The organism is Xanthocytophaga flava, assembly GCF_030068545.1.
GTDB classification, from domain to species: domain Bacteria; phylum Bacteroidota; class Bacteroidia; order Cytophagales; family 172606-1; genus Xanthocytophaga; species Xanthocytophaga flava.
Map to the genome: position 1 here is coordinate 1 of NZ_JASJOR010000017.1, position 57,671 is coordinate 57,671.

49 protein-coding genes and 4 tRNA genes are annotated in these 57,671 nt (G+C 39.2%); 19 read left to right on the plus strand and 34 right to left on the minus strand.

Annotated elements, in window-relative coordinates:
- Window positions 1–229: 229 nt before the first annotated feature.
- Window positions 230–862 (minus strand): hypothetical protein, encoded by a 633-nt coding sequence (locus tag QNI15_RS22750; protein WP_313994908.1) that lies wholly within the window; start codon window positions 860–862, stop codon window positions 230–232.
- Between the two features lie 275 nt (window positions 863–1,137).
- Between QNI15_RS22750 and QNI15_RS22755 the strand changes: the two genes are divergently transcribed.
- From QNI15_RS22755 to QNI15_RS39000, 3 genes are all read left to right on the plus strand, one after another.
- Window positions 1,138–2,184, plus strand: coding sequence for a sensor histidine kinase (locus QNI15_RS22755; protein WP_313994910.1), 1,047 nt, complete (start codon window positions 1,138–1,140; stop codon window positions 2,182–2,184).
- Window positions 2,184–2,897: a LytR/AlgR family response regulator transcription factor gene (locus QNI15_RS22760; RefSeq protein WP_313994913.1), complete on the plus strand. Its 714-nt coding sequence runs from the start codon at window positions 2,184–2,186 to the stop codon at window positions 2,895–2,897. Before QNI15_RS22755 ends, QNI15_RS22760 begins: the two co-directional genes overlap by 1 nt.
- Window positions 2,898–3,322: 425 nt before the next feature.
- Window positions 3,323–3,511 (plus strand): MepB family protein, encoded by a 189-nt coding sequence (locus QNI15_RS39000; protein ID WP_390902210.1) that lies wholly within the window; start codon window positions 3,323–3,325, stop codon window positions 3,509–3,511.
- A 350-nt stretch (window positions 3,512–3,861) separates the two neighbouring features.
- On the opposite strand, the gene QNI15_RS22765 is transcribed toward QNI15_RS39000, so the two are convergent.
- Complete coding sequence (locus tag QNI15_RS22765; RefSeq protein ID WP_314004580.1) at window positions 3,862–4,755, minus strand: LysR family transcriptional regulator; 894 nt, start codon at window positions 4,753–4,755, stop codon at window positions 3,862–3,864.
- A gap of 91 nt (window positions 4,756–4,846) precedes the next feature.
- On the opposite strand from QNI15_RS22765, the gene QNI15_RS22770 reads away from it, so the two are divergent.
- Complete coding sequence (locus QNI15_RS22770) at window positions 4,847–5,812, plus strand: alpha/beta fold hydrolase (RefSeq protein WP_314033704.1); 966 nt, start codon at window positions 4,847–4,849, stop codon at window positions 5,810–5,812.
- A 371-nt stretch (window positions 5,813–6,183) separates the two neighbouring features.
- Window positions 6,184–6,684, plus strand: coding sequence for a TetR/AcrR family transcriptional regulator (locus QNI15_RS22775; protein WP_314004577.1), 501 nt, complete (start codon window positions 6,184–6,186; stop codon window positions 6,682–6,684).
- A gap of 518 nt (window positions 6,685–7,202) precedes the next feature.
- Here QNI15_RS22775 and QNI15_RS22780 read toward each other — a convergent pair.
- The 11 genes from QNI15_RS22780 to QNI15_RS22830 all read right to left on the minus strand — a co-directional run bounded on the left by QNI15_RS22780 (window position 7,203) and on the right by QNI15_RS22830 (window position 18,792).
- Window positions 7,203–7,754 (minus strand): hypothetical protein, encoded by a 552-nt coding sequence (locus QNI15_RS22780; RefSeq protein ID WP_314033706.1) that lies wholly within the window; start codon window positions 7,752–7,754, stop codon window positions 7,203–7,205.
- Between the two features lie 426 nt (window positions 7,755–8,180).
- Complete coding sequence (locus tag QNI15_RS22785) at window positions 8,181–8,789, minus strand: class I SAM-dependent methyltransferase (protein WP_314004573.1); 609 nt, start codon at window positions 8,787–8,789, stop codon at window positions 8,181–8,183.
- Window positions 8,790–9,006: 217 nt separating this feature from the next.
- Entirely contained in the window at window positions 9,007–10,608 is a 1,602-nt protein-coding gene (locus QNI15_RS22790; RefSeq protein ID WP_314033708.1) for an MFS transporter, read from the minus strand.
- Between the two features lie 122 nt (window positions 10,609–10,730).
- Window positions 10,731–11,189, minus strand: coding sequence for a GbsR/MarR family transcriptional regulator (locus tag QNI15_RS22795; protein WP_314004570.1), 459 nt, complete (start codon window positions 11,187–11,189; stop codon window positions 10,731–10,733).
- A gap of 191 nt (window positions 11,190–11,380) precedes the next feature.
- Window positions 11,381–12,121 (minus strand): SDR family NAD(P)-dependent oxidoreductase, encoded by a 741-nt coding sequence (locus QNI15_RS22800; RefSeq protein ID WP_314004568.1) that lies wholly within the window; start codon window positions 12,119–12,121, stop codon window positions 11,381–11,383.
- A 78-nt stretch (window positions 12,122–12,199) separates the two neighbouring features.
- Complete coding sequence (locus QNI15_RS22805) at window positions 12,200–12,766, minus strand: Crp/Fnr family transcriptional regulator (RefSeq protein ID WP_314004566.1); 567 nt, start codon at window positions 12,764–12,766, stop codon at window positions 12,200–12,202.
- 160 nt (window positions 12,767–12,926) lie between these two features.
- Window positions 12,927–13,685, minus strand: a complete 759-nt coding sequence (locus QNI15_RS22810; RefSeq protein ID WP_314004564.1) for an SDR family NAD(P)-dependent oxidoreductase — start codon at window positions 13,683–13,685, stop codon at window positions 12,927–12,929.
- A 687-nt stretch (window positions 13,686–14,372) separates the two neighbouring features.
- Window positions 14,373–15,137: an SDR family NAD(P)-dependent oxidoreductase gene (locus QNI15_RS22815; protein WP_314033711.1), complete on the minus strand. Its 765-nt coding sequence runs from the start codon at window positions 15,135–15,137 to the stop codon at window positions 14,373–14,375.
- 413 nt (window positions 15,138–15,550) lie between these two features.
- Window positions 15,551–15,979 (minus strand): RidA family protein, encoded by a 429-nt coding sequence (locus tag QNI15_RS22820; protein WP_314004560.1) that lies wholly within the window; start codon window positions 15,977–15,979, stop codon window positions 15,551–15,553.
- A 302-nt stretch (window positions 15,980–16,281) separates the two neighbouring features.
- Complete coding sequence (locus QNI15_RS22825; RefSeq protein WP_314033713.1) at window positions 16,282–17,706, minus strand: M28 family peptidase; 1,425 nt, start codon at window positions 17,704–17,706, stop codon at window positions 16,282–16,284.
- A gap of 108 nt (window positions 17,707–17,814) precedes the next feature.
- Complete coding sequence (locus tag QNI15_RS22830; protein ID WP_314004557.1) at window positions 17,815–18,792, minus strand: MBL fold metallo-hydrolase; 978 nt, start codon at window positions 18,790–18,792, stop codon at window positions 17,815–17,817.
- Between the two features lie 263 nt (window positions 18,793–19,055).
- Here QNI15_RS22830 and QNI15_RS22835 point away from each other — a divergent pair, with 263 nt between their 5' ends.
- The 3 genes from QNI15_RS22835 to QNI15_RS22845 all read left to right on the plus strand — a co-directional run bounded on the left by QNI15_RS22835 (window position 19,056) and on the right by QNI15_RS22845 (window position 23,256).
- The gene (locus tag QNI15_RS22835; RefSeq protein WP_314004556.1) at window positions 19,056–19,418 is read left to right on the plus strand and encodes a winged helix-turn-helix transcriptional regulator; all 363 of its coding nucleotides are present in this window, start codon (window positions 19,056–19,058) and stop codon (window positions 19,416–19,418) included.
- A gap of 427 nt (window positions 19,419–19,845) precedes the next feature.
- Entirely contained in the window at window positions 19,846–19,995 is a 150-nt protein-coding gene (locus QNI15_RS22840; protein WP_314033715.1) for a hypothetical protein, read from the plus strand.
- Between the two features lie 201 nt (window positions 19,996–20,196).
- Window positions 20,197–23,256, plus strand: a complete 3,060-nt coding sequence (locus QNI15_RS22845) for a Tn3 family transposase (protein ID WP_314033717.1) — start codon at window positions 20,197–20,199, stop codon at window positions 23,254–23,256.
- 4 nt (window positions 23,257–23,260) lie between these two features.
- Here the strand turns inward: QNI15_RS22845 and QNI15_RS22850 are convergent, their stop codons facing one another.
- Together QNI15_RS22850 and QNI15_RS22855 are read right to left on the minus strand one after the other, a co-directional pair.
- Window positions 23,261–23,668, minus strand: a complete 408-nt coding sequence (locus tag QNI15_RS22850) for a hypothetical protein (protein WP_314033719.1) — start codon at window positions 23,666–23,668, stop codon at window positions 23,261–23,263.
- A gap of 37 nt (window positions 23,669–23,705) precedes the next feature.
- Window positions 23,706–25,322: a Na+/H+ antiporter gene (locus QNI15_RS22855; protein ID WP_313994919.1), complete on the minus strand. Its 1,617-nt coding sequence runs from the start codon at window positions 25,320–25,322 to the stop codon at window positions 23,706–23,708.
- Window positions 25,323–25,573: 251 nt separating this feature from the next.
- On the opposite strand from QNI15_RS22855, the gene QNI15_RS22860 reads away from it, so the two are divergent.
- The 7 genes from QNI15_RS22860 to QNI15_RS22890 all read left to right on the plus strand — a co-directional run bounded on the left by QNI15_RS22860 (window position 25,574) and on the right by QNI15_RS22890 (window position 38,016).
- A complete protein-coding gene (locus tag QNI15_RS22860) occupies window positions 25,574–26,653 on the plus strand; it encodes a cytochrome-c peroxidase (protein ID WP_313994922.1) in 1,080 nt (359 codons plus the stop codon).
- Between the two features lie 197 nt (window positions 26,654–26,850).
- Window positions 26,851–27,939, plus strand: coding sequence for a sensor histidine kinase (locus QNI15_RS22865; RefSeq protein WP_313994925.1), 1,089 nt, complete (start codon window positions 26,851–26,853; stop codon window positions 27,937–27,939).
- Window positions 27,936–28,691, plus strand: a complete 756-nt coding sequence (locus tag QNI15_RS22870; protein WP_313994928.1) for a LytR/AlgR family response regulator transcription factor — start codon at window positions 27,936–27,938, stop codon at window positions 28,689–28,691. The genes QNI15_RS22865 and QNI15_RS22870 overlap by 4 nt, the downstream gene beginning before the upstream one ends.
- Window positions 28,692–29,114: 423 nt before the next feature.
- Window positions 29,115–31,775: a DUF7133 domain-containing protein gene (locus QNI15_RS22875; protein ID WP_313994931.1), complete on the plus strand. Its 2,661-nt coding sequence runs from the start codon at window positions 29,115–29,117 to the stop codon at window positions 31,773–31,775.
- A gap of 517 nt (window positions 31,776–32,292) precedes the next feature.
- Entirely contained in the window at window positions 32,293–33,432 is a 1,140-nt protein-coding gene (locus QNI15_RS22880; protein ID WP_314033721.1) for an efflux RND transporter periplasmic adaptor subunit, read from the plus strand.
- A gap of 11 nt (window positions 33,433–33,443) precedes the next feature.
- On the plus strand, window positions 33,444–36,587 hold the full coding sequence (locus QNI15_RS22885) for an efflux RND transporter permease subunit (RefSeq protein ID WP_314033723.1): 3,144 nt from the start codon (window positions 33,444–33,446) through the stop codon (window positions 36,585–36,587).
- A 10-nt stretch (window positions 36,588–36,597) separates the two neighbouring features.
- Complete coding sequence (locus tag QNI15_RS22890) at window positions 36,598–38,016, plus strand: efflux transporter outer membrane subunit (protein WP_314033725.1); 1,419 nt, start codon at window positions 36,598–36,600, stop codon at window positions 38,014–38,016.
- Window positions 38,017–38,775: 759 nt separating this feature from the next.
- Here the strand turns inward: QNI15_RS22890 and QNI15_RS22895 are convergent.
- The 8 genes from QNI15_RS22895 to QNI15_RS22930 all read right to left on the minus strand — a co-directional run bounded on the left by QNI15_RS22895 (window position 38,776) and on the right by QNI15_RS22930 (window position 44,553).
- Window positions 38,776–39,663, minus strand: coding sequence for a dienelactone hydrolase family protein (locus QNI15_RS22895; protein ID WP_314033727.1), 888 nt, complete (start codon window positions 39,661–39,663; stop codon window positions 38,776–38,778).
- Window positions 39,664–39,735: 72 nt separating this feature from the next.
- Entirely contained in the window at window positions 39,736–41,388 is a 1,653-nt protein-coding gene (locus QNI15_RS22900; protein ID WP_314033728.1) for a carboxylesterase/lipase family protein, read from the minus strand.
- 559 nt (window positions 41,389–41,947) lie between these two features.
- Window positions 41,948–42,385, minus strand: a complete 438-nt coding sequence (locus tag QNI15_RS22905) for a hypothetical protein (protein ID WP_314033730.1) — start codon at window positions 42,383–42,385, stop codon at window positions 41,948–41,950.
- 21 nt (window positions 42,386–42,406) lie between these two features.
- A tRNA-Leu gene (locus QNI15_RS22910) sits at window positions 42,407–42,489 on the minus strand.
- Window positions 42,490–42,499: 10 nt separating this feature from the next.
- Window positions 42,500–42,584: transfer RNA gene (locus QNI15_RS22915), tRNA-Leu, on the minus strand.
- A 9-nt stretch (window positions 42,585–42,593) separates the two neighbouring features.
- Window positions 42,594–42,667: transfer RNA gene (locus QNI15_RS22920), tRNA-Leu, on the minus strand.
- Window positions 42,668–42,726: 59 nt separating this feature from the next.
- A tRNA-Leu gene (locus QNI15_RS22925) sits at window positions 42,727–42,800 on the minus strand.
- A gap of 490 nt (window positions 42,801–43,290) precedes the next feature.
- Entirely contained in the window at window positions 43,291–44,553 is a 1,263-nt protein-coding gene (locus QNI15_RS22930; protein ID WP_313994953.1) for a leucine-rich repeat domain-containing protein, read from the minus strand.
- A gap of 277 nt (window positions 44,554–44,830) precedes the next feature.
- On the opposite strand from QNI15_RS22930, the gene QNI15_RS22935 reads away from it, so the two are divergent.
- Window positions 44,831–45,781 (plus strand): helix-turn-helix domain-containing protein, encoded by a 951-nt coding sequence (locus QNI15_RS22935; RefSeq protein ID WP_314033733.1) that lies wholly within the window; start codon window positions 44,831–44,833, stop codon window positions 45,779–45,781.
- A 107-nt stretch (window positions 45,782–45,888) separates the two neighbouring features.
- Window positions 45,889–46,641, plus strand: a complete 753-nt coding sequence (locus QNI15_RS22940; RefSeq protein WP_314033734.1) for an SDR family oxidoreductase — start codon at window positions 45,889–45,891, stop codon at window positions 46,639–46,641.
- Window positions 46,642–46,730: 89 nt separating this feature from the next.
- Here QNI15_RS22940 and QNI15_RS22945 read toward each other — a convergent pair whose 3' ends face one another.
- The 6 genes from QNI15_RS22945 to QNI15_RS22970 all read right to left on the minus strand — a co-directional run bounded on the left by QNI15_RS22945 (window position 46,731) and on the right by QNI15_RS22970 (window position 50,522).
- Window positions 46,731–47,270 (minus strand): leucine-rich repeat domain-containing protein, encoded by a 540-nt coding sequence (locus QNI15_RS22945; protein ID WP_314033736.1) that lies wholly within the window; start codon window positions 47,268–47,270, stop codon window positions 46,731–46,733.
- Complete coding sequence (locus QNI15_RS22950; protein ID WP_314033923.1) at window positions 47,228–47,839, minus strand: hypothetical protein; 612 nt, start codon at window positions 47,837–47,839, stop codon at window positions 47,228–47,230. Before QNI15_RS22950 ends, QNI15_RS22945 begins: the two co-directional genes overlap by 43 nt.
- An 8-nt stretch (window positions 47,840–47,847) precedes the next feature.
- On the minus strand, window positions 47,848–48,255 hold the full coding sequence (locus QNI15_RS22955; protein ID WP_313994971.1) for a nuclear transport factor 2 family protein: 408 nt from the start codon (window positions 48,253–48,255) through the stop codon (window positions 47,848–47,850).
- 134 nt (window positions 48,256–48,389) lie between these two features.
- Window positions 48,390–48,980 (minus strand): TetR/AcrR family transcriptional regulator, encoded by a 591-nt coding sequence (locus QNI15_RS22960; protein ID WP_313994974.1) that lies wholly within the window; start codon window positions 48,978–48,980, stop codon window positions 48,390–48,392.
- A 461-nt stretch (window positions 48,981–49,441) separates the two neighbouring features.
- Window positions 49,442–49,831, minus strand: coding sequence for a RidA family protein (locus QNI15_RS22965; RefSeq protein WP_313994976.1), 390 nt, complete (start codon window positions 49,829–49,831; stop codon window positions 49,442–49,444).
- Between the two features lie 127 nt (window positions 49,832–49,958).
- The gene (locus QNI15_RS22970; RefSeq protein ID WP_314033738.1) at window positions 49,959–50,522 is read right to left on the minus strand and encodes a Crp/Fnr family transcriptional regulator; all 564 of its coding nucleotides are present in this window, start codon (window positions 50,520–50,522) and stop codon (window positions 49,959–49,961) included.
- A gap of 111 nt (window positions 50,523–50,633) precedes the next feature.
- On the opposite strand from QNI15_RS22970, the gene QNI15_RS22975 reads away from it, so the two are divergent.
- Window positions 50,634–51,581: a hypothetical protein gene (locus QNI15_RS22975; protein WP_314033740.1), complete on the plus strand. Its 948-nt coding sequence runs from the start codon at window positions 50,634–50,636 to the stop codon at window positions 51,579–51,581.
- Window positions 51,582–51,683: 102 nt separating this feature from the next.
- Here the strand turns inward: QNI15_RS22975 and QNI15_RS22980 are convergent, their stop codons facing one another.
- The 4 genes from QNI15_RS22980 to QNI15_RS22995 all read right to left on the minus strand — a co-directional run bounded on the left by QNI15_RS22980 (window position 51,684) and on the right by QNI15_RS22995 (window position 56,262).
- A complete protein-coding gene (locus QNI15_RS22980; protein WP_314033742.1) occupies window positions 51,684–52,241 on the minus strand; it encodes a hypothetical protein in 558 nt (185 codons plus the stop codon).
- Window positions 52,242–52,309: 68 nt separating this feature from the next.
- On the minus strand, window positions 52,310–53,188 hold the full coding sequence (locus tag QNI15_RS22985) for a hypothetical protein (RefSeq protein ID WP_314033744.1): 879 nt from the start codon (window positions 53,186–53,188) through the stop codon (window positions 52,310–52,312).
- A gap of 271 nt (window positions 53,189–53,459) precedes the next feature.
- Complete coding sequence (locus QNI15_RS22990) at window positions 53,460–54,110, minus strand: response regulator transcription factor (protein WP_314033746.1); 651 nt, start codon at window positions 54,108–54,110, stop codon at window positions 53,460–53,462.
- 133 nt (window positions 54,111–54,243) lie between these two features.
- Window positions 54,244–56,262 carry a tetratricopeptide repeat-containing sensor histidine kinase gene (locus tag QNI15_RS22995; protein ID WP_314033747.1) on the minus strand — a complete coding sequence of 673 codons (2,019 nt, stop codon included), beginning with the start codon at window positions 56,260–56,262 and terminating at the stop codon, window positions 54,244–54,246.
- Between the two features lie 221 nt (window positions 56,263–56,483).
- Here QNI15_RS22995 and QNI15_RS23000 point away from each other — a divergent pair, with 221 nt between their 5' ends.
- Window positions 56,484–56,777 (plus strand): hypothetical protein, encoded by a 294-nt coding sequence (locus QNI15_RS23000; RefSeq protein ID WP_313994996.1) that lies wholly within the window; start codon window positions 56,484–56,486, stop codon window positions 56,775–56,777.
- Between the two features lie 82 nt (window positions 56,778–56,859).
- On the opposite strand, the gene QNI15_RS23005 is transcribed toward QNI15_RS23000, so the two are convergent.
- Window positions 56,860–57,621 (minus strand): hypothetical protein, encoded by a 762-nt coding sequence (locus QNI15_RS23005; RefSeq protein ID WP_313994999.1) that lies wholly within the window; start codon window positions 57,619–57,621, stop codon window positions 56,860–56,862.
- Window positions 57,622–57,671: the final 50 nt, after the last annotated feature.

A 57,671-nucleotide genomic window follows, 5' to 3' on the forward strand; every position in this document is an offset into this window, starting at 1 on the left:
ACATACAGATAAAGCCTTACTTTGATGAACATACTCTATATAAGTAAGTTAGCCATATTCTATCACTCTTGTATTTTGTTGCCAATAAATAAAAAAGTCGGAAGATATTTCTTCCGACCATGACTGGAGCAACACCCAACCCTTTTCTTCTTTTAGAATTAAGATTGTAAATCTATAAATTATAACCCGTTTTCGTTTGTTCACAGAAAGCATACCTAAATTAGTATTACTACTCCTGTTTAGAAACTATAACAGAATCTTGCTGTAGTTTCTGTTTATTTTTGTCTGTTACAATAGGTTGTTCCTGAACTGGAAGATTTTGTATACTATAAGAATCTTTATTCTTCTTTCTTTGTATCTTATAAGTAAGAGGTTGATTATCAATATCGACTATGACCTGGCAAAAACTATCTATCAAACCTGAAATATCCAGACTACGGCGATACTGGCTCAGATTGGTAAACTCCTGATAGAGTACTCTGTCCTGGTTATCAACCATTCGGATTACATAGCGCAATCGATTGGGGTTATCAATTGTCACTTTTACTTTACCCAATTCATTCACAAACACATAGACCATGTACTTCTTATCCGGATCACTTACAGAGGTGGTATCTGACAAAGCAGGATTCTGCATAGATACAGGTTTGGAAGAAACATGCTGAAGATTGTTGTCTGCCAGAAGCTGATTGTCTTGCCCCTGAGTAATTTGCGGATGCAAAATCAAAGTCAGTAAACCAATACATATAAAACAATACTCTTTAAAGGTAGAGTAAAAACGAAGACTGGTAGCACCCTTTGTACTGGATGCAGATGCAGAATCAGAAACGACTGATGGAGAAATGGTTTGGAACGTTTTCATAATTTTGTAAAGGTTTAATTGAAAAAGGGAAAAAGTATTTTGATAGGCCGAAGTACGCTAAACTATTTTATCCAATCTGACAATTTAGACCATCGGCCATCCTTGCCATTTATATAACATCTGATACCTACCTATCGCAGTTGGACGAAAATACAAGCTGTTTGTCTGGTGCTTTTTACAGTTGAGGATTACAAATTTGTTGTTGGGCAAATTCTACAGTTTACCAGGAAAAAAAGTAGTAGATTTAGTTCTCAAATTGAAATAGTATAAAGAGGATGGCTCGTTTTAGTGCATTAATACCCTACAGGCAAGTGTGGGCTCAAAGCATTTTCTGGATAGGTTATTTCCTGTTTGAATGGCTGAATACTGGCGCTTATCTGGATAACTTTCAGCAAAGCTTGTGTCTGATTACGTTGCAAATTCCCTTGTTAATTGTAGCAGGATATTGGAATCTTTTTATTACAATCCGACACTTTTTACTCTCTGGCCGAACAACAGGCTTTTGGATGAGCCTGGCTGCAAGTATAGTGATCTTTGGATTACTTCGTCGTTATATTAATTATACATGGTACTATCCGGCTCATTATGTACAGGGATTAGAAAAACCTTTGTTGTACTGGCCCAAAATACTCGCAGAATCCATGCAGCTACATTTAGTAGTAGCTCTGTTTGTTGTGGTAGATCTGGTACGGCATGCCCTTAATCAACAAAGATTAAGTGAGAGGTATAAACGGGAAAAACTAGCAGCAGAATACCATCTGCTACAATCACAGGTACAGCCTCACTTCTTATTCAATACACTCAATAATCTAACTTCGGTGTCCATGCACCAACCAGCTCAACTACCGCATTTGCTGCATGGATTGGCAGGTTTACTAAGTTATCAGTTACACGAGAGCAATCGGCCTACGGTACCTTTGAACAAAGAAATAGCGTATCTAAATGACTATATATCACTGGAGCAAATCCGGTATGGAGAACGACTGGACGTACAAACAAACTTTCATGAGGTAAACCACTGGTCTGAACTGATGATACCACCTATGTTGCTGTTACCTTTTGTCGAAAATGCGTTCAAACACGGAGCTGCACGTTCTGAAGCAGCTTGCTGGATTCAGCTTAATCTGACTCAAACAGGTAATCGACTGGTCTTTTCTGTTGAAAATTCAGTGATAGAGGAACCCTTACCCATTCCTACAACAGGTTTAGGATTAGCTAACCTGAGAAAAAGACTGGAGATTCTCTTTCCAAATAATTACGAATTAGTTACACTACAAGAAGATAGTCAGTTTCTGGCAGTCTTAAAATTCACTATAAACTAATGGCTATACGTTGTTTTGTACTGGATGATGAACCTCTGGCAACTAATCTGCTGCAAGATTATATTAGCCGTTTACCAGATCTGGAACTGGTAGGTATATCCAACAGTCCCAGCCAGGCGTTAGGAACCTTGCAGCAAATGATGGTTGATGTGATCTTTTTGGATATTCAAATGCCTCGCCTGACAGGGTTTGACTTGTTACGTCCCTTGAGCTACAGACCTAAGGTAATTTTTACAACAGCTTTTAGAGAATATGCACTGGAAAGTTATGAGTTTGATGTAGTGGATTTTCTGGTGAAACCTATTTCATTTGAACGATTTTTGCAATCCATAGGCAAACTCTATCGGTTTTCGGCAGTGCCATTCACTCCTTCAGAAGTACAGGAACAACCCAATACCACAAGAGACTATCAGTATTTTAAGGTAGACAAAGAAATGGTAAAGCTGTACCTGGATGATATTCTATGGATCGAAAGTCTAAAAGATTATGTACGCATCCATACGGTTTCAGGATCAGTGGTTTCTTATCTACGTATTAGTTACCTGGAAGAAAAACTTCCTCCTAATCGTTTTATACGAATACATAAGTCGTTTATTGTAGCACTCAATCATGTACAGGCTGTAAGTGCAACGTATATCCGCGTTAACAATGTAGAAATACCGATTGGTCGAATATACAAAGCCAAGCTGGATGAAACTCTTCAGAAGAAGTAAATTCACATACAACTAAACAACTGTGTAAAGTGAACCTTTTCTTAAAATATATATCCGTAAAGTAAAGAACGTCTTCAAGTTGTTTTACAACATACTAAAAATTAATTTTAATATATAACTTTGAGGCAACCTCCTTTTGTTTACAGATACCGGGTTTCCAGTAAGGAACTAAGTCAAGGATGCGAAGAAGTTCTTTATCTGCTAATGTATATTGGCCTAAGTCCTTGTTTGGAATTACTTTTCGTAAAATGGGGTATCTTCCAGAAAATCAGAAAAAGCGCCACACTTATGCTATAGTAGGTTATTTATCAGTTACTTACGAGGGGAATTTTGTATTTAAGCTCTTATTCTGGCTTGTAACTTAGTAAATTTCTGAGTTCTTCTTCGAAAGCTTCTCGCGTTATAGTCTCCATGAAGCAATATTTATTTTCGATAAGACTATTCTTGCAAAGAAAGACATCATGTCTGTAATTGGAAAAAGAGAAAAAAAAGCGATAAGAGTTTATGCACCCTGGATAAAACCTGTAGTAAAACAGGTAATTCAGACTCAAGCATGGCAAACTCCATACCTCTTTCCTATGGATTCCGCAAATGAATTCCGCAAATGGTCATAACTTAGTATATTCCAGACGCTTTTTGTAGAGTAAGTCTTCTGTTAATGTCTACTCGTGCACACCTGTGGACAGTATACCTATTACATTTACTTGACGCATAAAAAGATTACTTAAGCACAACTAACCCTATGCGTAAAGCTATTACAAAGTAACTGTGGCTCTTTTTCTGTATCTGTGCGACGAACCAGTACTGCTAGAGAAGGTACTTTTTTTAGTAAGAATACACAATAAGGCTAGTTCATTGTCCGAATATGATACATTAGAATAACCATTGCCTTCCCTATGGCAATCAGCTACATCCCAGAATGACTACTTTAGCTAATGGACACATAAATGTCTTTCAGTTTTACTCATTCTCTGCAACCAGCAGCAACTCCTGTCTGCTCTTTATACAGGTTAATAAAAGCTTCCAATATTCTGGACTGAACTACATTATTTCTGTAGATCAGGACTGTGGTCATTGTCCCTAATTCCTTATTCAATGAAAACGTTTTGATATTCCTTCCTGCATAGTAACTAGTGAGAATTTCCTCAGGCAGTATGCTGATACCAAGGCCAGCCTCTACAAAGTTAATAATGCCGTCTATGGAATTGACAATGATTGGTTTATATTGTACAATACCTTTACCACTAAGCCAGGACTCCAACCGAGCCCGGAATATACATCCTTGGTCAAAAACAATGATTTTCGGGAAAGTATGCTGATTCAAAACAGCTGAAAGAGAAGCTGTATTCGACGGTCCGAGTATGACCAATTGCTCTTCTTTGATCAGTTGCTGCTGCAAACCGGACACGCTGATCGGGCCGGAAACAAAAGCAGCATCGACCCTGTAATCCAGCACATCCTGAATAAGTACAGAGCGCATAGCGGATTTAAACTCCAAGTCAATATGCGGATAGGCAGCACCGAAATCAGTAAGTATCTGGGGTACTTTAAGGGCCATAGTTGTTTCAATACATCCGATTTTCAGCAAGCCAGTCAAAACCTGTGTACTTTTAATATTGCTTTTGGCTTCGTCAAGCAGATTTGCAATTTGTTTGGAATAGTGCATAAGCACCTCGCCTGCAGGGGTAAGCAATACTTTCCTGGCATTGCGCACAAACAGAGTAGCCCCAAACTCCTCTTCAAGATTCTTCACGCGGGCTGTAACATTCGATTGTACAGTAAACATAGCTTCTGCAGCCTTTGTAAAGCTGTTGTAAGAGGCAACTGCCTCAAATAGTTTCAGATCATTTGTATTCATAAATCATAAATAGTGATTAAACTCATCATAATTAATCGTTTTTAATAATCAAATATCTGAAATACTTTTGAATCATCAAAAAAGAAAAATCATGGAAAAAAGCATAGCCTTGTTAGTGAGCCTTATTCTATCAGGGACATATCTAACGGGATATGCACAAATAGTAGATCATTTAAATCAGAAAAGTATGAAAACTAATTTAGTTCATTTCCACACTACTAGTGTCAATGGGATCAACATCTTTTATCGTGAGGCAGGTCTTCTGGGTGCTCCGGTTATCCTTTTATTGCATGGCTATCCGACCTCGTCGCATATGTTCCGAAATCTGATACCGATGCTGGCTGCCCACTATCATGTGATTGCACCTGATCTACCCGGCTTTGGCTACTCCGATATGCCAGATCGTAAACAATTTATCTATTCATTCGATAACCTGACCAAGACCATGCAGGGATTTATTGATAAACTAGAACTTAAACGTTTTGCTCTATACGTATTTGATTATGGTGCGCCAACAGGTTATAGACTGGCCATCGCAAATCCGGAAAAGATCACTGGCATCATCTCCCAGAATGGTAATGCGTATAAGGAAGGACTAAGTGAGGGCTGGAGTGAGATCCGGAAATACTGGCAAAATCCAACTCAGGAAAACAGGGAAGCATTAAGGAAATTTACTGCTTTAAAAATCACCCGCTGGCAGTATGAGGAAGGCGTAGATGACAAATCGCTTATCGCACCAGAAACGTACACCTTAGATCAGCATTTTTTGGACCGGCCGGGAAATGTAGAGATTCAGCTCGACCTCTTAAGCGATTACCGCAACAACGTTGACTTATATCCAACGTTTCATACCTACTTCAAAGTCCATCAGCCTCGACTACTAGCAGTCTGGGGAAACAAGGATCCTTATTTTCTGCCCCAAGGAGCACAAGCATACAAAAGGGACATTCCTGGAGCCGAAGTAAAATTTTACAATACTGGTCATTTCGCTCTTGAAACCCATTTAAAAGAGATAGGTGCAGACATCCTGGCTTTTATGGAAGCCTTGCCAAAATAAGGCCATTATGCACAATAAAGCTCTTTGCTGATATCGGTTTAACTAGTTAAGTATAACTATATAAGAAGTGAAAATTTTGGGTAGAAATTGCAGTATGTTTACTATCAGATACTTGTATTGCATTTCTTTCCCGAAAATCAGGTTTTATGCTTCAAAGTACTACTTATTCAGTTAGAAACTGCCGTTTTTAGTCAGGTTGTAAGAAGAACCTCATTAACGAGTATGGAAATAGACATAGATTATGTAAATATAGATTATTTTTCTACACGCAAGTTATAGCACTTTTGTACGATCTTTTAATTTAACCTAATAAATAAAATTTTACGAGGTAATTTTTATCCTACATTGTAAGAATGACTAATGGCCAGTTTATGAAAGCGGGTTCAAAACATTTTCCTAAATCGCACAGAAAACAACAAATTATCACAACAACAGATACTGTTTTAAAAGAAGTAGGCGCCACTGATTTCACGGTTGACCAGATAGTTGACCGCAGTGGCGTGGCCGAAGGTATCAGTTATAAATACTATAAAAGTAAAGACGATATCCTTGCCGAAGTGAGCGTTAAAGCCTTGGAGCTGTTATTAGATTATTTCAAAACTGCTCTCCAGAAAGAGAAGAATTTACCGGAGGCCACAAAAGGATTAATCATGGCCTACTATCACTATTATTTAGATCATCCCAGATACTTTGAGCTTATTCTTTATATGGAAAGACCTGACTTCAATAGCAGCATCAGGAACTATTTAGTGATAAGCAGGGAATTAAGAGACTTTTTCACAAAACATATAGAGAACTGCCAGGCCGCAAATGTAATTAAAAAAGACGTAGATGCGACCTATTGTACGTATATGATATGGGGAAGCTTATGAGATTAATGAATTTTATTGAATCAAAGCAGGTCTTTATTGAAGACATCGAAAAGATAAAGAGAAAGCAACTATTTGAAGCATATGCTGAAACAGTGATGGTTGGATTGAGGGCATAATTTTTTTGTGCATAAAATGACTGACAGTCATTTTATGCAGTTATGTACATGGCACATAAGCTCAAACCTGAAACACAACAGAAAAGTAAAGCCAAGTAAGTACTTGCCCTATGATAGTTTAACTTATTAATAAGTGCTTTTTTGACTTAACTATTTAAGAATCAGACAATAAAGCAAAATGAATAATATAAACTAATTAGGCTTAAGTACTTATCTAGTTACAAGTAAGCAAAAGAAGAATACCGGTTAACTACTTTCATCTTAAGTGATTGGTTTAACCAACTGTCCACCGCGCTCATTCATTGATTTTGCAAAAGAACATGAAAAGGAATTTTTGAATTTACAATAAACGAGGAAATCAGAGGGATTTTATGAATTGTACTCTCTGATGGAGGCTGTTAATCAACAAATTTTGTCCTCTAATAACTGACACTCAAAACCCATATTGTTGATCAGTTTGATAATAGCGGATATATTAATTTGCAATCCTTCTACTCTTAAAATATTATGCTGACATGGAAACAAGTGTATTTTTTCATATTCTACATCATAATTAATTTTCAAATCAGGAAAAAAATCTTTTAGCTTCCTTACTACATGGTTATTTTCAGTATCACTTTCAATGTTTGTTATTAAAACTTCTACTAAACTCTTATTCACCACAGCTCCAGTTAAATTGCCTTCATAAACAGCATGCGTTACTGATGGCTTCATGCTATTGTTTTCACCACAGGCAAATACACTCATAATGGTATCTTTTTGAAATGGACTCACTTTGATATGCCCTTGCTTACTGTATTTACAACCTGGCAAGATGGACATTAAAAAAGGTTTCTTAATGAGTGAAGAGGCATAAAGGGTATTAAAACCTTTTTTAAAACTATCTGTAACAAATACCTGCTTCATTTTTTCTTTTTCATATTCTATTTCCATAATCGGATTAGCCTCGGCCATAATAGGTGTTACTATCATTTCAACACTCTGCTTGCTTATCTTTATAGCTTTTTCTTCTGTACAATTTGCCTTGCCACTCGTAAGTAGACCTGTTTATTATTATACCTAAATGCATTTAGGTATGCTATCCACTACAATTTGTTCTTGTTTTGCGGACTTTTGCATTAAGATCAAAATGATTTCTATTTTCTGTTCAACAATAGATCATTATTGGTCAGCGTTAAGCAATCTTTCAATCAAAGGAAACATCTCTTTTTCAGTTCTGATTTTTTCTGGTCGTATTGATCTCATTTTTTGTCACTCTGCTATTTTAGCCACTTTACTATTTTAGCCACTCTGCTATGCTGACTTGCTTTATGTACTTTGATTGTCTTACAGTGAAAAAAGTTTATATAGTTGTTGACTTATGATGAATTCAACTCCGTTTTATGGTACTCTTTTAAAACATGTGATCAAATAAAATGGATGATTTTCGGTCACTTCTGTAATATGGGTTAATCCATACTTTCCAAACTCCTTTTGAACTGAAGTTTCGTCATAGAAAAAGATTTTAACTCCACCAAACTGTTCATAACGATCTTTACTCAGATACGTACCCTGACCATATGAATGCGCTTTCTTAGATATTGCTGTAAAGACCATATACCCACTGTCAGATAATTGCTTGTAGCAATCCTTAATAAATTTAGTTCTTTCATTTTCGTCTAGAAGATGAATTAAAGCATGGCTAAAAATACCTTCATAACGATCACTGTCAAAAGGCATATCGGTTACAGAACCATGGTAAATTTTCATGGTTGAGCCAAAATGCTTTTCAGCCAGCTCGATTGCTGTTTTTGAGATCTCGATACCTGTAACCTCCATTGTTTTGATCAGAAAGGCCTGTGCGTTTCGGCCATATCCTATTCCGGGGATGAGTACCTTTTTCACTCCTTTGTCAACAAACATCTCGGCTGTCAACAAAGCTGAGTGAGTAGGATCAAAGCCCCACATTTCCTGCTTGTCTTTAAATGCCTCTTCCCAAAATTCTCTCATTCTATTCTCTATTTTGCTTTGAAGAAATGCCCTGATATAGTAAGATAAACTCTGATATGGCAAGATCTATTAATGAACTGATCTCCATTTTAAAAGAAGTGACTCTGTTTTTTTTTGATTCGAAAACAACTTTATTGACAGAAATGAGTTTTGGAAAGTTGTGTCCAGGTATTTTAATTCAACTTCTTTTTAGCTCATGGATTGATTCTAAAAGTTATCAGAAACCGTTTTCATTAGTGATGGACGGAACTGTAGTGTAATGAGTTGCTTCCTTATTTTTTTCAGGGCCTTTTATCAATATATAAATAAACAAAGCACTCATAAATCCCACACCAATCCACATCGCTTGTTGCCAGCCGCTTACAAAAGACTCACGGGCAATACGAATAACAATTTCAGCCTTTGTTCCTGTACTCGGAGCAACTGCCTGTGCATGTGCCAGTCCTTCTTTTACTCTAGTAATCAATTCCTTTGGAAACCCAGACAGCTTTTCACCAATGGCTACCCTGTATTGCGCACTTACCAATGGTCCCAAAAGGGCTACCCCTAAAGCTGTTCCCAATTCTCGTGTAATATCATTTAAAGCAGAGGCCACGCCTTGCCGATCCGCCGGCAATGAAGAAGTAATGGCTTCTGTAGATGGTGTCATCGAAAACCCCATTCCTAAGCCCATTACAAGCATACCTGGCAGAATGGATACATAACCGCCTTCGACAGAAACCAACTGCCCCATTAATAGCGCACCTATTGCTCCCAACGCGATTCCAAAAGCAATTGTATATCGGCTACCCACTTTTAGTACCAATTTGGGGGCTAAAGCTGAGCTAAGCATCATTAACACAGCCATAGGCATCATCCCTATTGTGGATCGTAAGCCTGACCAACCCAGTACACCTTGAAAGAAAGGAAACAACACGATGAATATGCCTGCCTGTACACCAAAAACAGTTAACAAGGTGATAGAGCCACCTGACAAATTACGTTTACCAAACAAACGTACATCCAATAGTGCACCCTGATAACCAAGTTCCCAAATGATAAATCCAATGACAGCGAGGATTCCAATAAAAAGACTTGAAAGTACCAAAGGGGCAGTCCAGCCAAGCCCTGGTGCTTCATGTAAACCATATACCAGAAACGCAATAGCTATAACAGATAATAGCGAACCCACAATGTCAAATCTATGCTCCGATTTTTCTATTGAATCAGGTATAAAACGTATTGTCATGATAATGGATATCACCCCCAATACAACAGGCAGTAAAAACAGCCACCTCCAGCTTGCAACATCGACCAGCAGGGCAGACAGGTACATACCCAAAATTCCACCGCCACCAGCCACGCCGGTCCAGATACCTATTGCTTTGGAGCGTTCTTCGCTGGGAAAAGTTGAGGTAATTACAGCTAATGTTATAGGCATAATCAAGGCAGCTCCAATACCTGTCATTAAACGAGCTAGTAACATAATAGCAACATTTGTGGCTATTGCTGACAACATACTGGCAGCTCCGAATATAACAAGCCCCATTAGTAACATCTTCTTCCTTCCCAAACGGTCGCCAACCGCGCTCAATGGCAATAGTAATGCTGCCAGTGTAAGAGCATATATATTGATGATCCAAAGTACAGTGCTCTGGGAGATGTCAAATTCTAAAGCAAGCATAGGTTGTGCAACGTTTAGTCCGCTCACAGAAGCAATAACAGCCATTAACGCTATACACACTGAAATGAGTATTTTTTTTAAATTAACAGGAGTTGTTTGACTGAGAAGCACCTGCTGCTTACTTTCTATTATTGTATGGTTTATTGTAGGTTTCATTGTTATCCTGATTTTTTATTTTAAAGCTTACTTCTTAAAGCGTTTATGATGAATCAATCTTCTTTTTAAGTTCATTTTAAACTATTTAGTTCAATAAAAAATGAACCAATAAGGCAAAAAAATCATTTTTTATCTTCCCATTTTTTAATTGCAATCATCAACTCTTTGTAAATAAAATCTAAAAATTCAGTAACCTGTTTCAGGTCATGGTTAAATGTCTGCGTTTTGGGGTCTCTAACTTCCAATATTTCCTTTAATATGCTGTTGAGTTCATCAAACTTTTCAAAATTGTCTTTAGTCATACTCGTCCAGTTATTCATCTTACAACGGAAATACCTCTTCTTATCACCTAATTTGGTAATATATTCAACATGATTTGTCATCATCAGTCTGTTCAAAGCTGTACTTGTTCCACCTTTGCTAAGGTGCAAGGTCTCCATAATTTCTTCAAAGGTTAATTCAACTTTATCTGCCACTAAAAAAAGCCCCCACACTCGGCATTCTGCTGGAGGTAGTCCATATTTTTCATTCAGGACGCCAAACCGCTCAATTAACTCTTTTTGTTTTTCGGTTAAAACCATAGTTTTAGTTACTCTTCTTAAGTATGATGTAAAAGTAACAGGGTTTTTACAGTTCAGCAAATAATGAACTAACTTTTTTTTATTTTTTGTGTAAAATCAAATTCACTTCACACAAATAACAAGTTGTAAGTTCCTAACAAACCTAAAAGAGGTTGGCTTGCCAACCTCTTTTTTCATCAGACAGATACATTTTACCAGGCGATTTCACCCGTCTGGGGATTTGTTTCTTCACTGAAAAATTTACCTGTCGGTCCATCCTGGTCAATCAATGCATATTTAATAATTCTGTTGGCGGCAATATCTACTTCACCGCCATTGAAGAATGTAAAATCAGTCTTTGTCAGTCCTGGACAAACCGCATTTACTTTAAAATTTGTATTACGCAACTCATATGCTAACTGTACCGTGTACATATTCAATGCCGCTTTGGATATGGCATAAACGCCGTATTTGGCATAATTATAGGCAGGCCATTGTGGATCACTTTGTAAGGATAGAGATCCTACACTGGTACTCACATTAACGATTCTTGGTTGTGAAGCATTCCGTAATAAATCTATAAACGTCTGTGTGACACTTGCTACCCCGATTACATTGGTTGTAAGTGCATCCAGATATTGACTGGTTGTGGCCTCAAGAACAGTATATGGACTACTTCCTCCATTGATACCCGCATTATTAATGAGAATGTCAAGTACCTGTGTTTTTATACCCATTTCTTTTCGTGCATTCCGGATGGATGTATCATCGGTGACATCTAATTGTATTGCCTGAGCATGGATTAATCCTTCTTCATGCAATTTCTTTACAGCTTCTAAACCATTTTCTAATTTTCGGCTGCCGATAAATACAGAAAAACCTTTCTGTAAAAATTGTCTGGCTGTTTCAAAGCCAATACCCTTGTTAGCGCCTGTGATTAATACTGTTTTCATATTTTATAATTGTTACGTTTTCCATGCAAAATTGAGGGATTCAACTGCCTAATTTTTTACCAAATGGTAAAAAGTAAATTACCGGATGTTTTTTCGTATTCTGCTTAAGGATTGTTGTGTTATTCCCAAGTAGGAGGCAATATAGGAGAGAGGAACACGATTGATAATTGAGGGATAATTTTCCAGGAACTCTAAATATCTTGTAGTAGCGTCTTGCGATATGACAGGACCTTTCCTGGATTTTTGGTACATACATAGTTGTACCATCTTACCTTTAATGTTATCCCATCCAACTATAGTATGAGAGAGTTCCTCCCAATCTCTTTTGGAAAAGACAATGAGACTGCAATCTGTAACAGCTTGAAGATACTCAGCAGAAGAAGTATTTGCCTCAAAGTTAACATAGTCACAGACTAAGCTGTTTTCACTAATAAAACAACGTGTAATTTCTTCACCCTTGTTATTATAGTAACAACCCCGAATAACACCATCAAAAATAAATCCAACCTGTTTCGGAATTTTTCCAGCTTCCGAAAAATAGTTATCTTTATCTATTTTTAGTGTTTTTCCTTTATTTTCGATAAGTTCAATTTGTTGCTTGTTAAGGCTTCCAAATTTGAGAATATATTGAATCAGTTCTTCCATGAAAACAGATTGAAATACTATTGTTCTCCTTTACTATTGTTTTCTTATATGAGTATACATCCAGTTCATGTTTAGGGATAGGTATGTGTTATAACTTGATGGTGGTCATACAACTTTAATTTTTTATTTAGTTCACTCCCTTCCACTTATTGAATGATAGTTATTGAATGATAACACTCATACCTCCATCAGCCATTACGATAGATCCTACCATGAAACTAGCCCTGTCAGAAGCTAAAAATGCAACGACTTCTGCGATTTCTTCAGGTTGGGCAGCTCTTTTAATTGGAGCACGCTTACCATGATCAGCTAAAAATTTGCGTCCATCGGGATTATGCTCATTGATAAGATTTGTGATAACATCTCCCACACCGACAGCGTTTACTCTAATATTATGTTCGATACTTTCTACAGCCATCGTTCTGGTCAGTTGAGCCAATGCCCCTTTGGAACTTGCATATGCGGCTATTGTTGGGAAAGTATAAAAGCAAGCATAAGATCCGATGTTGACAATAGACCCTGTTTTGTTAGATATCATCACTTTAAGTGCTTCCCGCGAGTGAAGAAATGCACCCGTTGTGTTGGTATTCATCACCATATTCCACTCTTCCAATGTAGTATCCACTGTAAGCTTGTTAATAATACGCCCTGCATTATTGATCAGAATGTCCAACTGACCAAATTTTTCTATTGCAAATGCTACTACATTGATCGCTGTCTCCTCAAGAGTTACATCCCCAACAAAAGGCACTATATTTTCATAATCCTTTCCGAGATCTTTAACATCATCGTTGTAATCTTCAGCTATAACTTTTGCACCCATCTGATGGAACAAAATAGCAATTGCTTTACCAATGCCACTGGCTGCACCCGTAACGATAACTACTTTGTCTTTAAATTCTAAGTTTCTATTTTCCATACGTTTGTTGTTTAAAATTTCTCAATACGAAATTGAGTCATTAAACACAGATGTTATTTATCAAATGGTAAAAAATAAGTGATGCAAAATACCTTATGCAAAATACCTTTGATCATCCCACTGTTGAAATCAAGGAAGCTATTAATAAAACTAGCATCATCTTTAGCTTACACCATAAGCCAGAGACTGGTCCTAAAGCTTGTCCTCCACTCTAATCTAAGACTTGGTAAATCACGATGTATTCTTTCACCACTTTTGGGAAAAATCCTATTTTTCGTGCTTGATTCGTTGCTGCAAGTCCCAACGGATAAGACTATGCACTAATGAATTTCGAGCGGTATTGGCTTAGAGAACTGCTTTGTGGTAGACTCAGTTGTAGAAGACAATAATATAGTATTTTCCCACTACTACTTGCCCTTCTTTTGTAGACTTGTCTAGGATAGATGGTATAATAAAAAGAAAACAAAAGGGGTAGAACTAAATAATTATAAAGGCAAAAATTATAAAGGTAAAAGTAAGGCACTTATGGGTAACTCTAAACAGTTACCCATAAGTACATCAGTAACATAGACATAGACCAGCAATGTTATGGAATAGCAATAAGTTCAGATACTTAAAACGCATTACCCTTATCCTATTCCTAAAACTTTTATACTGTGATCTAATTCTATGGAGAGATTCGATAGTTTATTGAATAATGGTACTCATACCTCCATCAGCCATTACGATAGATCCCACCATGAAGCTGGCTCGATCGGAGGCAAGAAAAGAGACAATTTCGGCAATTTCCATTGGATCAGCGGCCCGTTTAATCGGAGCAAGCTTACCATGCTCAGCTAAGAATTCGCGTCCATCCTCTCTTAGTTCATTAATCAGGTTAGTAACCACATCACCCACACCAATTGCGTTAACACGAATACCATGCTCTATGTTTTCCACAGCAGCTGTTCTGGTTAGTTGAGCCAATGCCCCTTTTGATGCAGTATAAGCAGATATTGTTGGGAATACGAAAAAACTAGCATACGAAGCGATATTAACAATTGCGCCTGTTTTGTTCGGGATCATTGCTTTTAAAGCTTCCTTTGTATGAAGGAAAGCACCCGTCACATTCGTGTCCATGATCAACTGCCACTCTTCAAGGGTGGTTTCTGTAACTAGTTTGTTAACAATACGTCCAGCATTATTTACTAGAATGTCAAGCTTACCGAATCTCTCCAGAGCAAGTTGAACTACCTTTTTTGCACTCTGCTCTTGTGTTACATCAGCCTGAAGAGGAACAATACCTGTGTATTCTTCTGCAAGTTTGTGGACATCTGCCTTATAATCCTCAGCGATCACTTTTACACCACGTGAGTGAAGCAAAACGGCAGTAGCTTTGCCGATTCCATTTGCAGCGCCTGTGACAATTGCCACTTTACCCTCAAGCTCATTTGTTACAAAGTTGTTTTTCATGGTTTGTTAACATTTAGGTTAAAGAACTTTATTTAACTATTAATTCATTTATTTATGAACTGAAAAAACCATTTTTCAAATATAGTTAGTTTTATTGGTTCATAAAATTATGAACAAGATATATTTTAAGGATACTCAGAAAAAAGACTTATTTTCCTCACTTTTATAAACCAACCTTTTAATAATTAACTACTTACATACAGCCCTTTGACAGTCTGAACCAATGTGAAAATTTTTTCTATGCAGATGAAAGCCTAAAGAGGACCGTCTTTAAATCCATGAAAGAAATCTAACCTGACTGTCAACTATTCTGATCCATTAACTGTGCGAATGAAAAAGTATTTAACCGTTGCAGAATACTTTTTAAATGTAAAATAGGTTAAATCAATTCAATGAAGCATTTATTTTTCGAACTACTTATTCTTCTCAGAAGCAACAACGGAGATCTCAACCGATGCGCCCATCACCAGTTCTTTGACAGCAATGCAGGTCCGAGCAGGGAACGGAGCATGAAAGTATTGCTGATAGACCTTATTAAATTCCTCATATTGCTTTATATCTGTTAGATATACCGTCGTACTTACTACCTGTTCAAGAGTAAGGCCTGCCTCTTTAAGTACAGACTCTACATTTTCAATACTTTGACGGACTTCCAATGAAAAGTTACTATTGGGTAATTCTTTTTTGTGAGAAAGGCCAATCTGTCCGGAAACAAAAACCAGTCCATTCTGAACAACATAGGAACTAAAAGCTGGTTTGGTACGGTTTGACACCTGCGCGAAAGAAGGATAAAAAACAAAGGTAGTAAAAACCAGTAGTATTACTTTAATTACTGTAATCATAGTAGAAGCTTGTAAAAACAGATATTAGATATTTTAATCAGATTAGGGACTCTGGTTAAATGTCAGACCAGAAATAAGTTCAGATCAGAAATAAGTTCAGATCAGAAATAAGTTCAGATCAGAAATAAGTTCAGATCAGAAATAAGTTCAGATCAGAAATAAGTTCAGATCAGAAATAAGTTCAGATCAGAAATAGGTTAAGAGTCAGGAGTAGCATTGGGTATTGATACTGAGAACGAACTGAAAAGCGTAAACAGCTTTTATGCAAAATCAGGAAATAGTGTTCTGTGCTTGCAATAACACTACAATCCATGTTTACTGAGCAGGTAACAAAGCGAGGCCATGGCTGCGGTTCCAAGTTGAAGCTCACGACGATTAATCTTGTCAAACGTATCAGCAGCCGTGTGGTGAATATCAAAAAAACGCTGGTCATCACAATCAAGACTGATTAGTGCCTTGGCAATTCCTTTCAGAGGTGCAATGTCTATTCCCCGCTGGTTTGGCCTGATCCGCTCAACCTGATAGGGTTTAAACAACATATCCCACATACAGATACGTTCCGCTACTTCATCTGAGGCATCAATCCGGAAGCCTTTAGGTGTGAAACCACCTGCATCTGATTCAATGGCTGCCAGTTGCTTTTCCGGGCTCAGCTTTGCCAACTCTGCGTATTTGACTCCTCCACTGGCACCATTTTCTTCATTGACATAGAGTACGGCGCGAACAGTCCTTTCCGAGTGCAAGCCTTTCATAATTCGCATTACTTCAATTGTTTGAACAATCCCGGTTCCATCATCGCTGGCACCTTCTGCCAGATCCCAGGAGTCAATGTGTGCGCCAACTGTTAGTATTTCCGTTGGATAGCTTCTGCCATTGATCTGGCCAATCACATTAAAGGATTGAATATCGGGCAGCTGCTGACAGTTCATTTCCAGTTCAACCAGCAGGTTGGGTGTAGTCTGTAAGGCCTGGCTCAGTTTGTCGGCACTATTAGTACTGAGAGCAGCGGCAGGAATTTTTTTTATTTTTTCCTCATAACTTACTGCTCCTGTATGCGGCAAGTCATCTTTTGCCAATGTGAGCGAGCGGACTAATGTGCCAACGGCTCCACGTTTTGCTGCGGCAATGGCTCCCTTACTGCGTTGATCAACAGCTTCAAGGTACGAATCAAACACTTCCACATGAGATGGATTCATGGGCCGGTTAAAAAAGACAATCTTACCCTTAATCTGCTGTTCCGAAAGTGCAGCCAGTTCCGCCCAGGACTTGATTTCAACCACCCTGGCCCTCAGTTTTCCATGAGTAGCTACCGAACCACCCAAAGCGCAAACATCAAGACGGATGGCCTTACCTTCAGTTGTTATCAGACGGGCCTTCTCTTTTACTCCTCTTACCCAGTGTGGCACTGTCACTGCCTGTAAATAGACACTGTCCAGCCCCAGTTGTTCCAGAAGCGATTTTATCCATACTACCGCCTGGGCTTCCTGGTTAGATCCACTCAATCGCCCCCCAATTTTGTGGGTTAAGTAGCGCAGGTTATCATAACTCTGATGGGTGGTTAAAGCGCTTTCATATATTTTTTGAATAACAGTGGAATCCTCTACTCGAGCATTCTGCTGGGCCAGAGTAAGCTTACGCTGAGCCAGGGCTGTGTTTGTAATGATATCTACTAAAGTAAAAGCAGCCAATAACAGTATTCTAAAAGGGTTTTTAGTATAAAGACACATGAGGATAAATGCTTTTATTTTGGAATCATAGTATAAAAGAGGTCCTATAAAAGGCATAGAAGGCATAAATGGCACTGTTGCAACTCCATTCTAACATAAGCTGAAAGGTCATTGACCAGTACCCAATGTGCTGTAGGTGATAGGAATCCAAACGAATTGGGAACCTTCCGTTCTTAAATGACCGATTCCCGGATAAGAAATATGTGCTACAGCCACCAGGTAACCTTGTCTGGCCGCCTCATCGTAAGCTCTTTTACGTTGAAGCGCGGCCTTTTTAGGGTCTACATCAAAAGCAATGGTTACCGAGGGATTGGCAAATTGAATAGCGGCTGCATGCATGATATCCCCCCAAAAAACCAGTTTCTGCCCTTTGCTCTCTAAGACATAGAAAGTGTGGCCAGGAGTGTGCCCGGGAGAAGCAACTGGGGTAATGCCGGGAAACAATTCAGCCCCATAGCCAAAGGTCTTTACTTTACCCGCTTTCAGGTATGGACCTACTTTGACTTCCGCTTCATGAAACCATTTTTGCAGACGTTCGGGCGCTTTGGCTTTACTTTCTTCACCCAACCAGAAATCCACTTCCGGCTGGCTAATGTAAAGGGTGGCATTGGGGAAGACCATTCTATTTTCTTCCATTAATCCTCCGGTATGGTCTGTATGAATATGGGTAACGAGTATAGCGTCGATTTGTTCCGGCGTGTACCCACTCCTTTTAATACTTTCCGATAAATGCCCCAGAGTGGGTCCGTAGAGTTCGGCCGTACCTGCATCAACCAGAATCAGTTTACCATTAAGTTTGATCAGGTAGGCATTCACAGAGGCTTCAATCGGATTTGTCTCATAATTATGTTTGAGTAACAGATCAATTTCACCTGGCTGAGTATTGGTTAAAACCTTATGCAGGTCTAAGGGAACAGTCCCATCGGAAAGCGCGATGACTTCAACATCTCCGATTTGTAGCCGATAATACCCTGGTTGGGCTAGTGTTACCGGGTTTGAACGTTGGGCGAGTACATCCAGGTCGCTGCTTAAATACAGAAAGGCCGTGCAACTTATTTTGAATAGAGATCTGACAAAAGTTTTCATGGGATTAAGGATCAGAAGATTTTAAAATCTGCTCAGAAAGTAATTTATTTCCTTTCAGAGCAATGGGTTATTTTAATCGAATAGTGATGCAATCGAATAGTGATGCAATCGAATAGTGATGCAAACGAATAGTGATGCAAACGTATAGCAAAGCTTACATTGATACAATTACGTACTTACTTATCATATAGGGATAAAATTAGCCCTATATGATAAGTAAGTACATTCTTATAGCTAAATTTGCGCTGACTAAATTAATCTGTATGCAAGAGCGGAAAATACCCAAAGACCTCACCTGTGGCATGTCTATGATCATGGATATTATTGGTGGTAAATGGAAACCCTGCCTGATCTTTAATATCAGTCAGGGCTATCGAAGACCCAGCCAATTGCAACGTCTCAATCCAAAAGCAACCCGACGGGTTCTCAACCAGCAACTCAAAGAGCTTGAAGAGCACGGTGTCCTTCGGCGGGTAGTATATGCTGAACTACCGTTAAAGGTAGAGTATTTCCTAACCGAGATTGGAGAGTCTTTAATGCCAGTAATCCGGACGATGGATAACTGGGGATCGCAGTATTTAAAGGATCCCTATCATCTGCCTATGGTAAGAGAAATGGCTTCTTAATATGGTTAATTTTACTTAATTTAGTTCTCCTAAGCGAAGCAGTTAAGCGAAGTAGTAAAAATGTAAATATGTAATAACCCAGCTTTGCCTGTCATCTCTCAAAGAAGACAAATAGGTAGTTTGTCTCATTGCAGGGTATTATGAAGTAGATAGTCCCCATTGAGTTGTATTATTAGGAAAAGGCTGACTTTTTCCTGCATCTCTACCTGTAGGCTCACTGCTCAACCTGGTCATAATCTTTACTTTTCTAGCGGGAATGTTGGCGGTCCTATTTTGGGCCATTATCTGGCAAAACAGAGAAAGAAAAAACAAAATTTACAGCGATTACCATCATGTTTGGATTCAGAACATCATCTGTTAATGGATTGTTTATAATGTTTCTGTTTATGGGTTTAGTAAAGTTTTTAGAATTCAGTTTAGTTTGCCTATGGCCAACTCCGATAAAGTAGCAAACCAACTAAACGGATTTGAACTGACCTGGCTTTATTTTGGATATTCCTATTCACTTGCCCTGACGATTGGCCTGATTCAACTAATAGGGCTATCGTTGTACTTTACAAAAGAAGCAGTTTATTAGGGCTATTTTTCCTGTTGCCAACCATTATTATTATTACACTCAGCATTTTATAAATTTAAATCTGCTTTTGACAAGACTGTTATTGAAGGCCTATACTAGCCTGAATGTCAAACGCATGGATACATTGGTAGGACTCTGCTAGGTGGATAGTACCTCTTTTACTATAATTCATTTAATTTTGGTTATTTTAAAAGATCCATAATGGCTTATTATAAAGATGTGATTGATCAGAGTTCTCAAAAAGAATTCGATACACCACCTGTTTTAGATTACCAGCTCAGAAAACATTTTTTTTCATTACCTCCGTGGGCAGAAAATATAGTATCGGGGTTAAGCTCATCAGTCAATAAAGTTGGATTTATCCTCCAGTTAGGCTATTTTAAAGCAACTGGCCGCTTTTTTAAACCTATTACTTTTCGCAAAGGAGATATTAGTTTTATTACTCAACGTATCTTACAGGTAGGATCAGTCCAAATAAGAGACTATGCGGATGCTACCCGAAGGCGTCATCAGGAAGAGATTTTACGTCAGTGTCATGTTTTGCCTTTTACAGGAGAGGCTCGCCTGCTTTGTGAACAGGAGGCTCTGCAACTAGTCAGCCACTTACAAAAGCGACAACTAGTGTTTGCTGCCTTGGCTTCCTTTATCCGGGAACACCGCATTCAACTTCCTTCTTATACCACATTCGCTATTATCATTAATCAGGCATATAGCATCTTACGCAATAATCTTTTAACAGTAGTAGATCAACAATTAACGCCACAACTCAGGAAAAGTCTGGATGAATTACTAGAAAAACAAGCTGATTTACAACAAGAAACAACGAAAACGAGTCCTTACCGGTTAACCCGATTAAAAAATAATCCGGAACTAATTAGACAAAAAGCCGTTCGGGAAAACGTAGTCCATTTTCTCTATCTCAAAAAGCTTTACCTGGAGCTTTTACCTATCCTTAATCTGCTTACGATTGGAGATAATTTAGTAGAAGAGTATGCCCGCTATGTTAAAAGAAGCCATAGCTATCAAGTCAAAGAATGGAATGATAGATATCTGCTTTTAATCTGCTTTATTAAATCGGAGTATTTTCATCTTACCGATCTTCTCACCGAGACGTTTCGGACTTTGGTAGAGCAGAATATCAATCAATGTGAAAAAGCCTATAAAGAAGAACGACTTCTAACCCATGAAAGAAGCCTGACTCAACTAGATACTATCCTGGCCAGTTACCTGAGCACAGGAAAAAGTATTCAACTCTTACAGGATATTTTATTCAATTTTACCCTGACCGAAACGGAGAAACTAGCTCATTTTTCTCATATTTTACAAAACCCGGAAACAAGCTCTTTTCTTGCATCGCTCCCTCAGGTCCTAGAGCTTTATCAACAGACCAAAGGCCAAATCAAAAATGAAGATTATTATCAGCATATCACTCAGGGATCACAACGTCTGCAGCTAAAAGTTTCTGACCTTGTCAGACACTTACAGTGGGAAGCAGCTCAGTCAGAAACCCATTTACTGGAGGCGGTTGAATTCTTTCAGAAAAGCAATGGACAAATCACGCCAAAAGCCCCAACCGGGTTTCTTAAATCATCCGAGCGGAAAGCAGTGATTGATCAGGAAGGGAAAATAAAAGTAAGCCTATACAAATCACTCTTATTTCGCCATCTGCATCGAGCACTTAGGGCCGGATTCATAACCCTTCCTCACTCTCATCTTCATAAATCAATTAACAATTACTTGATTCCCTTTCAGGAGTGGCAATCAAATAAGCAAACCCTTCTGCAGCGGGCAAATCTAAGAACAATGGAGTGTTGGCCTACTGTAAAACAGGATTTGCAAACTCAACTAGCGGCTCAGTATGAACATACCTTTTCCCGTATCAGCAATGGAGAGAATCTATGGGTTGTCAAACGAAAGGATGACACCTTACGTTTCCGTATTCCTACTCAAAAGCAGGAAAAAGAGGAAGTAGATCTATATCCCAAAGATCGGTTAATCTCTATTTACGAAGCGCTTGTCACCATTAATCGAAGCTGTCACTTCTTAAAAGATTTTCGCTCCTACAAGCCTGATTCTGAGAAGTCTACTTTAAATGAACGTTTGGTGATGGCTGCTATCATTGCCTATGGCTGCAATCTTTCTTTAAGTAGAATTGCAAAATCTTCCAAAGACATTAACCAGAGTAGTCTGGAAACCATGGTGAATACCTATTTTTTTAAGGAAAATCTGGTCAAAGCCAATGATCATGTCAGTGCATTAATCGAAAAGCTTGGCATCAGTCGCTTGTTTAGAAAGCAGTCCGATAAAGTGCATACTTCTAGTGATGGACAAAAATACAGTGTGGCGCTGGATTCTATTCATGCCAATTATTCGTATAAATACTTTGGAAAAGAGAAAGGAGTAACGATCTATAGCTTTATTAATGAAAGTCATAACATATTTTCATCAACTGTATTTTCTGCAAAAAATAAAGAGGCATGGTATATTTTTGATGGATTAATGCACAATGAGGTGGTACAATCCGACTTCCATTCTACCGATACCGATGGGGCAACTACTCCAATCTTTGCTCTTTCGTATTTGTTAGGAATCCTGTTTCAACCCCGTATAAAAGGTTTTAGCAAACTCAATTTTTATGGGCTGGAATCTCTATCTGTTGAGGATCACAGACAGTACCTGATTAAAGAAGGGAAGGATATTAATCTGTCACTGATTGAGAAACAATGGGATGAAATCTTACGACTGGCTGTGAGTATAAAACTAAAATACACTAAACCTTCACAGGTATTGAAAAGACTGACCTCCTCTGCCTTACAAAATCCTTTGTACAGTGCCTTAAACGAGTTAGGAAAGGTAATTCGTAGCCTATACCTGCTTGAGTATATGGATGATGAAAACCTTCGTCAGCGAGTAGATGGGCAATTAAATAAAATTGAAAGCATACATGCCCTGGCTAGTGCGGTTAGTTATGGGACTAATGGTATTCTCCCACATGCCAGTTTACAGGACTTACAAATAGCCGACCAATGTAAACGCTTAGTGATGAATGTAGTGATCTGTTGGAACTACCTGTATCTGACCAAACAGTTAATCAAAGCATCTTCACAAGAACGCAAGCAACTGGAAGAGGCTATCGGTCATAGTTCAACCGTTGCCTGGAAGCACTTCAATTTTCAGGGTGAATTTAATTTTATAGAGACTATGCCACGAGAAGCCTTCGAAGAAGAACTCAGAAATTTACTAAGTTACAAGCCAGAATAAGAGCTTAAATACAAAATTCCCCTCGTAAGTAGTTGTGTGATAGCATATTGTAAGATACTTGTGGCGCTTTTTCTGATTTCCTGGGAGTTACCCCTAAAATATGTCCTTTCTCACTTATAATTAATTCCGACTCAAGATAAGGTTGAAATTTACCTTCAGTTATATCTTTCCAATTATAAAAAACAAAACGGAGCATCTCCCCATTGCCTCCTGGATAATATGGTCTTTGATCTGGATGAGTGACTATTTCCTTATCTAATTCTTTGTCATATTCACTGTTACAAATAACTTCATCCGTTTTTGAATCCTGATAATTCGTACAGGAGGAGAGGAGGCAGATCAAAAGAAAAAAATAAATTCTTATCTCATTTTGACAATTTAAAAACCTAACCTTTTCTAAATACTGATCCATAAAAGAAAAATAATATCAGAAGGCTAAAATAGTCTTATCACACATCTGCTTCCTGCAATAACTTCTCCCGAACCTTCATTTCTTCCAAATCTATCAATGAAAGATATTTCCGGATCAGCTCTTCGTCAAATTCTGCCCGTTGATTCATCTGATGAAGGTAATCTCTTTGCGTTTGGAGTATCTCCAGGTAAATACGCTGAAAACTCTTCAAAGGATTCTCTTTTGAATCTTCTGATTCGTTCAATTCCTGGTTGAAAAAGGCCAGATCTAACTTTAATCGGGCATACAGATTATTGATATGCTCATTCAAAGGCAACTGATCACTGTATTGCTCTTCTAAAAACTGTAAAGAGGCCATTGCCATTTTTTTCTGAATAATAATCTCCTGTCGGGATTCAGGAATGGTGGTATACCGGTCTTCCGGATTGACTTTCCGGATTATCCAGGGCATAGTCATTCCCTGAAAAACAAGAGTTACCAGAATAACAATAAAGGTGATAAACAATATCAGATCACGATAAGGAAATGGGTGAGTTTTATCGAGAAGTAGAGGAACAGACAGCGCTGCAGCAAGTGACACAACACCCCGCATCCCAGCCCATCCGAAAATAATAGGTATTTTCCACCCTGGGTTCGGATCAGCCACAGTAATAAAATGCTTCATGAATCTGGTAAAAAGAGAAGCGCCCAGTGAACACAGAAGTCTTGTGATAATTAATACCAGCGAAATGGCTAACCCGTACCAGATAGCCTGACCCAAACTTACTTCTTTGATCTGGCTGGTAATAGCAGGTAACTGAAGTCCTATAAGTAAAAATACTAACCCATTAAGAACAAAACCTATTGTTGACCATACATTGGGACTTTGCACACGTCCCTGATAGGTAAGCATATTCTGACGTCTATTGGATAATAAGAGTCCTCCGGCAACGACAGCTAAAACCCCTGAATAGTGAAAATGCTCAGCAAAGTAATACATACAGTAGGGAGCAAGCAAACTTAACACAACCTCTATACTGGGTGTGGTAGGTAACCACACATAAATGGCATAGAAAACCAATCCGATTACCAATCCTATGAGTGTTCCTAATATAATCACCAGGAAAAAGCTACCTATAGCTTCGGAAAAATAAAATTGTCCTGTAGTAACGGCAACCAATGCAAAGCGAAATACAACCAAAGAGGATGCATCATTCAGAAGACTTTCCCCTTCAATAATACTAACCAGCGATCGGGGTACTTTCACCTGACGCATAATCGTTGTAGCGGAGATTGCATCCGGAGGGGAAACAATACCTCCCAACAAAAAGCCCAATGCAAGTGTAAAACCTGGAATAAGTAAATAAGAAGCAAATGCCACTACACAGGAAGTAAGAATCACAATCGGAAAAGCGAAACTGGTAATTACACGTCTCCAGCGCCAGAATTCTTTCCAGGATGTTTGCCAGGCCGCCTCATAGAGTAATGGAGGCAGAAAAATAAAAAAGATCAGTTCCGGGTCTATGACAACATGTGAAAATGCTTTTGTAAAACTTAGGGCCAGCCCTCCCAAAACCAGTACAATAGGGTATGCCAAACGAAGCTTGTTGGCAAGCATGACTAGTGCCAGAATAATCAGAATAAGAGAAACGTATTGAACAAAAAGGGTTTGCATGAAGTAAAGATAAAAATAAAAACAAGAAGCTACTAACAGAGCCAGAACTCACGCATCTGGTTATCTTGCGAAAAATCAAACGAGAATCCTGCTGAAATGATCTTGTATGAAATCCATTTCCCCGAAGATATTGAATCGGGAACTTAAACTTATAATCAACTGAAAAATGTTTGCTTCAGAAGCAATGTATGTAAGAAACCATAAATGGAATATATTTGCAATGATCACTGTTAAATCCAAAGCTCGTTAAAATGAAACCACTACCCTTTCGCATAGTCCAATTGTATTGTGTACTGGTTTGTATCAATAGCATGCTTCTCGGCAGTTGTAGCGATCAACCAAAGGTAAAACCTGTAGATCCCTATGCATTAAATGTCCCTGCTAACTTCCCTGATCCTGTCTTTGCTTTTAAGGATAATCTTATTACTAAGGAAGGGTTTGAACTTGGCCGGTTATTGTTTTACGAACCCCGGCTTTCCAGAACAGGCACTGTTTCCTGTGGTACGTGTCACAGACAAATGTTTGCGTTTGCCGATCATGGGCATGATGTGAGTCATGGCATTAATGACAAACTAGGATTTCGTAATACACCAGCTATTCAGAATCTGGCCTTTCAATCTGAGTTTTTTTGGGATGGTGGAGTAAGTCATATTGATCTGGTACCCTTAAATGCTATTGAGAATACCCAGGAGATGGATGAAACATTGGTAAGCATTCTCCAGAAACTGAATACTAATCCTACCTACAAAAAGCAGTTTAAGACAGTTTTCAATACAGACACTATTACGTCTGATCTGATGTTGCGTGCACTGGCACAGTTTACGGGCCTTTTAATATCTTCCAACTCCCGGTATGACAACTATATCCGTCATGAACATGGAGTAGAATTTACAAAGGAGGAAAAAGCAGGATTACAATTATTTAAACAAAAATGTGCCAGTTGCCATACAACAGACTTGTTTACAGATCACTCCTATCGAAACAATGGACTGGATGAAATCCCGACAGATTATGGGCGGGAATTGATTACTGGCAATTCAACTGACAAAGGCAAGTTCAAAGTTCCTTCTCTTCGTAATGTAGAACGAACAAGTCCTTATATGCATGATGGACGGTTTCGCACCTTACAATCTGTTCTCAATCACTATACATCAGGGGTTAAAATTTCTCCAACACTGGACCCGTTACTTACCCAAAATGAGCAAATGGGTATTCCAGTCACAGAAAACGAAAAAAAGAAGATTATCGCTTTCCTGAAAACCCTCACAGACCCTACTTTTTTGGTGGACAAACGTTTTGTTGATCCACTGGGCACATCGGATCAGAAGTAAAGTATATTCTGTCTCTATGATTCAGTAAGCAAATCCGAATATTCAGTACCTAAAAACAACGTTTAGGTAAAAAAAAGAAAAGTCTTTGGGATATACTTATCAACTTTGTCTAGTTAAAGAGATAGATTGGTGCTTATGGCTCTTGTAGATTTATCCAAATCTGGCAAAGCAGAGGCCTTACTGTGAGATTTTACACAATGGGGAAAGAAAGAGATACCTTCTTAAATAATAATGGAAAGCGAATCCTATTTACAGTATTTGCTTTTGTATTGCTATATCTGGTTTCCTATATCATAGATCCCTATTCCTCCTACTGGCCAAACTTCTTTGTACGTAGCTGGCGGGAAGTCCTGGAGGAATGTCTGATCTCACTTGTATTCTGCTTTCTGATTTCAGAATCAAGTATTCGTATCAGTAGTGAACTAAACAAACGTATATCATGGACACAGTTTGCAGGTCGACGCCTCATTGTGGAAACAGGATTGACTTTACTTACAGTTCTTCTCATTAATTTGATAATAAATTTCCTTTGCTCTTCCATCAGCAGTGATGAGACTTCAGTCATAACTCCAGAGATATCTATTGAACAAACGCGAGGTATGTTGCAATGGATAATGGTAAGTATTATGATCGCTTTCATGATTATGGGAATCAATACAGGGAACTACCTTATTGTAAACTGGAAAAATGAGGCTATACGGTCTGCTGAACTAAATCAAGTGGCAATGGAAGCTGAGTTACAGTCGTTGAAGTTACAGATTGATCCTCACTTTGTATTTAACAATCTGAGTGTTCTTTCGGAGATGATTCTAGAAGATCAGCAGCTTGGGTATGAGTATGCAGAAAACTTCTCCCGTATTTATCGGTACCTATTAGTAAACTCCAAAAAAGATCTTATTTCACTGGAAGACGAATTGAAATTTCTGAATTCTTATATGTTTCTTATCGAACATCGGGTTGGCGAAGGGGTACATTTTGACATTGATGTAGACAAAGAACTTCGAAACTTACATATGCCTCCCCTCACCTTACAGTTACTTGTTGAAAATGCCTTGAAACACAATAAGACCAGCAAAAAAGATCCCTTAAAAATCCGGATATACAACAATGATAAACAAGAACTGATTGTCGAAAACTCTTTTCTGCCTATTGAGAAGCCGCTGGATTCCTCAGGTATAGGTATCCGGAACATTATCCGGCGATACAATCTCCTATCAGTACAGGAACCCAGAATTGTACAAGACGATGTTTCTTTTAAAGTAATCCTATCACTGATAAAATTATGATCAACACCATCGTCATATTGGAGGATGAGCAACCGAATGCAGGCAGGCTAAAACGTTTACTTAAAATAATACGCCCAAAAGCTGAGGTAGCAGCTATTTTAGACAGTGTAGCAGATAGTGTAGCCTGGTTCAATGAAAATCCCCAGCCTGATGTGGTGATGATGGACATACGGTTAGCGGATGGATTAAGTTTTGAAATATTTGATAAAATCAAGCTAAACAGTCCGATCATATTTACCACTGCCTATGATGAATATGCAGTAAGAGCCTTTAAGTACAATAGTATAGATTATGTATTAAAGCCAGTAGAAGAGGAAGAGTTGCAAGCTGCATTCGAGAAACTGGAATCATTGTCAGGAAGTACAAATCCAAAGTCGCTGGAAGGGTTAGTTAACTTTTTTCAGCAAAAAGAATTCAGAAACCGGTTTTTATTGCCTTATAAAGATGGGTATAAGTCGGTTTTGGTCAGTGATGTAGCCTATTTTTATTCTGAGGCAAAGATAACCAGGGCCAGGTTGCACAATGGCACAGAAGAGATAGTTCCTCAAACACTGGAAGATCTGGAACAACAACTCAATCCCAAAACTTTTTTCAGAGCCAACAGACAATTTATTGTCCATATAGATGCCATTTACAGGATACACAATTACTTTAATGGTAAACTGAAAGTAGATATCAAAAACGATCCAGACACAGAAATTCTTGTAAGTAGAGAAAAAGCAACTCAGCTAAAAAGCTGGATGGACTTTTAGTGCTTATGATGTATTGATCAGGACTTTTGAAATCATTCTATTCGCTAAGCTTATTTAGCTCTGGCCATTTTAGTTGAGTTAACAGACTCAATTTTTCTGAGACCTTCTTATAACTTTTCCTGACCCAAGCTACCAACTTTGCTTTTATCTGGTTAGGGTATTTCTTTTTTTACCAAAGGTGTTAAAGTAAATAGCACTTGTATTTATCTATAGTAGTATTGGTATAACATCATCTTTAGTCAATTCCCCCCTCTTTTTGACGAATTACCCCCCTGACTAGTTTACTACAAAGATTTAATTTTGTCTTATTCAAAGATTAAACCGTCAATATTTATATATTGAATCTTGTATGAGTAAAGTTGCCTCTATTGACTACTCGAAAATCTTTTATAATTTCTTACCAATCACTTGCTAGTATTGAATATGCTAAAGTTTACATTACCCTTTTTTACTATTGCTTTATTACTTTCCGGCACACTTACTGAAACACCTTCTTCTCAACCAGAAAATTTATCCTTACAAGCTCAAGACCCAAATGCACAGAGAAGAGATTCCTTACTAAATACATCTACCTGGCCTGAAGATTTGAATGTTACTCTTTTTACCGGACCAGATCTTACTCCTAGTCCTGCCTGTCTGGCAGTAGCCCCAACAGGAGAGGTATATGTAGGGGTAGATAAAATGGGTTCACTAGGGAAAGAACCAGGCAAAGGCAGTATCGTAAAGTTAACAGATACCAACAACGATGGAAAAGTAGATCAGCATTCTGTCTTTGCTGAAGTCGACAATCCCCGAGGCATCCTCATTCAGGGAGATCAGGTATTTGTACTTCATACAGTATTTTCAAAGGAAAACAAGGTGGCTACCGGTATGGACCTGGTGGTTTTTGAGGATAAAAACCAGGATGGTGTAGCAGATGGTCCTTCTAAACCTGTCATACAACATATCAGTAACCCTACCTTTCTACAAAATCGGGGAACAGATCACGCAACTAATGGTATCCGTATGGGTATCGATGGTTGGATTTATATTGCCGTAGGGGACTTTGGCTTTCATAATGCAACTGACCGAACTGGAAAGCAACTGACTATGCTTGGGGGTGGAATTGCACGGGTACGACCTAATGGTTCTGAGTTTGAAATCTATACCCATGGAACCCGAAATATATATGATGTCGCCATTGATCCCTATATGAATACATTCACACGGGACAATACCAATGATGGAGGAGGCTGGAATATACGGTTTAGTCACCACATTCAATCTGGAGAGTATGGGTATCCTGCTCTTTTCAAACATTTTACAGATGAAATCATTCCTGCTTTGATTGATGTAGGAGGAGGTTCAGGTACGGGAGCGTTGTATATGGACGATCCTTCCTGGCCAGAAAAATACAACCATGTCCCTATGATGGCCGACTGGGGAAGAAGCCAGCTTTATATTCACAGGCTTACACCAGATGCTGCCAGCTTTACACAAAAAGAAGAAGAATTTATAAAGATACCTCAGATTACCGATGTGGACATAGATGCATCCGGAAGGGTATATCTTTCTGCCTGGGATGGTGCTGGATATTCGGGGAGTCCATCCAAAGGTTTTGTTACCAGAGTTATCCCAAAAAATTGGAGTTATAAGCCTTTCACTGATGTCAAAAAAGCATCTTTCAAACAACTTTCTACTTTGCTGGCAACCGGTAGTGGTGTAGCACGTCTGGCAGCACAACAAGAACTGATTGCCCGCTCAGCAAAAAAAGCGTCATCCATTGCCTGGAAAATTGCTTCGAACAATAAACTTTCACTGGATAGCCGGGTAGCTGGGATTTATACCTATGCTCAGGCAAGTGGTGCAGAAGGAATTGCTAAACTGGTCAAACTTACCGAAGACAAAGAGGTTGCAGAATTTGCGCTACGAGCCTTGGCAGACCGTCAGCCTATTCTCTCACAGGTGCCTGTTGAGCCATTTCTGACGGGACTAAATGATTCTAACCCTCGTATACAGATAGCTTCTATTATTGGATTAGGTCGTTTAAATAAGCCAGAGGCAGCACAGGCCTTACTAAAGGTAAAGGTTCCTGCGTCGTTTGTTGCCCCTGCATTAAACACAGAAGGACCTCATGCAACTCCTAATTCTGCAATCGTTCCTGCCCACTTGGCAGTACGTTCGCTGGTGAATCTGCATGCTGTAGAGGCCTGTATAAACGCTATTGGATCTGACAATTCAACACTTGCCCTATGGGCATTGCGTTATATGCATGACCAAAAAGCTGTTGCTGGTTTGATTACCGCTTATAACCGTACCTCTGATGCTGCACTGAAGAAAAATATATTGATCACATTGGGTCGGCTTTACAAAAAAGAAGCTCCATATGATGGCTCTTGGTGGTGGAGTACGCGTCCGGATACACATGGACCATATTACAAAGCCATTGACTGGGAAGGGTCTGAACCCATCAAAAAAGTATTGTTAGAAGAATGGAACAAAACCAGTGACAAACAATTTTTTACAGATCTAAACAGTCGTCTTCGACTTGAAATACCTGAATTAGGTGTAGAAGAAATTGTTGCAGCTAAAGAAGAGGTGAAGGTAGATTTGGAAAAGATTAAGAACAAGAAGGGGCAGATTGGTGAATCTTCTATCGAAGATGTAATGCTTGCCCTGGCAAAGATAGATGGAAATGCAGCGTTAGGTAAAACATTGTTTACCCAGCAGGGTTGCATTGCCTGTCACAGTCTAAGCAAAAGTGAAACTATGAAAGGGCCTTTTATGGGACAGATCGGCTCGATTATGAATCGGGAACAGATTGCAGAATCCATACTCAAGCCCAATGCCTCTATTTCACAGGGCTTTGCAACTGTCTTTATCACGGCTAAAGGAAATAAGAGCTATACCGGATTTGTGACTGAAGAATCGTCTACACGACTTGTATTACGTGATATTGCAGGACAGGTGTATACCCTGAAAACAGCTGATATTCTAAGTCGCAAGGAAATGGAAACTTCTATGATGCCTCCAGGTTTAGCCAACGCTTTATCCTATGAGGAATTTGCATCTCTGGTTACTTTCCTTTCCCAGCAGAAGAAATAATAATCTTTCTGTTAAAACAGGAAGCACAAATAAATTCGGATGTAATTCGATCTGAAACTTCAAACACAACAAAGCCTACACGTTCCGAGTGTAGGCTTTGTTCTTTTTAAGGTAAAAGCAATCAGAAAACACCTGCGGAAAGAAACATTCCTGCCTCTCCTTTCATACAGACACCCATCCTTACAGAAGAACAGCAAAGGAGGCTGTCAGGACAGGAAGGAAGTGAAGTCTTTTCAGGCTGACTAAAAGAGTAAGACTAGAAAATCAATACTGAACAGAAAAAAACGCTTTATCTACTTGACAGCGTTCTACAGATACCCAAACCGGTTCTATTCAAACTGGTATATTCTCCATTAAAGTCACTAAAAATGAAAGAAGTTATGAGTTAGAATAACCCCAATGATTCGGTTCAGGCTATCATCGTTTCAGAAGTAAATATTTACGGTTCGGTTACTTTTGGTCTTTACCTCCCAGGTTGTTTTCCTTTTTTTGTAAAAGAAATCAACCCAACAAAACGATGCAACTTCTTGCTCAACAAAGTAAAACCAGAAAACTTATTCTATTTACATCCTTATCTGTTCTGTTATTGGCTTGTGGAAATAATGAACAGCAAACCCAAGCCCCTCCTACTGACGTTGATTTTCTGGAAGTGCAGCCTGCAACAGCTCATGTAGAAAAGAAATATCCTGGTTCGATAGAAGGCTCAGTCAATGTCGATATCAAAGCTCAGGTGACTGGGTATCTGGATCAGATCTATGTGAGTGAAGGGGATTTTGTACAGAAAGGGCAATCTCTTTTTCGTATCAAAGGCGATGTCTATAACCAACAGGTTAACAACAGCCAGGCATCTCTCAAAGCAGCGTTAGCGGCAGAGGAGAATGCTCGTATTGAACTGGAAAAAATAAAACCTCTGGTGGCTGGAAAGGTAGTCTCTCAACTTCAGTTACAAACTGCTGAAGCCAATTATGCCTCTGCTCAGGCACAGGTAGCGCAAGCTCGTGCTGCATTAGGTTCTTCAGAGATTAATGCAGCTTTTAGTCTTATCAAAGCTCCTGTCAGCGGTTATATTGGCAGAATACCTAATCGTATCGGCAATCTGGTAACTCCGGCAGATATTACACCATTAACTACGCTTTCTGAGATCAGCCATGTGTTTGTATACTTCTCTCTGAGTGAAGCGGATTTTATATCGTTTGTGAAAGACAGAAAAGCAGATGAAGGCATCAATACCGTCGAACTCATTATAGCTGATGGAACGCTGTATGACCACAAAGGCAAATTGGAAATTGCCAGTGGAAATATTGATCGCACCACAGGAAGCATACCCTTAAAGGCCGTTTTCCCGAATCCTGATAAGCTACTGCGTTCGGGAGGTTCGGGTAAAATTATTCTGAAAAAGACACTTCCCTCTTCACTGACGGTTCCTATGTCCAGCGTAAAGGATATTCAGAACAAGTATTTTGTCTTTACACTGGCAGACAGCAATAAGATAACGATGAAGCCTATTGAAATTGCCGGAAAGTCGGACAACAATTACATCCTGAAGACAGGATTAAAAGCAGGTGAAAAGGTGGCTCTCAATCGCATCGATGCACTCAACGAAGGAATGGTAGTAGTACCCGGATCAACTCAGGACTCAACAGGCAAATCAAAATAAGACAGTATAGTATGTTAAAAAATATAATAGACAGGCCAGTATTGGCTACGGTTATATCCGTAGTATTTGTCATACTCGGCCTTATCGGGCTTCTCAGACTTCCGATAACCCGATTTCCGGATATCTCCCCTCCTACGGTTATGGTCAGTGGCAGCTATCCTGGAGGAAACAGTGAGGCTGTATTGCGTTCAGTGGTAACTCCCCTGGAAGAGCAAATCAATGGGGTAGAGAACATGCAGTACATCAGCTCTTCTGCCAGTAATGATGGTTCGTTCTCTATTCGGATTATATTCAAGCAAGGGGTAGACCCTGATCAAGCTGCTGTAAACGTACAAAACAGAGTGCAGCAGGCAACACCTATTCTGCCACAGGAAGTAGTGCGCATGGGATTAACTACTTCCAAACAGCAGAATAGTATGATCATGATCTTCAATATATACACAGAAGATAATGAGAAATACGATGAATTATTCCTTCAGAATTATGTAAACATCAATCTGGTTCCACAGATTAAACGGGTTCCTGGTGTTGGACAGGCGCAGATATTTGGTACGAAAGACTATTCTATGCGTATCTGGCTTAATCCGCAACGAATGGCTAGTTATGGACTTATGCCTGAAGACGTGACGAATGCTATTAGCCGTCAGAGTCTGGAATCTGCACCCGGAAAACTAGGTGAGGAATCAAATGCCGCTCTGGAATATGTAATTCGGTATCGGGGAAAAAAGAGTAAACCGGAAGAGTACGAAAATATCATTATCAAACGGAACGGCACCAATTTGGTACGGTTGAAAGATGTGGCACGTATTGAATTTGGGTCAATCAGTTATAGTGGGAATACAAAAGCCAATGGCAAACATGCTGTTACAGTTGCGATTCTGCAAACTACAGGGTCTAATGCCAATGAGATTGAAATAGGTGTGAACAAGGAAATTGAAAAAGCATCCCGGTCATTTCCTCCTGGTATCAAATTCAGTAAACTGATGAGTACCAAAGACCGTCTGGATGAGGCTACTCAGCAGGTAAAGTCTACCTTGATCGAAGCGTTTGTGCTGGTATTTATTGTGGTGTTTCTATTCCTGCAAGATTTTCGGTCAACGATTATCCCTGCTATAGCTGTTCCTGTAGCCATTGTCGGTACATTCTTCTTCCTGCTGGCATTCGGGTTTACGATCAACATTCTTACGCTGTTCGCTCTGGTGTTGGCTATTGGGATTGTGGTGGATGATGCCATTGTAGTAGTAGAGGCTGTACACAGCAAAATGGAAGGTTCAGACATGAGTGGTAGAGAAGCAACGCATAGTGCCATGAATGAAATCACAGGGGCGGTTATTTCTATTACGCTTGTGATGGCGGCGGTGTTTATTCCTATTGGGTTTATGACAGGTTCTTCGGGTCTGTTTTACAAGCAGTTTGCGTATACTCTGGCTATTGCTATTATCATTTCTGCTGTCAACGCCCTTACACTTACTCCGGCTCTCTGTGCCTTGCTATTGAAAAATACACACGATGCAGACCATACAGGCAAAGCGAAAAAGCTTGGTTTCAGTCAGCGTTTTTTCACAGCATTTAATACTGGGTTTGACAGCATGACAGGCCGGTATATAAAAGGAGTTCGGTTTCTGGCCAGAAAGAAATGGCTGGGAGTAGGTCTGATAGTGTTGGTTATTGCAGGCGCTGCCTTCCTGATGACCAGCACTCCACGAAGCTTTGTACCAATGGAAGACGACAACTTTATTGCTTATAGCTTAAGTATGCCTCCGGGCACGGCTCTTGACAATACAACGGCTGTTGCCCGAAAAATCGACAAACTGCTGGAAGACGTAGAATCTATTGAAAGCAACTCCAGCATCACCGGATTTAATATTCTCAGTGGTAGTGCGGGTCCTGCCTATGCCATGGGCTTCATTCAGCTAAAAGAAGTAAAAGACAGGGGTGTTATAAAAGACATTGACGTGATACATGGCCTCATTTCCGAAAAACTGAACACTATCAAAGAAGGATCAGTGATGGCGTTTCGGTTCCCTCCTGTAGATGGCTATGGGGCAACCAGTGGGGCCGAAATTGTATTACAGGACAAGATGGGTAGAGATCCTGCTTCTTTAAAGGCAATGGCCGATAATGTGCTTGGTCAGATTATGCAGCAACCCGGTGTACAATCTGCCTACACCATGTTTCGTGCCGATTACCCACAACTGGAACTGGAAGTAGATGAAGAAAAAGCGAGTGAACTGGGTGTAGAGGTTAGCAGCATGCTGGGTGCTATACAGACGTATTTCTCGGGAGATCAGTCACTGAACTTTACGCGATTTGGCAAGTTCTACCGTGTAAATATAAAGGCTGATGGTATTTTCAGAACGGATGAGGATGCATTTAACGAGATTTTTGTGCGTAACAACATGAATCAGATGGTTCCTGTAAAGTCGATGGTTACGCTGAGTAAAGTGTATGGCCCGGAATCTGTAAACCGTTACAATCTCTACAATTCTGTAACCCTAAACGTTGTAGCTCAGCCAGGTACCAGTAATGGAGCGATTATGGATCAGTTGGAACAAAGTGTATTAAAAAAGCTTCCAGCAGATTACAGCTACGAGTGGACAGGTCTGAGTCTGGAAGAAAAGTCTTCTGGTAACCAGACTATGGTTATCCTGCTGCTAAGTCTGATGTTTGTGTATTTTCTGTTAGCCGCCTTGTATGAAAGTTATCTGTTGCCATTGGCAGTACTTCTATCTATTCCTACAGGCATTATCGGGGCTTTCCTTGGAATTAAGGCTATCGGACTGGACAACAACATCTATGTGCAGGTAGGTTTGATTATGTTGATTGGATTACTGGCAAAGAATGCGATTCTGATTGTAGAGTTTGCCGTACAACGCAGAAGGGCAGGTCTGTCTATTGTTGAATCTGCACTGGATGGAGCTAAGGCCCGCTTACGGCCTATCATTATGACATCGTTGGCTTTTATTGTAGGTATGATTCCACTAATGCTAGCCAAAGGAGGCTCAGCAGTGGGTAACAAATCTATCAGTACAGGTGCGGCTGTTGGGATGCTAAGTGGAGTTGTGCTGGGGGTATTTGTTATCCCTCTGCTCTATATGATATTCCAGTTCATACAGGAAAAAGTATCTAGAAAAACGAAAGCAATTCCTGCCTAACTAACTAAGTATGAAAACATTTAATAAATATATAGCTGTAAGTGCCTTATTGCTTATATGCCTTTCGGCCTGTCGGGTAGGAAAAAAGTACAGCCGACCCGAACTGGATATGCCTCAGCAGTATCGTGAACAGCCAGTCTCTGTCACAGCAGATACAGTGCTGTTGCCCTGGAAAACTTTTTTTAAAGATGCTGCACTAGTAGGATTAATTGAAAAAGCACTGTCTAAAAACAATGATGTGGCAGTGGCCGTGATGAATATGCAACAACTAGAGCTGAGCTACAAACAGGCAAGATTGGGATTGTTGCCAATTGTTGACCTGAATGTATCCGCCAACAGAAACTGGCTTTCCAAGAACTCACTCAATGGTTCGTTGAGTGAACAGTATCTGGGAACCCGTTATATGGATGACTACAGTGCCACCCTCAGACTATCCTGGGAAGCAGATATTTGGGGCAAAGCGAGAATGCAGAAAGAAGGAGCTCTGGCTACCTACTTTTCACAAAAGGAAAATCTTTCTGCCTTGAAAACACGAATCATCGTACAGGTGGCTCAGGCCTATTACAACCTGATTGCCCTTGATGAACAACTGAAGGTTGCCAAACGAAATGTCGAACTGGGTGATACTACCTTAGCGATGATCCAGTTACAGTATAACTCAGCGTTGGTAAATTCGCTGGCAGTAGAACAAGCCGAAGCCCAGAAAAAAACAGCCGAGTTGCTGGTTCCTATGACTTTGCAAACTATCGCTATGCAGGAAAATGCACTGAGTATCCTGTGTGGCAGCTTCCCTGATAGTATCACCAGAGCCGAAAGCCTTGCTGCTGTCATGCCAGAGGAAGTATTTCCGTCAGGTGTACCTGCTGCCCTGTTAAGTCGCAGGCCGGATGTAAAAGCAATGGAGTATATGATCGTGTCAGCCAATGCGCGGACAGGATTAGCCAAAGCAGCATTGTATCCAACGATAAGTATCACACCCTCTATAGGATCTAACTCTTATTTGTTTAACACCTGGTTTGATCTTCCCGGCTCATTGGTAAAAAGCGTGGGTGTTGGCCTGACACAACCCATTTTTCAGAAACGTTCGCTTAAAGCTGCCTATGACATTGCCTTGATTGATCAACAGAAAGCATCTGCTCAGTTCCGGCAATCTGTGTTAACAGCAGTAGGCGAAGTATCCGATGCATTGGTCAGATCAAAATATGCAGATGAACGCATTGACCTGGTAGAGAAAAAGAAAGCCTCTCTTACCAAGGCAACCCATGATGTTATGATGCTTTACAAAAGCGCTATGGCAACCTATCTGGAAGTGATTACGGCTCAGAACAACGCATTACAAAATGAACTGGAGGCTATTACAATCCGAAGGGATAAGTTAAACGCAATTACAGATTTGTATCGGGCTCTCGGTGGAGGTGTTGAAAATTAGGATTTAAGCTGATATCTGTAGTTTTGTATAGAGTATCATAGTGAAAACCTGACATTTCTGACAGAACAGACCCCTGTAAAAAACATTTTTTAAAGGGGATAGAGCATTGTAATTCTTTAAGTATTTGATAGACAGCATATTATTTTATTTAAAAATTCTGGAATCACTTTTCACGTTCAGACTAAATACACAATGCCTGTACCCATACTTTATAAATTACTGTTAACCAATCAGATATAGTAACTATATAGTTACCCTCCTTTAAAAAATGTTTTTTACAAGGGTCTGATCTGTCAGAAACGTCAGAAGTTTTACTCTTTCTAAAGAATTGCCTTGTCATTAATAAAGTCCATAGCAAGGCAACGTTCCCCATGTTGGTGTTATCACCAACGACCACTTTCCCATTGTTCATGTTGGTGATAACACCAACGACGGGAATGCTCAATACAAGCAGACGCTGCTTTCAAAATGGACACAAGCGGACACTTGCGCCAGAAACTTTCTTTGTTTCCAGAAAAGATATGGGACAAGATAAGGCACACATTCTGGCTCACCAAATTCTCATTTGTTGTCCTTTTTTGGCAAGCAAAAAATGAAGGAGCTAGTGGAAGAGCAATGTAAGTGACAATAAACAAATGACAAGAGAGTAATTCTCAAAAATCACCTCAAGCCTACACTTTTTTCAAAAGCATAGGCTTGAGTCCTACTCACATCCAAGATTCGGGATCACTCAAGTTTCTTACGCTTCCCTCAACAGAATTACTTTAACTTCTCTTTGAAGAAATCGGTAGTACGCTTCCAGGCAAGTTCGGCGGCAGCTTTGTCATATCGGGGAGTAGTATCGTTGTGGAAGCCATGATTGGCGTTGGCATACATATACTCAGTGTATTCTTTATTATTTTCCTTGAGTGCTTTCTCATAAGCAGGCCATCCTTCATTTACACGCGTATCCAGTTCTCCATAATGTATCAGCAATGGTGCTTTTATCTTGGGAACGTCTTCTGTGGCGGGCTGTCCACCATAGAAAGGAACGGATGCTGCCAGATTGGGGATACGAACTGCCATCATATTGGCAATCCAGCCTCCGAAGCAAAAGCCTACCACACCTATCTTACCGTTGCAGTTTTTATGTTTGCTCAGGTATTCATCTGCGGCAATAAAGTCTTCGAGCATTTCATTTCTATCCCGCTTACTCTGTAAGGTTCTGCCCTCATCATCATTGCCCGGATATCCACCTAGTGGAGTCAATGCATCTGGTGCCAGCGCAATAAAGCCGGCCAATGCAGCCCGACGGCAAACATCTTCAATGTGCGGATTTAGTCCTCTGTTTTCGTGGACTACCACAATCCCTCCTAGCTTCTTTTTGGTATCCGCAGGCATTGCCAGCAAACCTTTGATCGTACCACCCCCTTTTGGAGAAGAATATTGGACATACTCTGTTTTTAACCGCGGATCATCGGGTTTGATCTGAACCGCCCCTATATAATCTGGCATTAAAAAACTCATCAATGAGGTTACAGTTAAACCTCCTACTGCATACGCAGATAGCTTCTGCATAAAATCACGCCTGTCAATACGGCTATGGGCATAATCGTCGTACAGATCAAAGACTTCCTGTTTAATGTCTTCTTTATTTAGTTGGCTCATATGGGTTTGTTTATGAATATATGTAGTACTAAGTCATGAGTTTATAAACCTTTACACTTGTATGGCAGTTTCTTATCGGGCTGCTGTTTTCTTACCAGCAATCTGCTCCAATAGCTGGTAACGTTTGTTTTGATCTGTCTGTGCAGCAGACGTTACATCAATTTTCATTAGCTGTACATCGCCCTGAGAACCTACAACTGACCATTTTGGTAAATTACCTCCATTGGGATTACCTGTTTTAATAAAGTTGGCGAAATAAGCCTGCATGGTTTCAGATACTTTGTAATCTTCTTTTGTCCAGGAGTAAACCTTATTGGTAGACAGATTACCCATAGCATACTCTATCTCTGCTGAATGCACAGCACCCCGAGCCGGAGGCATTTTTATGGCAGTAGGATCATTGGCTTTGATTACCCCTCCTGCCATTCCGGCTGAAGCATCACCCATTTCAGGCGTCATGGGTGGACGGGGACGAGTATAAAAATAACGATATACAGGCTTCCCTCCTGTTTTGCTATGCAAATCAATCCACTGCCAGGTACTGAAACCTGTACCCCTGTCACTGGCTAACTGGGTTCCCATATCCATTACCTGTTCCTGTGTGGTAGCCGGATATAGCTTTAGTACCTCTCCAGCCTGTTCGCCAAAATGTTTTTGCAGGGCTTTCTCATAATTTTCTACAGTAGGAGGCTCTTCTCCCAGTATGGATCTGTAATTCGCTTCTTCTGAGTTCCAACCTGCCAGTAGTGGTACATGCGCCTGTTGCCCTGCCTGAAAAATGACAACCGGGAAGTCTGGCAGAAAATATCCATCCACGATTGGTCTGAAACGTGGTGTCTCAGGTTTGGCAGTGGTTTCCAGCAACTGATCGGCTGGCATGTTCCGCAGAGCTTCCAGTGTAGTAGCCCCGATGCTTTTGGCGTAATTCAGTCCCATTTCTTCCGCCTGAGCCAAAGTAGCCAGTGGTTGCAGCGAAAGCAATGAACCACTTTCTCCAATGGCACCAGCAATCAGATTTCGGGATAAGGGTGAGGCCATCTGAGCAGAAACAGAAGAAGAGCCTGCTGACTCTCCGGCAATGGTGATCTTTTTAGGATCACCCCCAAAAGCGGCAATGTTTTGCTGTACCCAACGCAATGCAGCACTCTGATCCATCAGGCCATAGTTTCCCGATGCCTTATGTGAAGATTCTTTGGTTAATTCCGGATGTGCCAGAAAGCCAAACACACCCAAACGGTAGTTGACTGTAACGGTGACAATGCCTTTCTGGGCCATATTCTCACCATCATACCGGGGCTCTGACCCATCACCCGCCATATAGCCACCTCCATAATAATAGACTAATACGGGCAATTTCTCATTTCCTGACTTTGCCGGAGTCCATACATTCAGATACAAACAATCTTCACTCATGCCATTGGAACGAAAGTTCATATCTCCGAATACCGCCCGCTGCATAGCCCGTGGGCCAAATTTGTCCGCTTTCCGCACTCCTTTCCAGGGTTGAGGCGGTTGAGGCTCCTTCCACCGCAACTGGCCTACGGGAGGAGCTGCAAATGGAATCCCTTTAAATGCACGAATGCCACTCTTTTCTGTGACGCCTTCTACTGTGCCTTGGGATGTTTTAACAAGAGGAGAATTAGTGGAAAAGTCTCGTTTTGGCTGACCAATAGCTGTACACAGTAGACCACTAGTGAATAGAAGCAAAAAAATAACGCTTTTCATATACAAAGTATCGAATGAACATATAGGTGTAAATGTTAAGGAGGCTTCTTTGTATGGAATGATAGCCTAAATATAAATTTATCTTCTGAACAAATACGTAAATCAGAGAAAAAATCATTATACTGATTATTCCTTATCAACTAACCAGATGCCACTTTGATAGAATCTATAGGCATTTTCAGAAGAATTGAGGAAAGAGGTTTCTACAAATATGTTTAAAAAATATCCGACGTTGTCAAATTACTATCCGTAAGTCACCTTTTTTCACAAACTTTTCTGGACCCTGTGCATAGTTCTATACATCAGAGCGATTTGATTGAAACAATGCGTGTGAATTCTTTTTGCGGTGAATTATGCTCAAACACAAAACGTGCGGTTTATTCCGTTCAAAAAAAATTATTGCAGTTAATTCAACGCATCCGCATTTTTGCGGTGAACTCTGGGCAAAAACTGTTTTGACAGAGGCAAACGCCAAATCATTTCTTCAAATGAAAATGCATAGAACCATGCACAACAGAATGACATAGGCATAGTTCTATGCATAAAGTTCTCACTATTATTAGTTGTAGTATTCAACTTCAATCTGCAACTGGCGAGTACCATTGGTATCATAGTTCACTCCCATCCGGATATCCCGGATATATTGCCACTGCCTTTTTCCAAATATCTGCGTGTTAAATTGATAGACACCCGTTTGCTGACGGATCAGAATATCTTTTTTAGCATAAATTGAGATAGCATTTTTGATACTGGGCACGCTGATTCTCAATTCAGAAGCGATCCTTTTCTTTACACCCATGCTGATAACAACTTCCCCATCTGCATCCATTTCCATCAACAGTTCAAACAAAATTTCATTGGCCCATCTGGGAAGGTCATAGAAATAGGCCACATCCATCAAAAACTGCTTCAGACGACGAGATTGTTTTTGTGAAATTCGTGTTGCATCCCTGCCATCCGTTGACGGATCAGAAATACAGATTTCAGCTGTTTGCATAGATAGTACAGTTAGAGTTTGTGTGCCTGGGGAGAATCGAACTCCCACGCTAAAAAAGCCTCAGGGTTTAAGTCTGAGATGTCTGCCAGTTTCATCACAGGCACAAAGTAACTATGGTGTCCATAAAAGGATTCGAACCTTTACTCTGTTAAGAATCCGTGTTTGAGACGGATGTGTCTACCAGTTTCACCATATGGACAAATACATGTATCCCTGGTGCGATTCGAACGCACAACGGCTGGTTCCTAAGACCAGTGCCTCTGCCAGTTGGGCTACAGGGACATTACTAAAACAAAGTTTTCAACTCACTCTCATTGTGAAATAAATATTTCTGACCTACGTACCCGGAGTGGGATTCGAACCCACAAAGCCGTGTTTCTGAGACACGTATGTATGCCAGTTCCATCATCCGGGCATAAATAAAAAAGCCTCCTTACCAATGGCAGGGAGGCTTTTATGCATCATTGAATCCAATTACGCATAAGGCTCCCTTGCCTTCCAGAGTAGGAGTGCGAGTAATTGCAATAAGAAGAATGTGTAAGAGGTACTCATAGTTTTGTTTTCTGTTTGAAAATGTATTACTGGTGCGGGATTGTGGTAACGCTCCACATCCTCAGCTTTTTCAGAGCTGCGCTTCTACTTAGTTAGCTTATCCCACATTAAAAAACTCTATGTAAACAAAAAAGCCCCAACTAGTTGCTGGGGCTTTTCATATTGTTATGTTCAGACAATACTAGTTTACCCCATCTTGTGCAGATAGTAGAAATAAGTAGAGGCTAAACAATAGTTGCGTTTTCATGTTACAAATGTATGTCTATTTTTTAGTCTGCTCCAAACCTGTGATGGTAAATAGTTTTGATGACTGTTTATGAGTAGTCCAGTAGCAGCTTCAAATAACCTATAATTTATTCTTCTTCCAAATCATATTCATCTTCCAGATCAAAAAAGACACTACACTTTTTGGGAAACAGTGCGCGTATACTGGGTTTATCTTTTTCAGAAATAAGATTATTATCTAAGGAGACCATGTCTAACCTTTTTAGGTTACTAACCTCAGGTGGCAAATTTATCAGTTGGTTCCCGTATACTGATAGTCCTTCTAGCTTTCTCAAATTACTAATTTCAGAAGGAATAAATTGCAATTTATTATTGTCAAACTCTAACCTATCTAAATTTTTCAGATAGCAGATTTCCAGAGGAAATACAGAAAATTGATTATCACTCAGATTCAGATATTCTAATCGTTTCAGATGGGCGATTTGAGAAGGTATACTACTTAAATTATTCTGTTTTAATTGTAGAGAAGTCATATTTGTTAGTTTACCTATTTCTGGAGGTAAAATTTGTATTTTGTTCTGTCTCAAATATAGCCCTGTCAGATTTTTGCATTTACTAATCTCTTTTGGTAAAGATTCCAATTGATTTTCAGATAGATTTAACTCTAATAAATTTCTCAAATCGCCAATTTCTTGAGGTAATGAAGCAATTCTATTATAAGACAAGTCTAGATCGGTCAAGTTCGACAATCTGCAAACCTCAACAGGAAAACTTTGGATTTGATTGAAAAATAAATCCAGGAAAGTAAGTTCACGAAGATCTCCTATACTCGCAGGTAACGAAGAAAGCTTGTTTTCTTTAAGGTAAAGCTGCATAAGATTACTCAGCTTTCCAATTTCTGATGGCAGGGCATAAAGTTCATTCTTATTTGCTATCAGGTAGTTTAATGCAGACAAATTACCGATTTCAGCAGGTAATTCTCTGATTTTATTAGATGTCAGAATTAGTGTACTCAGTTGAGTAAGTTTACCAATAGTAGATGGTAAGGAAATTAGCTGATTATTACTAAGATCCAGTTTTTTCAACTTTGCTAATTCACCTATTTCATCTGGTAAGATTTCCAGTTGACACTGTGCAAGATCTAGAATTTCCAGATTAATAAAATATCGGATCTGTTTGGGCAAAAATCCCCCATTTACTTTAGACCATTTGATTTCCTTTGTGAAAACAATATCGGCTAACTTCTCGATGAATGACTTCTCTGTTTTTCCTGGGATGAATATGTTATAAGCTATCTCAATATCGTTTTTGAACTTCTCAATATCTAATTCGAAAGACTTTATAATTTTTAAAATATTTTGAGGGTCTTCTTCCGAGTTGGAAAGAAGCAACTGTATTATCTTCTCCTTGTACGATTCTAACATAACTCTTTATAAAGTAGCAATTAGGTTTGTATGATTTAATTATAGTTGTCACTTTCCCTCAAACAGGATTATCTCTTGCTATTAGTCCTTCAAGTCTAATAGACTACTAATTTATGGACGAATTATTTGTGGAGTAATAATCACCTCAGAAACTTTATCAGTCAAGTGAGAGTTTCCTTAAAGAGTAAGTACTATATTTGAATTCTACAAAACAATTTTATTTCCTTTCTGTAAATCCTATCGTATGAAAACAGCTTCATTGACCGAATTGTATGAAGAAATCACCACCTGTACCCATACAGATCTGACTGCACTTTTACCCAGTGGCATTCAACAACAGGTAGGACACTTTAATCTGTTTGATATCAATAACCTGTTTAAAAATATTCAGCAAACACCCGCTTCTCCCTATCCATGTCGATCGTTTTACAAGATAAGCCTTACCATTGGAGCCAGTCAGGTGATCTATCCCAATAAGGTTTTCGATATTAAACAAGCAGCCTTAATTTTTTCCACTCCTAAAATGCCCTTTTACTGGCATCCATTTGATATGAATCTATCGGGTAAATTTTGTGTCTTTACCCCGGATTTTTTGCAACCGCTGAAAAGTGGCGTTGTACTGGACGAACTACCAATCTTTAATGAGAACGAATATCCTGTATTTGTACTCTCCGATGATCAGTGTATACATGCCATGGCTATTTTTCAGCGGATGCAGGAAGAGCTTAAATCAGACTATGCTTACAAATATGACCTGTTGCGGACCTATGTGCTGGAACTGATTCACTTTGGACAAAAACTACAGCCTGCTACAACCCTTCATCCTACACATAGTGCATCAGCCCGTATTACTTCACTCTTTATTGAGTTACTCGAACAACAGTTTCCTATTGAAACACCCCAACAACAGGTACGTTTACGTACAGCCAAAGAGTATGCAGATGTGCTGGCTGTCCATGTAAATCATCTCAATAAGATTCTCAAGCAAGAAACAGGACGTACTACCACCGATCTCATTTCTGAACGCATTGCACAGGAGGCACAGGTTTTGCTAAAGAAAACACATTGGACTATGGCAGAAATCTCAGACAGTCTTGGCTTTGCTGATGTTGCCCACTTCTCCCATTTCTTCAAACGTCAGACTCTGCTTTCGCCAGCTGCCTTCCGGGCAGAACGCAGCTATCAGACAGCTTAAACTAGACAAAAGATTGAATTATACAAAAGACGGATTGGGATATACAAAACAAATCCGACGTAACAGGTAGATATTTGCAGTGTTCATTAACTGTAAATATTAACCCAATGGCAACAAATAAAATTGCGCTGGTTACTGGTGGTAGCCGCGGTATCGGCAAAGACATAGCTCTAAGTCTGGCAAAAAAAGGAACTGACGTTATTATTACCTATCATAGTCAGCAAACAGAAGCCGAATCAGTGGTAACTCAAATAAAAGACTTAGGTCGCAAAGCCGCAGCATTACCTTTGAATACAGCAGACACCAGCACCTTTGATGCTTTTTCCAACAAACTTACGTCCGTTCTAAAGAGTACTTTTGAGACAGATCATTTTGACTTTTTGATTAACAATGCGGGTACGAGTCTAACTTCACCTATTGCTACCCACACAGAAGAACAGTTTGATCAGATGTATGCGATTCATCTGAAAGGAGTATTTTTTCTGACTCAAAAAATGCTGCCTTTACTAAACAATGGAGGGCGTGTGATTAATATGTCTTCAGCCGTAGCACGTATCACCTATCCGGGAGTGTCTGCCTACAGTATTATGAAAGGGGCAATTGATGTGTTTACCCGAAATTTAGCAGCTGAACTTGGTCCAAGAGGCATTACTGTCAATGCGATTGCTCCGGGTGCTGTCTTTGGAGGAAGTACTATGACCGATACACCTGAGATGCGAACCTTTGCCGCTCAGATTTCTGCGCTTGGTCGTATAGCACTACCTGATGATATAGGAGGTATTGCAGCCTTTCTATGCAGTGAAGATGCACGATGGATTAATGGCCAGCGTATTGAAGCAACTGGAGGTGTAGGCCTCTGACATTACTTTCATCCTGAACTGTTAGCTTATTGTCAACAGTTCAGGATAGTTTCAGAAAGCATTCGATTTATAACAATAAAGTCCAGCTCTTACTCAAATTTAATCTCACAATTGGGCAATAAGGATCTAATAGTCTTTTTTTCTGACTCAGAAAGTGGATTACCTGCTAAATGTAACACATCCAGATTCCTCAATTTATTTATCTCAACAGGAAGAGTTTTCAATTGATTATTATTCAGATATAAGTTCTGGAGGTTCGTGAGTTCTCCTATACTAGCAGGTAGGGCTTGCAATTGTGCATTTTCTACATTCAGATATTCTAGTCTGGAGAGTTTTCCAATACAGGAGGGGAGATATACTATATTTGTTGATTGCAATTCTAATATTTCCAGACTTTCCAACTCAGTAATCTCTTCAGGAAGAGTTTGAAGTGGATTCTGGCCAATTTGCAGACTTCTTAAGCTTTTAAGTTTTCCGATTGTTGATGGAAGACTATGTATGTTGTTATTATTCAAATACAGGAATTTTAATTGTTGACAATCACCTATTTCTTCTGGAAGAGATTCTAATTTATTGGTTTGTAGCTTTAAGGTTTCAAGTAAAATACATTTACCAATTTCAGGAGGCAATTGCTGTAAGTTTGTTTTTTTAAGTCCAGTATTTCGAGTTTTTGACATTGTCCTATTTCTGCGGGAATAAAAGACAGGTGATTTCCTGACAATAGCAGTATTACCATATTTCGGAGAAAGCCTATTTCTACAGGTAATTCAACTATGTGATTAAGCGAAAGAGTTAATACATCCAGACTTATCAGATATTTAATCTGTGGAGGTATACAATCTAATGGAGTGAAACCGTCAAAGCCAAGCTGGCCGGAATGACTTATTCTTGTTAAAGATAGTAACCTGACAATTTTTTCACTTAAAGATAACGATTCTCCCCATTGACGTGTTTTCTCCACCCAGTCATAGAGTGTGTTCATATCATTTTTGAACGCTTCAATATCTATCTGGAGAGAATTTGACACTTCCAGGCCAAGTTCAATACTTTCCTGTTGACCAGAAAGCAACAAACGCATTACATTTTCTTTTTCACTGTCTATTTCTGACATATTATTTACTTGACTTTTATCCTTGCCCAATATAGATGAAACTGCATCAACTTTCCCATCAATACGATAACAAAAGCAAGTAGTCATGTACTAACTTAAGTTTTTTGTAAAGCTTGAGAAACGGCATAACTATCTTCCAGCAGCCGATACCAAACTATTTGATCATCTTTTATAGATAGCCGAATACAGAATAAGGAATTTACTATTTGATCCGTTTCCAGCATTCGGGTTGAAAAATCGCCTGTAATAACAGCCTGACTATCTTCTACCAACAGCAAGTCCATCTGTACTGCAAGAGGCTCAGTCTGAGACCACAACAGTTCATAGAAATTTTTCACATCCTCCCGGGTCTGTCTTCTTCCTGTCCAGGGAGCCAGGGTTTCATTGCCTGGTATATACCAATCTAGCTTTTCGGCAAAAAGGAGGGTTAACTTATCCAGATTTCTATTGGTTAGATTTGCCAGGAAATCCTGTACTAGCTGTTGGGTATGTTCAGTTGCCATATAAAATCAATTATCTCTGTTACTACAACAAAGCTAGATAGCTTCCGGCAGTGAGAATTGACATTTTACGACAAAGAATACAGCCTTAGTCATAGAATCCGAGTTTCTTTAGTGTGAATTCTGATGGAAAGATCTCAGCCTTTTTTTGGATCAATGTTTTCACTGGCTATGCTTTTCCAGCAGGCCTCAAATAACTGATCCTGCAACCATTCATCTGTTAAATCCACCTGATTATTAATAAAAGCCTTCAACATACCAATAATGGGACTATGTGCCAGATTGAGGAGAAGCACTGTTGGTAGGTTTTTTAAGAGACTTTTGTTCTTCCCTTTCTCGATAAGTTTTGTTAATGGGTCAATAATACCTAACCATTTCTCTTTACTTTCTTTCAGCAGAATGGGTGAGAAACCATATTGTTCGATAAAGTTGAAATAATCCGGATTGGAGACAAAAAATGTAACAAGGTTTCTCATCATCGCTATGGCAGTTTCCTTTAAAGGACGTTCCGACTGAAAGTTTTTAAAAACTGCCACCTCAGATTCTCGTACAATTTTCTGGTACAATTCGTTAATAATTGTCTCCTTGCTGTCAAAATAGATATATGCCGTCCCAATAGCCAATCCTGCCTCTTTTGCTAACTTCTTCATGTTGAGATGATACAACCCTTCCCGGTTTACCAGCTTGAGTGTACTTTCAAGTATGAGATCTTTCGTGTTGGTATTCATATATCCCAAAATAAGTGTACCCTATGACATCCAGAAACCTGAGATGTTATAGGGTAAATAGTATGAATTTCTTCTTTCAAAACTATATTTCACATAGAGAAAGAAAGGAGTGTTTTGTAAGAAACATTTTTCAGAGATGCTTTACAAAACTATCAGCCTCTTCTCTTTCTGCGTATGTAAGATAAAACTATTACAGAAGTATGCAAGCTTTTTACAACTTTAGTAATTTCATTTATGAAGAAACTACTTTTTATGGCATATACAATTACAATAGATACATTCTGAGATGTCTACTCATAAAAGAATTGAGATGAAAATAGCATTAAAATAGCCTATGAATGAAAATTCATACACTTCTCTACACTACTGGAAGGATATAGTAAAACACAAAAGCCTCCACAATATTTTGCCAAGACCCAATATAAAAAACCGGGTTTTATAATTAGCTTACTTTTGAAAAACTATTTCACAACAGTAGCTTCCAATTCAATTTTCAGGGTTTCGAAAAGGCTTTTTACTTCCAGTAAAGTAGTAGCTTGTTTTAAATTGTGTTTTGCAACCCAGTCCTGAAATACATCAAAACAGGTAAATAACTCTGCCGAAGAAGTAGTGAAGACATTTAACCGCACAATATTCTGGCATTCATATCCAGCCTCCGTAATCACTTGTTCCAGATTTCGAATGGCCAAAAGTAATTGCGTTTTCATATCATCCGTACTGGATTGCCCATCGGCATGTACTGCAGCCTGTCCTGAACAATAAAGTATACCTTCTGTTTGTCTTACTTCAACAGCCTGCACGTAACTACGTTGATCCTGCCATTGCCAGGGATTAATTGCTCGTTTTTCCATTTGTTCATGTGTTAGTTTATGCCATTACAGGCACAACAGTGAATAAATATATACACGGCAAAGGTCTGCAGACTACATAATTTCTTTGTGTGACAAACATCACAACTTCACATTTACAGAAAGCAGGCTATGAGGATAGTCGGCTCAAGGTTTCGCGCGAAACACCCAGATAGGAAGCGATCAAGGTTTTAGGTACACGCTGCAATAGAGCAGGATAGCGTCTGAGGAGCTGATCATACCGCTCAGTTGCGTTAGAAGTTAAAAAAGATAGAATACGTTGTTGTGAGGCAATATGTCCTGAATTAGCTTTGGCAAGAAAGAAATGTTCCATCTTTTGAAGGCCTGCACATAGTCTCTGATAGTTTTCCAATGAAAGACAGAGCACATGCGTATGTTCAAGACACTGTAATGACAAAGTTGCTTTGGTCTGGGTATGATAAGCCAGAAAATCGGTTTCCCACCAGTCTTCCAGGGCAAATGAAACAATATGATGTTTTCCCGCTTCGTCGTTATATCCCAGCATTAAAAGTCCTGAAAGTACAAAATAGGCATACTTGACTTTTTCATCTTTTTGAATAAGAAATTCGCGTTTTTTGTAGTGTCTCTCTGTAAAGTGAGAAGACACAAACACATACTCCTCATCTGTCAGATGTACTATCTTTTCTATATGTGTTCTTAGTTTTTCATGCATACAAGTAATAAATCTGGAATTGGCAGTGAGCAAAAGTAGTATATAGTTCACTTCTATTTTGAAATACGATTACAAGTGTTTTATTTATATCAGAATTAACTTATTTCCTCTATGCGTAGACTTATTTTTTCGCTTTTCCTGATTCAGGTAATAATAGTAATTTTTACTCCTGTAAAGGCTCAAAAGGCAGATTCTGATAGTGCGTCAATTATCCAGAATCGTTATGGTTTAGATCCAACAACTCCACTTACACAACGGGTACGCAAGACTTCAGAGAGCGTATTGGAAAAATTCAGAGAGGCGGGGATGAATCCAAGCGAACACAAAGTCACATCTGAAGAAGAAAAAATTATAGCGGAAGCGTTTGCAACTCTACCCCCTTTACATCAGCGTGTACTCAAGGAACATTTACGCAGTATCAACTTTCTGGACAATATGCCCAATACTGCACTGACTTCCACTATAAACTTTGAGGACAAGTTTACCGTGTATGATATTACGATTCGGGCTGCTATTCTCAAACAAACGATCTCAGAATGGTTAACAACCAAAGAACTTACCTGTTATGATACTACTCATTCTCAAACCAACGTTTTTGTGATAGCAGGAGAATTAAATGCGCTGGTGTATGTACTACTGCATGAAACTACTCATGTTGTAGATGGGTCGCTAAAATTAATTTCAGAACCATCTTCTTCTGTTGCCAATTCCTTTTCTGCAGCTTTCACAAAAGGGATCTGGACAGCAAGAACCAAGCTGGCAACTTCTCTTCAGGACTCCTTGTTGTTAGCTAATCGATTTCAATCCGGTAAAGCTATGTCTATCAGTTATGCACGAAAACTATACCAGTCACTGGCCAAAACACCTCTACTTTCGCTGTATAGTACCAGTAGCACACATGAAGATCTGGCTGAGTATCTAACAGTATATCACCTGACACATAAGCTAAAACAACCCTTTAAAATTGTGGTAGAGGATAAACAAAAGTTTGTTTATGAACCTTTTAATTCAAAGTTGGTAAAAAGCCGTACGAAGTTATTGGAGTACTTTTATATATAGAATGACTCTACACTATCTTAACTAAATAAGAAACGCCTTCTCTCCATTATTGAAAAAGCAATGAAGAGAAGGTAAACTTTAAATGTATAATTCTCATTCGTTCTATTGAGCGGTATATGTCACTTCATTGGTAACATAGTCCAACTTTCCATCTATGTAGCCATCAGTTGCTTTGAATTTTAGGCGTAAAGTTTTATCGTTCAACTCCGTAATTTCAGCCTCACTCCCTAAAAGGAAACCAAGCATTGCATTTTTATTATCTGTAGTCGGAACTGGCAGTCCGCTGAGCAGTAGCTTTTTATTATCTTGACTCAACTCCCATTTTAGATTGTTCACCTGACTAACTGACTTAGTACATACGTTTGCCCCTTCAGAGTAATTGGCATTTTGATCACTACTCAATATCAGAATATTATCTTCCATACATAGACCATCTATCCCCCGCTTGTATCCATTGGTAGTCAGGCCTGTTAACTTCCAGGATTTTCGACTTCCACCTGTCAGTGATTGTGCAGCAATAGAAACATGTAACTTAGGGTCTAACTTGAGATTGGAATTGGTTATTTTAGGCTGTGCAGAAACTGGCTTTGACACCTGAGCCTGTGTAACATATGAAACAAGCCCTAACAGGCAGACTGTAAAAAGAGATCTTATAAGCATAATAAAAGAAGAGTGATAAAGAAAGTGGTTTCCTGCATAAAATATCCTGAAAACCACCTATGAAAGAGTTATTGATAAAAGTAAGTAAAGGCATAAGGGCCTGGATAGTAAGCAGAATTGGTATTAGTCGCTAGCAGTTGCGCTGCATACCCCCAGCCACTGTCATAACTATAGCTTACACTTACATTGGAAGCAAGCCCTGTGAGATCTGTAAAAGTATATGTAGTTACATTATTGCTATAAGACAACCATTGACCAGGAGTGCGAGCCAGATCATACGCAACAGTTTCCATCCACCAGAAAGCAATATTCGATTTAGCTGTAATCCATGGACTCAATTGTGAATCATATCCTGTTGCCTGAATAGTAAAATTACCATATACGGGAGATCCTGTTCGGGTTACTGTATTCAGATTTCCGTTTGACAAGTAGGTAAAGGCGTATTGGTTATTGGCACCTGCAATATTGTACTGAAAGTGATCAATCCGATTGGAAGCATCATAGAAAAATGACTGACTAAACTGAAAAAAGCCATTCAGACTACAACTGGCTCCGGTAATTTTTCCGTCTGAATTGGTTGACACATTGATCACTGTACCATCATCACCTGTTACTGTGGTTAGATGCAGATTACTATCATAAGCAAATCCCCAGCGGGTAGTTGTGATTCCACGTGATGGTGCTTTGAGTGCATCAGTGATAACAGCCATATTAGGTACTTTACTGCCACTACGGTAATAGAAGTTGATTGTTTTCCCTGACCCCAGCGAAATACTGGAAATATAGCCAACCTGAATAGGCGGAATAATAATGCCTGCTCTTGCACTTTTGTCTGCAGAGCCATCCTGTGGAACAATAGCAGCTTCTTTCTGGCAGGAACTCAACAGAGCGATTAGTACCAGTAAAACAAAAAGAAATGGGTTGGTGTGATTTTGATAGGTTTTCATAAAAAATTGAGTTGAGGTTTGTAAAAGAGATTGATTTACGTATTCCTCATGCCTGAACAAATACAAAACTTTTCATTTACTTTCTCAGAATATAAGTAAAGTACCGAGTAGCTATTTGCTGAGATTATGACAAAGGTAAAGACACACCTACATGAGATCAAGACATAAACATGTGCATTTGAGTAGGTGATTAAGAGAGTATACCAGCACAAAAAAATAAAACCCACCTTTGTAGAGCGGGTTCTGTCAGATAACAAAGAATAAGGCTGTTTTACACCAGTTTGTTTTTTAAAGCTTTGGCTACGGCTTCTGAGCGGGAGTGAACCTGTAGCTTTTCATAGATGCGTTTAATATAGCCCCGCACTGTATCAATCGCTATCCCATACTTATCACCAATCATTTTATAACTAAGACCTTCTACCAAGCCATTCAATACCTGAGTTTCCCGTTCGTTAAGCTCTATCTTTTCAGTAGGAAACTGGTTAGACATTCGCACCATAAACAATATCTTGCGGGCAATCTCAGCACTCATAAAAGACCCGCCCTTATGTACCTGTTCAATAGCATTAAGGATATTTTCGGGTTTTTCCCCTTTCATCAAATAGCCTGAGGCACCAGCGACAATAGCCTCCAGAATTTTGTGATTATCTTCCAGTACACTGAGTACAATCACTTGTACATGGGCAAATGCTGCTAAGGCCTTGATTTTTTGTGTACAGGTAATACCATCCATTTGTGGCATTTCGATATCCATCAACACTACTTGTGGCTGTGTTCGTGGTAACTCCCGTAGAAACTCATGTCCTGAATAATACTCACCCACACATTCAAAATCTTCTGAGAGCTGCAACATAAAAACCAATCCTTCACGATAGGAATGGTTATCATCTACAATGGCAACCCGCAACGGTGAATTCTTCATACATGAATCCAGGAAAATAGTGTCTTTTTGAGATCAGGCCTCATCTGCTAAACTTAGGATGAGTATAAAGACAAAGAAACCCTATGTAATGGTTAAATGCGACACATAAACATGTGTATTACACCTAGATCTCTTAAGAAGATGCTTTAAAACTAAGGCGAATTCGAGTCCCCTGTCCTGACTGGGAGTCAATCACAAGTTTGCCGCCTAGTTCACTAGCTCTAGCCTGCATATTGTTTAGTCCATTGCCTCTTTTGACATTACCTGGATCAAAGCCAATTCCGTCATCTGCTATTTCTATACTGATCATTCCCTTGTTCTCCCTTAGTTGTACAGTTACCGCAGTAGCTTTGGCATATTTGACTACATTATTTATCGCTTCTTTAAAAATCAGGTATAAAAACTTACGAATGTTCATATCCAGTTGTGCTTGCGACAGAGAATCATCGGCAACAAACACAAAACGGATATTTCGCGATTCCAGAAGCGGATTGGCAAATTCTTTCATTCGGACAATGGTACGTTCGAGTATGTCATTGTCCGGCTTGATAGTCCAGATCAGATCATTTATAGACGAGATACTACCATGTGCCTGTTGACTGATGTTTTCCAGCAACGGGAGTGTGCGTTCCTTTTCGGCTGTTTGATTTTTCAAAAGCAGATCAGAATACAAGGCAATACTACTCAGATTGGCACCCAGTTCATCATGAAAGTCAGCGGCAATACGGTTACGGATACGTTCCATCTCCAATCGTTTGCGAAGCCGATAGCGTCGGTAACCTACCGTTGCGGCCACACCGCTCAACAATAAACCTGCAATCAACAGAAAGACATTGCGTCGTTGCACAGCTAGCTCCAATGACTGAGAACGGTTTTTTTCATTAAGTAAGGCAATCTCCTGTTGTTTTCGATCTACCTGATACTGAGATTCTACTTCAGCCAATGCTTTTGCACTCTCCTTTTTTTGCAAAGTATCCCGTTCTGTACTATATAAGTTCTGGAAGTAATAGGCTTGTGTATAATTTTTCAGTGCTGCATGTGTTTTGGCAAGCAGCAAGTATGTATTAATTATATCCACAGAACGTTCACTTTCCTGTTGATTTGCCAAAGCAGATTCAAGGTATTTTTTAGCCAGCTCATATTGTTTATTTTTGACATACAATTCTCCCAAAGCCTGCTGCGTTCGGGCAATGGTAGGTTTGATGTCTGTTTTTTCAATGATAGCAAGAGACTGTTTCAGATAGGATTCTGCCTGATCTGTTTTCCCCTGTTTTTCAGCAATAGTTGCCAGACCATGATAAGCCTTTCCAGCAATGTAATTATCCTCTATCGTTTTCCCATAGTCAATCACATTCTGGTAGTACTGTTTTGCGGAATCGGTTTGATTGAGTGTGATAAATAAATCAGCCATGGTAAGTTCACAGTTGGCAACTCTATCCAGGTTCTGCATTTTAAAAAATAGTGTACGTGCCTCCTGAATATAAGCCAGTGACTTAGGATAGTTAGCCAGTGAGTTCTGAACCAGGGATACTCCTTCCAGAGCAGAGGCCATTTCACTAGTGTCTTTATCTTGCTGATAATATTGATAGGCACGAATATAGGCTTGTAACGATTGAGTAAACTTCCCTCCATCATTTAACAAATTTGCTTCCAACACCTCCAGATCACCCTGTATTTTGGTCGACTTAACCCGACTAGCAACCTTTTTGGCTACAGAGAGCACTGAATACGCAGAATCTTGTTTTCCCATCAGGTTATAGGTATAGATGAGTTGTATCCAGGTTCTGAGTTGTATGGTAGAACCTGTGGGCGCTACCTGAGCCGCTTTGTGGAAATAATGGAGACTGCTATCGGTCAGTGACTGAGCAGAATAGGCAGAAGCCATAAAATAAGTAAACTCAGCCCTAGCTGAATCTATTTTCGCCTTTTGGGAAAGAGAAATACCAACCCGTGCATATCGAATCACTTCTGAAAACTTGCCACTGCGGCCCAGCTGACTGATTTCGTTTCGTAAATAGTTTATCTTATCAGGTGTATTGTGATAGGGTGTAAGATCTGGTTGTTGTCCCTTGGCAACCTGTATAATCAGCAACTGACTAATACCTAAAAAAATGAAAGTTACTGTAGTATACCGTTTTAAAAATAATTTCAAAGAGTTCCACATGTATGGATGCATAAAGAGGAGTAATAGTAGTAACTGGTTATATAGAGTATTAGTAAGTATAGGCTACTTAAAAGTAATCAAAAGTCTTTTCTTCTGTGAAAGAAAATAGTAGCAACTAATACCGTTCAAACAGAAAAAGTCTATTTATGATATATATTTGCAGGATGACAAATCAAAATTGAAATCCAACCAACTACAATTACAGCAAAATGACTCAAACCAGCCGTCTGAATATCTTTCTTGACAGTCTTACCAATCAAGACTTTGAGACCATTAAACACCTGTATGATACAATCAGATATAGTAGAACTAACGCTCTGTTTTCCTATTCAGAAGATCCGGGAGTAAAGGAGATTATGGAAAGGAGTTCTGGAAATATGTTATTTATAACCTCAGAAGGGGAAAGGAAGCAATGTGTAGAAACACTCGACAACTTATTTGGAGGGGAACAAAAAAGCATAGAAGCTTGCTCTCAAACAGACAAACATCTTGATAATCAGTAGCTTTCTCTATACTTTACTGACACCGGATTTACTTAGCTATATTTTTTCAGTCACAGAATTCTGATTCAGATGAGAGGGTATTTTATTCATCCCAATATTCTATTTTTCTGGTTCGCAGGTATTGTAGCTTTCTTTTTTCCTTACCATTTTTTTGTATTATCAACTCATATTGTTTCTGTTCTGTCCAATTCTGCTTCGAGTCATACTTGTACTCATACAAAGTGTATTTATTATCTGTAACGTGTGAACGAATGATATTACCCTGCTGATTGTATTCCCTGCCAGGATTATGGAATTTGTATTCTTCTTCAAAATCAATAACAGTTGTATCTTTAGCAACTTCCCTACCATCATGAGTTAAAAGTGTTCTAATATACCTATTTTGATCATATAAATAGTCTGCTGTCTCATAACCACCTAACAGATTCCCTTTGTCATCATAGTTAGCCAGTTCGATAGGAAAGCCTTTTTCATTTACATTAATGACCACTTCACTTTCTCTCTTTCCTGAGGCATTATAGAAGGTAGTTCCTCTAAAAAAGCCAAGCTTGTCATAATGATATATCGTTTTCTCCAGACTATAACCTTTAACAGGGTGCCAAATTTCAACAGTTCTTGAGGCTACCAACCCTGTTATGCTATCGATTTGAAGTTTACTTCTAAAAAAAAGCTTATTATTTTTTATACTCTCTTCCAGAATTACTAAATTGTTTTGGTTGAGGTATTGTGTATATTCGCCTTTATCTGGTCCATCTTTGCCATAGTAGGTATCAGATACTTCTATCTTCTTTGCTTTTCCATGTTTTATATCCTCTTTACGATGTATATGAACAGCAGAGTACATATTTTGAGCAACTACTATCCCCTCCAATAAGAAGTATACTAAAATTATAC

Excerpts from the sequence above, each read along its gene's own strand:
- QNI15_RS22905 (WP_314033730.1), bottom strand. The coding sequence starts at position 42,385 with ATGCAAACAGCTGAAATCTGTATTTCTGATCCGTCAACGGATGGCAGG.
- QNI15_RS22885 (WP_314033723.1), top strand. The coding sequence starts at position 33,444 with ATGTTAAAAAATATAATAGACAGGCCAGTATTGGCTACGGTTATATCC.
- QNI15_RS22820 (WP_314004560.1), bottom strand. The coding sequence starts at position 15,979 with ATGATTACAGTAATTAAAGTAATACTACTGGTTTTTACTACCTTTGTT.
- QNI15_RS22815 (WP_314033711.1), bottom strand. The coding sequence starts at position 15,137 with ATGAAAAACAACTTTGTAACAAATGAGCTTGAGGGTAAAGTGGCAATT.
- QNI15_RS22960 (WP_313994974.1), bottom strand. The coding sequence starts at position 48,980 with ATGAATACCAACACGAAAGATCTCATACTTGAAAGTACACTCAAGCTG.
- QNI15_RS22805 (WP_314004566.1), bottom strand. The coding sequence starts at position 12,766 with ATGGAAGAACTGATTCAATATATTCTCAAATTTGGAAGCCTTAACAAG.
- QNI15_RS22775 (WP_314004577.1), top strand. The coding sequence starts at position 6,184 with ATGAAAGCGGGTTCAAAACATTTTCCTAAATCGCACAGAAAACAACAA.
- QNI15_RS22845 (WP_314033717.1), top strand. The coding sequence starts at position 20,197 with ATGGCTTATTATAAAGATGTGATTGATCAGAGTTCTCAAAAAGAATTC.
- QNI15_RS23005 (WP_313994999.1), bottom strand. The coding sequence starts at position 57,621 with ATGTACTCTGCTGTTCATATACATCGTAAAGAGGATATAAAACATGGA.
- QNI15_RS22985 (WP_314033744.1), bottom strand. The coding sequence starts at position 53,188 with ATGAAAACCTATCAAAATCACACCAACCCATTTCTTTTTGTTTTACTG.
- QNI15_RS22950 (WP_314033923.1), bottom strand. The coding sequence starts at position 47,839 with ATGACTACTTGCTTTTGTTATCGTATTGATGGGAAAGTTGATGCAGTT.
- QNI15_RS22795 (WP_314004570.1), bottom strand. The coding sequence starts at position 11,189 with ATGGTTTTAACCGAAAAACAAAAAGAGTTAATTGAGCGGTTTGGCGTC.
- QNI15_RS22895 (WP_314033727.1), bottom strand. The coding sequence starts at position 39,663 with ATGAGCCAACTAAATAAAGAAGACATTAAACAGGAAGTCTTTGATCTG.
- QNI15_RS22825 (WP_314033713.1), bottom strand. The coding sequence starts at position 17,706 with ATGTGTCTTTATACTAAAAACCCTTTTAGAATACTGTTATTGGCTGCT.
- QNI15_RS22955 (WP_313994971.1), bottom strand. The coding sequence starts at position 48,255 with ATGGCAACTGAACATACCCAACAGCTAGTACAGGATTTCCTGGCAAAT.
- QNI15_RS22750 (WP_313994908.1), bottom strand. The coding sequence starts at position 862 with ATGAAAACGTTCCAAACCATTTCTCCATCAGTCGTTTCTGATTCTGCA.
- QNI15_RS22830 (WP_314004557.1), bottom strand. The coding sequence starts at position 18,792 with ATGAAAACTTTTGTCAGATCTCTATTCAAAATAAGTTGCACGGCCTTT.
- QNI15_RS22890 (WP_314033725.1), top strand. The coding sequence starts at position 36,598 with ATGAAAACATTTAATAAATATATAGCTGTAAGTGCCTTATTGCTTATA.
- QNI15_RS22935 (WP_314033733.1), top strand. The coding sequence starts at position 44,831 with ATGAAAACAGCTTCATTGACCGAATTGTATGAAGAAATCACCACCTGT.
- QNI15_RS22990 (WP_314033746.1), bottom strand. The coding sequence starts at position 54,110 with ATGAAGAATTCACCGTTGCGGGTTGCCATTGTAGATGATAACCATTCC.
- QNI15_RS22770 (WP_314033704.1), top strand. The coding sequence starts at position 4,847 with ATGGAAAAAAGCATAGCCTTGTTAGTGAGCCTTATTCTATCAGGGACA.
- QNI15_RS22860 (WP_313994922.1), top strand. The coding sequence starts at position 25,574 with ATGAAACCACTACCCTTTCGCATAGTCCAATTGTATTGTGTACTGGTT.
- QNI15_RS22975 (WP_314033740.1), top strand. The coding sequence starts at position 50,634 with ATGCGTAGACTTATTTTTTCGCTTTTCCTGATTCAGGTAATAATAGTA.
- QNI15_RS22780 (WP_314033706.1), bottom strand. The coding sequence starts at position 7,754 with ATGGCCGAGGCTAATCCGATTATGGAAATAGAATATGAAAAAGAAAAA.
- QNI15_RS22810 (WP_314004564.1), bottom strand. The coding sequence starts at position 13,685 with ATGGAAAATAGAAACTTAGAATTTAAAGACAAAGTAGTTATCGTTACG.
- QNI15_RS22870 (WP_313994928.1), top strand. The coding sequence starts at position 27,936 with ATGATCAACACCATCGTCATATTGGAGGATGAGCAACCGAATGCAGGC.
- QNI15_RS22880 (WP_314033721.1), top strand. The coding sequence starts at position 32,293 with ATGCAACTTCTTGCTCAACAAAGTAAAACCAGAAAACTTATTCTATTT.
- QNI15_RS22855 (WP_313994919.1), bottom strand. The coding sequence starts at position 25,322 with ATGCAAACCCTTTTTGTTCAATACGTTTCTCTTATTCTGATTATTCTG.
- QNI15_RS22900 (WP_314033728.1), bottom strand. The coding sequence starts at position 41,388 with ATGAAAAGCGTTATTTTTTTGCTTCTATTCACTAGTGGTCTACTGTGT.
- QNI15_RS22765 (WP_314004580.1), bottom strand. The coding sequence starts at position 4,755 with ATGAATACAAATGATCTGAAACTATTTGAGGCAGTTGCCTCTTACAAC.
- QNI15_RS22760 (WP_313994913.1), top strand. The coding sequence starts at position 2,184 with ATGGCTATACGTTGTTTTGTACTGGATGATGAACCTCTGGCAACTAAT.
- QNI15_RS22790 (WP_314033708.1), bottom strand. The coding sequence starts at position 10,608 with ATGAAACCTACAATAAACCATACAATAATAGAAAGTAAGCAGCAGGTG.
- QNI15_RS22970 (WP_314033738.1), bottom strand. The coding sequence starts at position 50,522 with ATGCATGAAAAACTAAGAACACATATAGAAAAGATAGTACATCTGACA.
- QNI15_RS22800 (WP_314004568.1), bottom strand. The coding sequence starts at position 12,121 with ATGAAAACAGTATTAATCACAGGCGCTAACAAGGGTATTGGCTTTGAA.
- QNI15_RS23000 (WP_313994996.1), top strand. The coding sequence starts at position 56,484 with ATGACTCAAACCAGCCGTCTGAATATCTTTCTTGACAGTCTTACCAAT.
- QNI15_RS22840 (WP_314033715.1), top strand. The coding sequence starts at position 19,846 with ATGGCCAACTCCGATAAAGTAGCAAACCAACTAAACGGATTTGAACTG.
- QNI15_RS22835 (WP_314004556.1), top strand. The coding sequence starts at position 19,056 with ATGCAAGAGCGGAAAATACCCAAAGACCTCACCTGTGGCATGTCTATG.
- QNI15_RS22850 (WP_314033719.1), bottom strand. The coding sequence starts at position 23,668 with ATGGATCAGTATTTAGAAAAGGTTAGGTTTTTAAATTGTCAAAATGAG.
- QNI15_RS22865 (WP_313994925.1), top strand. The coding sequence starts at position 26,851 with ATGGGGAAAGAAAGAGATACCTTCTTAAATAATAATGGAAAGCGAATC.
- QNI15_RS22755 (WP_313994910.1), top strand. The coding sequence starts at position 1,138 with ATGGCTCGTTTTAGTGCATTAATACCCTACAGGCAAGTGTGGGCTCAA.
- QNI15_RS22875 (WP_313994931.1), top strand. The coding sequence starts at position 29,115 with ATGCTAAAGTTTACATTACCCTTTTTTACTATTGCTTTATTACTTTCC.
- QNI15_RS22785 (WP_314004573.1), bottom strand. The coding sequence starts at position 8,789 with ATGAGAGAATTTTGGGAAGAGGCATTTAAAGACAAGCAGGAAATGTGG.
- QNI15_RS22980 (WP_314033742.1), bottom strand. The coding sequence starts at position 52,241 with ATGCTTATAAGATCTCTTTTTACAGTCTGCCTGTTAGGGCTTGTTTCA.
- QNI15_RS22965 (WP_313994976.1), bottom strand. The coding sequence starts at position 49,831 with ATGGAAAAACGAGCAATTAATCCCTGGCAATGGCAGGATCAACGTAGT.
- QNI15_RS22940 (WP_314033734.1), top strand. The coding sequence starts at position 45,889 with ATGGCAACAAATAAAATTGCGCTGGTTACTGGTGGTAGCCGCGGTATC.